Source organism: Serratia sp. AS12 (genome assembly GCF_000214195.1).
Taxonomy (GTDB): Bacteria; Pseudomonadota; Gammaproteobacteria; order Enterobacterales; family Enterobacteriaceae; genus Serratia; species Serratia plymuthica.
In genome coordinates this window covers 2,463,038-2,518,174 of record NC_015566.1, presented here as the reverse complement: position 1 = coordinate 2,518,174, position 55,137 = coordinate 2,463,038, and the positions used below count along the sequence as shown (strand labels likewise).

General features: G+C 56.7%; 59 protein-coding genes (1 of these 59 running past the window's edge). 30 read left to right on the top strand and 29 right to left on the bottom strand.

Going from position 1 to position 55,137, the window contains the following annotated elements; genetic code table 11:
• Nucleotides 1–93 carry the start of a LysR family transcriptional regulator gene (locus SERAS12_RS11780; protein WP_013812865.1) on the bottom strand. Its footprint begins 783 nt before the window's first position, so the window shows 93 of its 876 coding nt (coding positions 1–93); it begins with the start codon at nt 91–93; its stop codon lies beyond the left edge, outside the window.
• A gap of 102 nt (nt 94–195) precedes the next feature.
• Here SERAS12_RS11780 and SERAS12_RS11775 point away from each other — a divergent pair, with 102 nt between their 5' ends.
• On the top strand, nt 196–1,131 hold the full coding sequence (locus SERAS12_RS11775; RefSeq protein ID WP_013812864.1) for an NADP-dependent oxidoreductase: 936 nt from the start codon (nt 196–198) through the stop codon (nt 1,129–1,131).
• A gap of 27 nt (nt 1,132–1,158) precedes the next feature.
• A complete protein-coding gene (locus SERAS12_RS11770; RefSeq protein ID WP_013812863.1) occupies nt 1,159–2,028 on the top strand; it encodes an NmrA/HSCARG family protein in 870 nt (289 codons plus the stop codon).
• A gap of 142 nt (nt 2,029–2,170) precedes the next feature.
• Here SERAS12_RS11770 and SERAS12_RS11765 read toward each other — a convergent pair whose 3' ends face one another.
• Nucleotides 2,171–2,572, bottom strand: a complete 402-nt coding sequence (locus SERAS12_RS11765; RefSeq protein WP_013812862.1) for a helix-turn-helix domain-containing protein — start codon at nt 2,570–2,572, stop codon at nt 2,171–2,173.
• A 103-nt stretch (nt 2,573–2,675) separates the two neighbouring features.
• Here SERAS12_RS11765 and SERAS12_RS11760 point away from each other — a divergent pair, with 103 nt between their 5' ends.
• The 3 genes from SERAS12_RS11760 to SERAS12_RS11750 are packed head-to-tail and all read left to right on the top strand — an operon-like array spanning nt 2,676 to nt 4,655.
• A complete protein-coding gene (locus SERAS12_RS11760; protein ID WP_013812861.1) occupies nt 2,676–3,284 on the top strand; it encodes an FMN-dependent NADH-azoreductase in 609 nt (202 codons plus the stop codon).
• Nucleotides 3,285–3,309: 25 nt separating this feature from the next.
• A complete protein-coding gene (locus SERAS12_RS11755) occupies nt 3,310–3,753 on the top strand; it encodes a DoxX family protein (protein ID WP_042437315.1) in 444 nt (147 codons plus the stop codon).
• Nucleotides 3,750–4,655, top strand: coding sequence for a pirin family protein (locus tag SERAS12_RS11750; protein ID WP_013812859.1), 906 nt, complete (start codon nt 3,750–3,752; stop codon nt 4,653–4,655). The genes SERAS12_RS11755 and SERAS12_RS11750 overlap by 4 nt, the downstream gene beginning before the upstream one ends.
• Before the next feature lie 37 nt (nt 4,656–4,692).
• On the opposite strand, the gene SERAS12_RS11745 is transcribed toward SERAS12_RS11750, so the two are convergent.
• Complete coding sequence (locus SERAS12_RS11745) at nt 4,693–5,310, bottom strand: TetR/AcrR family transcriptional regulator (protein WP_013812858.1); 618 nt, start codon at nt 5,308–5,310, stop codon at nt 4,693–4,695.
• Nucleotides 5,311–5,431: 121 nt separating this feature from the next.
• Between SERAS12_RS11745 and SERAS12_RS11740 the strand changes: the two genes are divergently transcribed.
• The gene (locus tag SERAS12_RS11740) at nt 5,432–6,457 is read left to right on the top strand and encodes an SDR family oxidoreductase (RefSeq protein ID WP_013812857.1); all 1,026 of its coding nucleotides are present in this window, start codon (nt 5,432–5,434) and stop codon (nt 6,455–6,457) included.
• Nucleotides 6,458–6,614: 157 nt separating this feature from the next.
• Here the strand turns inward: SERAS12_RS11740 and SERAS12_RS11735 are convergent, their stop codons facing one another.
• Nucleotides 6,615–7,703: an oxidoreductase gene (locus SERAS12_RS11735; protein ID WP_013812856.1), complete on the bottom strand. Its 1,089-nt coding sequence runs from the start codon at nt 7,701–7,703 to the stop codon at nt 6,615–6,617.
• A gap of 222 nt (nt 7,704–7,925) precedes the next feature.
• Here SERAS12_RS11735 and SERAS12_RS11730 point away from each other — a divergent pair, with 222 nt between their 5' ends.
• The 4 genes from SERAS12_RS11730 to SERAS12_RS11715 all read left to right on the top strand — a co-directional run bounded on the left by SERAS12_RS11730 (nt 7,926) and on the right by SERAS12_RS11715 (nt 11,296).
• On the top strand, nt 7,926–8,999 hold the full coding sequence (locus SERAS12_RS11730; protein ID WP_013812855.1) for a sugar ABC transporter substrate-binding protein: 1,074 nt from the start codon (nt 7,926–7,928) through the stop codon (nt 8,997–8,999).
• Nucleotides 9,000–9,008: 9 nt separating this feature from the next.
• Entirely contained in the window at nt 9,009–10,256 is a 1,248-nt protein-coding gene (locus SERAS12_RS11725) for an LVIVD repeat-containing protein (RefSeq protein ID WP_013812854.1), read from the top strand.
• 84 nt (nt 10,257–10,340) lie between these two features.
• On the top strand, nt 10,341–10,742 hold the full coding sequence (locus SERAS12_RS11720; protein WP_013812853.1) for a VOC family protein: 402 nt from the start codon (nt 10,341–10,343) through the stop codon (nt 10,740–10,742).
• Entirely contained in the window at nt 10,739–11,296 is a 558-nt protein-coding gene (locus SERAS12_RS11715; protein ID WP_013812852.1) for a dihydrofolate reductase family protein, read from the top strand. Before SERAS12_RS11720 ends, SERAS12_RS11715 begins: the two co-directional genes overlap by 4 nt.
• On the opposite strand, the gene SERAS12_RS11710 is transcribed toward SERAS12_RS11715, so the two are convergent.
• Nucleotides 11,271–12,686: an MFS transporter gene (locus tag SERAS12_RS11710; RefSeq protein WP_013812851.1), complete on the bottom strand. Its 1,416-nt coding sequence runs from the start codon at nt 12,684–12,686 to the stop codon at nt 11,271–11,273. The two genes, SERAS12_RS11715 and SERAS12_RS11710, sit on opposite strands and share 26 nt — an antisense overlap.
• A gap of 328 nt (nt 12,687–13,014) precedes the next feature.
• Here SERAS12_RS11710 and SERAS12_RS11705 point away from each other — a divergent pair, with 328 nt between their 5' ends.
• The gene (locus SERAS12_RS11705; protein WP_013812850.1) at nt 13,015–13,425 is read left to right on the top strand and encodes an Exc2 family lipoprotein; all 411 of its coding nucleotides are present in this window, start codon (nt 13,015–13,017) and stop codon (nt 13,423–13,425) included.
• Between the two features lie 99 nt (nt 13,426–13,524).
• Here SERAS12_RS11705 and SERAS12_RS11700 read toward each other — a convergent pair whose 3' ends face one another.
• Entirely contained in the window at nt 13,525–14,703 is a 1,179-nt protein-coding gene (locus SERAS12_RS11700; RefSeq protein ID WP_013812849.1) for an MFS transporter, read from the bottom strand.
• Entirely contained in the window at nt 14,703–15,860 is a 1,158-nt protein-coding gene (locus SERAS12_RS11695; RefSeq protein ID WP_013812848.1) for a serine hydrolase, read from the bottom strand. The genes SERAS12_RS11700 and SERAS12_RS11695 overlap by 1 nt, the downstream gene beginning before the upstream one ends.
• Before the next feature lie 122 nt (nt 15,861–15,982).
• On the opposite strand from SERAS12_RS11695, the gene SERAS12_RS11690 reads away from it, so the two are divergent.
• The 6 genes from SERAS12_RS11690 (at nt 15,983) to SERAS12_RS11665 (ending at nt 22,377) form a co-directional block, all read left to right on the top strand.
• Nucleotides 15,983–16,870 (top strand): LysR family transcriptional regulator, encoded by an 888-nt coding sequence (locus tag SERAS12_RS11690; protein WP_013812847.1) that lies wholly within the window; start codon nt 15,983–15,985, stop codon nt 16,868–16,870.
• A gap of 229 nt (nt 16,871–17,099) precedes the next feature.
• Nucleotides 17,100–18,419 carry an MmgE/PrpD family protein gene (locus SERAS12_RS11685; protein ID WP_013812846.1) on the top strand — a complete coding sequence of 440 codons (1,320 nt, stop codon included), beginning with the start codon at nt 17,100–17,102 and terminating at the stop codon, nt 18,417–18,419.
• Between the two features lie 17 nt (nt 18,420–18,436).
• The gene (locus SERAS12_RS11680; RefSeq protein WP_013812845.1) at nt 18,437–19,774 is read left to right on the top strand and encodes an LLM class flavin-dependent oxidoreductase; all 1,338 of its coding nucleotides are present in this window, start codon (nt 18,437–18,439) and stop codon (nt 19,772–19,774) included.
• 16 nt (nt 19,775–19,790) lie between these two features.
• Nucleotides 19,791–20,705 (top strand): ABC transporter substrate-binding protein, encoded by a 915-nt coding sequence (locus tag SERAS12_RS11675; protein WP_013812844.1) that lies wholly within the window; start codon nt 19,791–19,793, stop codon nt 20,703–20,705.
• Nucleotides 20,702–21,619 carry an amino acid ABC transporter permease gene (locus SERAS12_RS11670; protein WP_013812843.1) on the top strand — a complete coding sequence of 306 codons (918 nt, stop codon included), beginning with the start codon at nt 20,702–20,704 and terminating at the stop codon, nt 21,617–21,619. The genes SERAS12_RS11675 and SERAS12_RS11670 overlap by 4 nt, the downstream gene beginning before the upstream one ends.
• Nucleotides 21,616–22,377: an amino acid ABC transporter ATP-binding protein gene (locus SERAS12_RS11665; RefSeq protein ID WP_006318796.1), complete on the top strand. Its 762-nt coding sequence runs from the start codon at nt 21,616–21,618 to the stop codon at nt 22,375–22,377. Before SERAS12_RS11670 ends, SERAS12_RS11665 begins: the two co-directional genes overlap by 4 nt.
• A gap of 40 nt (nt 22,378–22,417) precedes the next feature.
• Here SERAS12_RS11665 and SERAS12_RS25565 read toward each other — a convergent pair whose 3' ends face one another.
• Entirely contained in the window at nt 22,418–22,552 is a 135-nt protein-coding gene (locus SERAS12_RS25565; protein WP_006325135.1) for an AcrZ family multidrug efflux pump-associated protein, read from the bottom strand.
• Nucleotides 22,553–22,825: 273 nt separating this feature from the next.
• On the opposite strand from SERAS12_RS25565, the gene SERAS12_RS11655 reads away from it, so the two are divergent.
• Both SERAS12_RS11655 and SERAS12_RS11650 read left to right on the top strand, forming a co-directional pair.
• Nucleotides 22,826–23,353, top strand: a complete 528-nt coding sequence (locus SERAS12_RS11655; protein WP_013812842.1) for a GNAT family N-acetyltransferase — start codon at nt 22,826–22,828, stop codon at nt 23,351–23,353.
• 136 nt (nt 23,354–23,489) lie between these two features.
• A complete protein-coding gene (locus SERAS12_RS11650) occupies nt 23,490–23,702 on the top strand; it encodes a glycine zipper 2TM domain-containing protein (RefSeq protein ID WP_004944210.1) in 213 nt (70 codons plus the stop codon).
• 661 nt (nt 23,703–24,363) lie between these two features.
• Here SERAS12_RS11650 and SERAS12_RS11645 read toward each other — a convergent pair.
• Together SERAS12_RS11645 and mrdA are read right to left on the bottom strand one after the other, a co-directional pair.
• Nucleotides 24,364–26,082: a penicillin-binding transpeptidase domain-containing protein gene (locus tag SERAS12_RS11645; protein WP_013812841.1), complete on the bottom strand. Its 1,719-nt coding sequence runs from the start codon at nt 26,080–26,082 to the stop codon at nt 24,364–24,366.
• A gap of 102 nt (nt 26,083–26,184) precedes the next feature.
• Nucleotides 26,185–28,110: a penicillin-binding protein 2 gene (mrdA, locus tag SERAS12_RS11640; RefSeq protein ID WP_013812840.1), complete on the bottom strand. Its 1,926-nt coding sequence runs from the start codon at nt 28,108–28,110 to the stop codon at nt 26,185–26,187.
• A 294-nt stretch (nt 28,111–28,404) separates the two neighbouring features.
• On the opposite strand from mrdA, the gene SERAS12_RS11635 reads away from it, so the two are divergent.
• On the top strand, nt 28,405–28,686 hold the full coding sequence (locus SERAS12_RS11635; protein ID WP_004944199.1) for a YjcB family protein: 282 nt from the start codon (nt 28,405–28,407) through the stop codon (nt 28,684–28,686).
• Nucleotides 28,687–28,693: 7 nt separating this feature from the next.
• On the opposite strand, the gene SERAS12_RS11630 is transcribed toward SERAS12_RS11635, so the two are convergent.
• Nucleotides 28,694–29,560 carry a LysR family transcriptional regulator gene (locus SERAS12_RS11630; RefSeq protein ID WP_013812839.1) on the bottom strand — a complete coding sequence of 289 codons (867 nt, stop codon included), beginning with the start codon at nt 29,558–29,560 and terminating at the stop codon, nt 28,694–28,696.
• Nucleotides 29,561–29,677: 117 nt separating this feature from the next.
• On the opposite strand from SERAS12_RS11630, the gene SERAS12_RS11625 reads away from it, so the two are divergent.
• Both SERAS12_RS11625 and lpxA read left to right on the top strand, forming a co-directional pair.
• The gene (locus tag SERAS12_RS11625) at nt 29,678–31,204 is read left to right on the top strand and encodes an MFS transporter (protein WP_013812838.1); all 1,527 of its coding nucleotides are present in this window, start codon (nt 29,678–29,680) and stop codon (nt 31,202–31,204) included.
• Nucleotides 31,205–31,438: 234 nt separating this feature from the next.
• Nucleotides 31,439–32,227, top strand: coding sequence for an acyl-ACP--UDP-N-acetylglucosamine O-acyltransferase (gene lpxA / locus SERAS12_RS11620; protein WP_013812837.1), 789 nt, complete (start codon nt 31,439–31,441; stop codon nt 32,225–32,227).
• Nucleotides 32,228–32,239: 12 nt separating this feature from the next.
• On the opposite strand, the gene SERAS12_RS11615 is transcribed toward lpxA, so the two are convergent.
• The 8 genes from SERAS12_RS11615 to SERAS12_RS11580 form a co-directional block, all read right to left on the bottom strand.
• Nucleotides 32,240–33,187: an ABC transporter ATP-binding protein gene (locus tag SERAS12_RS11615; protein WP_013812836.1), complete on the bottom strand. Its 948-nt coding sequence runs from the start codon at nt 33,185–33,187 to the stop codon at nt 32,240–32,242.
• Complete coding sequence (locus SERAS12_RS11610; RefSeq protein WP_013812835.1) at nt 33,177–34,181, bottom strand: ABC transporter ATP-binding protein; 1,005 nt, start codon at nt 34,179–34,181, stop codon at nt 33,177–33,179. The genes SERAS12_RS11615 and SERAS12_RS11610 overlap by 11 nt, the downstream gene beginning before the upstream one ends.
• On the bottom strand, nt 34,181–35,095 hold the full coding sequence (gene ddpC, locus SERAS12_RS11605) for a D,D-dipeptide ABC transporter permease (RefSeq protein ID WP_041416095.1): 915 nt from the start codon (nt 35,093–35,095) through the stop codon (nt 34,181–34,183). The genes SERAS12_RS11610 and ddpC overlap by 1 nt, the downstream gene beginning before the upstream one ends.
• On the bottom strand, nt 35,095–36,111 hold the full coding sequence (locus SERAS12_RS11600) for an ABC transporter permease (RefSeq protein ID WP_013812833.1): 1,017 nt from the start codon (nt 36,109–36,111) through the stop codon (nt 35,095–35,097). The genes ddpC and SERAS12_RS11600 overlap by 1 nt, the downstream gene beginning before the upstream one ends.
• 263 nt (nt 36,112–36,374) lie before the next feature.
• The gene (locus SERAS12_RS11595; RefSeq protein ID WP_013812832.1) at nt 36,375–37,925 is read right to left on the bottom strand and encodes an ABC transporter substrate-binding protein; all 1,551 of its coding nucleotides are present in this window, start codon (nt 37,923–37,925) and stop codon (nt 36,375–36,377) included.
• Nucleotides 37,926–37,959: 34 nt separating this feature from the next.
• Nucleotides 37,960–38,523 carry a D-alanyl-D-alanine dipeptidase gene (ddpX, locus tag SERAS12_RS11590; protein WP_013812831.1) on the bottom strand — a complete coding sequence of 188 codons (564 nt, stop codon included), beginning with the start codon at nt 38,521–38,523 and terminating at the stop codon, nt 37,960–37,962.
• A gap of 17 nt (nt 38,524–38,540) precedes the next feature.
• Complete coding sequence (locus tag SERAS12_RS11585) at nt 38,541–39,413, bottom strand: MurR/RpiR family transcriptional regulator (RefSeq protein WP_013812830.1); 873 nt, start codon at nt 39,411–39,413, stop codon at nt 38,541–38,543.
• Nucleotides 39,414–39,659: 246 nt separating this feature from the next.
• On the bottom strand, nt 39,660–40,523 hold the full coding sequence (locus SERAS12_RS11580) for a GNAT family N-acetyltransferase (RefSeq protein WP_013812829.1): 864 nt from the start codon (nt 40,521–40,523) through the stop codon (nt 39,660–39,662).
• A 146-nt stretch (nt 40,524–40,669) separates the two neighbouring features.
• Between SERAS12_RS11580 and SERAS12_RS11575 the strand changes: the two genes are divergently transcribed.
• From SERAS12_RS11575 to SERAS12_RS11555, 5 genes are all read left to right on the top strand, one after another.
• Nucleotides 40,670–40,903, top strand: a complete 234-nt coding sequence (locus tag SERAS12_RS11575) for a type II toxin-antitoxin system Phd/YefM family antitoxin (RefSeq protein WP_013812828.1) — start codon at nt 40,670–40,672, stop codon at nt 40,901–40,903.
• A gap of 22 nt (nt 40,904–40,925) precedes the next feature.
• The gene (locus tag SERAS12_RS11570) at nt 40,926–41,258 is read left to right on the top strand and encodes a type II toxin-antitoxin system RelE/ParE family toxin (protein ID WP_013812827.1); all 333 of its coding nucleotides are present in this window, start codon (nt 40,926–40,928) and stop codon (nt 41,256–41,258) included.
• 265 nt (nt 41,259–41,523) lie between these two features.
• Nucleotides 41,524–42,354, top strand: a complete 831-nt coding sequence (locus SERAS12_RS11565; protein WP_013812826.1) for a mannosyl-3-phosphoglycerate phosphatase-related protein — start codon at nt 41,524–41,526, stop codon at nt 42,352–42,354.
• Nucleotides 42,347–43,561 (top strand): glycosyl transferase, encoded by a 1,215-nt coding sequence (locus SERAS12_RS11560; RefSeq protein WP_013812825.1) that lies wholly within the window; start codon nt 42,347–42,349, stop codon nt 43,559–43,561. Before SERAS12_RS11565 ends, SERAS12_RS11560 begins: the two co-directional genes overlap by 8 nt.
• 126 nt (nt 43,562–43,687) lie before the next feature.
• Entirely contained in the window at nt 43,688–44,884 is a 1,197-nt protein-coding gene (locus tag SERAS12_RS11555; RefSeq protein ID WP_013812824.1) for a multidrug efflux MFS transporter, read from the top strand.
• Between the two features lie 87 nt (nt 44,885–44,971).
• Here SERAS12_RS11555 and SERAS12_RS11550 read toward each other — a convergent pair whose 3' ends face one another.
• The 4 genes from SERAS12_RS11550 to SERAS12_RS11535 form a co-directional block, all read right to left on the bottom strand.
• Nucleotides 44,972–45,304, bottom strand: a complete 333-nt coding sequence (locus SERAS12_RS11550; RefSeq protein ID WP_013812823.1) for an NIPSNAP family protein — start codon at nt 45,302–45,304, stop codon at nt 44,972–44,974.
• 48 nt (nt 45,305–45,352) lie between these two features.
• On the bottom strand, nt 45,353–45,772 hold the full coding sequence (locus SERAS12_RS11545; protein WP_013812822.1) for a DUF3224 domain-containing protein: 420 nt from the start codon (nt 45,770–45,772) through the stop codon (nt 45,353–45,355).
• Between the two features lie 126 nt (nt 45,773–45,898).
• Nucleotides 45,899–46,336, bottom strand: a complete 438-nt coding sequence (locus SERAS12_RS11540) for a glyoxalase/bleomycin resistance/dioxygenase family protein (RefSeq protein ID WP_013812821.1) — start codon at nt 46,334–46,336, stop codon at nt 45,899–45,901.
• A 16-nt stretch (nt 46,337–46,352) separates the two neighbouring features.
• A complete protein-coding gene (locus tag SERAS12_RS11535; RefSeq protein WP_013812820.1) occupies nt 46,353–47,222 on the bottom strand; it encodes a helix-turn-helix domain-containing protein in 870 nt (289 codons plus the stop codon).
• Between the two features lie 178 nt (nt 47,223–47,400).
• Between SERAS12_RS11535 and SERAS12_RS11530 the strand changes: the two genes are divergently transcribed.
• Nucleotides 47,401–48,303, top strand: coding sequence for a DMT family transporter (locus SERAS12_RS11530; RefSeq protein ID WP_013812819.1), 903 nt, complete (start codon nt 47,401–47,403; stop codon nt 48,301–48,303).
• 86 nt (nt 48,304–48,389) lie between these two features.
• Here SERAS12_RS11530 and SERAS12_RS11525 read toward each other — a convergent pair whose 3' ends face one another.
• The 5 genes from SERAS12_RS11525 to SERAS12_RS11510 form a co-directional block, all read right to left on the bottom strand.
• Complete coding sequence (locus SERAS12_RS11525; RefSeq protein WP_013812818.1) at nt 48,390–48,914, bottom strand: C39 family peptidase; 525 nt, start codon at nt 48,912–48,914, stop codon at nt 48,390–48,392.
• Nucleotides 48,915–48,964: 50 nt separating this feature from the next.
• Complete coding sequence (locus SERAS12_RS11520; protein WP_148259210.1) at nt 48,965–49,279, bottom strand: hypothetical protein; 315 nt, start codon at nt 49,277–49,279, stop codon at nt 48,965–48,967.
• A 1-nt stretch (nt 49,280) separates the two neighbouring features.
• Nucleotides 49,281–49,793 carry a hypothetical protein gene (locus SERAS12_RS26225; RefSeq protein ID WP_143760032.1) on the bottom strand — a complete coding sequence of 171 codons (513 nt, stop codon included), beginning with the start codon at nt 49,791–49,793 and terminating at the stop codon, nt 49,281–49,283.
• Between the two features lie 10 nt (nt 49,794–49,803).
• The gene (locus SERAS12_RS11515) at nt 49,804–50,667 is read right to left on the bottom strand and encodes a hypothetical protein (RefSeq protein ID WP_013812817.1); all 864 of its coding nucleotides are present in this window, start codon (nt 50,665–50,667) and stop codon (nt 49,804–49,806) included.
• A gap of 441 nt (nt 50,668–51,108) precedes the next feature.
• A complete protein-coding gene (locus SERAS12_RS11510; protein ID WP_013812816.1) occupies nt 51,109–52,149 on the bottom strand; it encodes a LacI family DNA-binding transcriptional regulator in 1,041 nt (346 codons plus the stop codon).
• Between the two features lie 136 nt (nt 52,150–52,285).
• On the opposite strand from SERAS12_RS11510, the gene SERAS12_RS11505 reads away from it, so the two are divergent.
• Nucleotides 52,286–53,137 carry an SDR family oxidoreductase gene (locus SERAS12_RS11505; protein WP_013812815.1) on the top strand — a complete coding sequence of 284 codons (852 nt, stop codon included), beginning with the start codon at nt 52,286–52,288 and terminating at the stop codon, nt 53,135–53,137.
• Entirely contained in the window at nt 53,130–54,287 is a 1,158-nt protein-coding gene (locus tag SERAS12_RS11500) for a phytanoyl-CoA dioxygenase family protein (protein WP_013812814.1), read from the top strand. The genes SERAS12_RS11505 and SERAS12_RS11500 overlap by 8 nt, the downstream gene beginning before the upstream one ends.
• A gap of 12 nt (nt 54,288–54,299) precedes the next feature.
• Here the strand turns inward: SERAS12_RS11500 and SERAS12_RS11495 are convergent, their stop codons facing one another.
• Nucleotides 54,300–55,037, bottom strand: coding sequence for a 2-phosphosulfolactate phosphatase (locus tag SERAS12_RS11495; RefSeq protein WP_013812813.1), 738 nt, complete (start codon nt 55,035–55,037; stop codon nt 54,300–54,302).
• Nucleotides 55,038–55,137: the final 100 nt, after the last annotated feature.

Genomic DNA, 55,137 nt, shown 5'->3' with positions numbered 1-55,137 from the left:
CGTGGCTTTGGAAATGCCGCTCGCACGGCTTGCCTTCCCCAGCCCTTCATTCGTTGCGACGAGGATAAAATCAGACAGCGCGTTCAGGTTCATGGTGTTCCATTTTTGAAACAAGGTGTCTACGTTTTATGCTCTTTGTTTTTTTATTGCAACGGAATACTGTCTCGTTATCAGAACGAGATACGAGGAACTGCAATGAACAACATACAACGTGCTGTACTGATCCGTCACTACGGCGGGGCCGATGCCGCAGAAGTGGCAGAGATCGAAAAGCCGACACCGGGACAAAGCCAGGTTCTGGTTCGGGTTCAGGCCGCTGGCGTAAACGGTATTGACTGGAAAGTTCGTGAAGGCCAGGTACGAAATGCCTTTCCGCTTCCCTTCCCCATCATCCTGGGCGCCGAGATGGCAGGGGTTGTCGAGGCTGTCGGCTCCGATGCCTCTCGCTTTCGTGTCGGCGACCGCGTCATGGGCGCAATGGCAGGACTGGGCGCGTACGCCGAATTCGCGGCAATCGATGAAGCAAACCTCTCCCCGACACCCGAGAGTCTGGACGATGTCCATGCCGCCGCCATCCCCGTAGCCGCCGTCGCGGCCTGGAACAGCTTACACCACGCAGGACCGCTCTCTCCGGGCCAGCGAATCCTTATTCATGGCGCGGCCGGTGGACTGGGCGCCTACGCCGTGCAGTTTGCCAAACGGGCAGGTGCCGAAGTCTTCGCGACTGCGGGCACGGCCGATCTGGACTTTGTGCGCAGCCTCGGCGCCGATTGTGTCATCGACTACCGCTCTCAACGTTTCGAGGACGTCGCCCGGGACATAAACCTGGTGCTCGATTACGTCGGGGGTGAAGTGCTGGACCGTTCCTGGCAGGTACTGGCTCCGGACGGCGTAGTGATCGGTACATCGTCGCCGGACATTCTGACCCGCACGCCGGAAAACCGCCGGGGGCTCTGGTTTATGAATAAGCCCGAGCCCGAATTGCTGGAAAAACTGGCCAAAGAAGTCGCCGACGGCATCCTTCAGTCCAGAATTGGCGACGTAGTGGGCTTCGCTGATATTCCCGCAGCAGTCGAACGCAATCGTACCCTTTCACGGACCGGCAAGGTCGTTGCGGACTTCTCTCGTTAACCCTATACCTATGCAGGAGTTTCAAACATGAGCATTCTCGTTACCGGTGCCACCGGCACTATTGGTTCACTCATCACTCAGGGCCTGGCTGACGCAGGCGCTGAGGTCAAAGCCCTTGTCCGCCAGGCAGGTAAGCGTGCGTTCCCGGCAGGCGTCACTGAAGTCGTTGCAGACCTCACCGATGTCGCCTCGATGCGCGCCGCACTGTCATCGGTGCGTACGCTGTTTCTGATTAATGCGGTTACGCCCGACGAGGTTACGCAAGCCCTGATCGCGCTGAACCTCGCTCGAGAGGCGGGCATCGAGCGCATCGTTTACCTGTCGGTGATTCATGCCGACAAGTTTACTAACGTCCCGCACTTTACCGGCAAGCACACGGTTGAACGCATGATCGAAAGCCACGACATTTCCGCAACCATTTTGCGCCCGGCTTACTTCATGCAAAACGACCACATGGTTCAACAGACGATTGAGAGCTACTCGGTATACCCGATGCCAATCGGCTCGGCAGGCGTCTCAATGATTGATGCGCGAGATATCGCGGATGTCGCCGTGGCTGAGTTGCTGCGACGCGACAGAGCATCGTCTGCGCAAGAACGCGTAACGCTGGAGTTGATTGGGCCGCAACCGCTTACCGGTGCGTCCGTGGCGAAAATATGGAGTTCTGCCCTGGGTCGGGAGATCCTATACGGAGGGGATGACGTCGCGGCTTTCGAAGGCCAACTCACTTCATACAGTCCCAGTTGGCTGGCTTATGACATGCGTCTGATGATGGCAGGTATCCAGGCGTTCGGCATGCAAGCCGCTGAAGGAACCGTAGAACAGCTTCAGACCCTTATCGGGCACCCGCTGCGCACTTATGAAGACTTCGTTCGCGAGTCTGTTGCCGGGGTTTAACAACCAGACAAAGGGGCGGGTTTACTGCCGGGCAGTGCGCCGCCCCTTCATCGAACCTGCCTCATGCGGCTCTTTCACCTTCAGGAGAACACGGCTAACCTCGCCCCTGCCACGCGCCTTGGTCAGCAGCGTACCACCAGGCTTATTTACCTGACGAGACAGCAATGTCCCTGGCTGCTGCGCGGGCGTCAAACGCTTCTCTGGCCGCATCAATATCAGCAATGTGCCTGCTTGCCCACATTCCCAGTCCGATGACCGGCTCAGTCAGCGAGTGGCCGAGCGGGGTCAGTTCATATTCCACATGTGGCGGCATCACGGCGATAACCGTACGTTTAATCAGGCCGTCCCGCTCCAGGCCTTTCAGGCACAGGGTAAGCATTCTTTGTGATATTCCATTGATGGCGCGCTTAATTTCGGTGAAACGACGCGGTCCATTTGCGAGGAGCATAATGATAAGTATGCTCCACTTCTCTCCGACACGGGCCAGCACCTGGCTGATTTTCTGGCAGTCCGCATTTTGTAAATCATGAGATGGTTCAGTCATATTTATGATACCGGGTTACCTGTATGTGCCTTATTGCCTGCAATGAACGATAGTGGTTACATTATTAGCCTCAGTCACAATACTATACTAAGGCAGGTTAACGATGAAGATCCTTCATATCGATTCCAGTATTCTGAACGAACAATCCGTAAGCCGTCAGCTCACGGCGTCCATCATCAGACAACTGAGCGAACGTCATAGCGACGTTGATATCATCCAAAGAGATCTGGTCGAAGAGTCCATTGGCCATCTTTCCACAGCCGAGTTTCTCGCGTTTCAAGGCGTGGAGCCGCAGAGCGACGCGGCAAAAGAGGATACCGCCAGAAATGCCAGCGTCCTGAACGAATTCCTGACGGCCGACGTCATTATTATCGGTGCCCCCATGTACAACCTTTCTCTTCCCTCACAGCTCAAAGCCTGGCTTGACCGACTTTCGGTGGCCGGGAAAACCTTCCGCTACACGGAAAGCGGCGCTGAGGGGCTGGCTGGCGGTAAGCGCGTGATCGTGGCTTCCACACGCGGTGGTCTGTACGGAGAAGGAACGCCCGCCGCCTTTCTCGAGCACCAGGAAACCTATCTTCAGGGATTTTTCAACTTCCTCGGCATCACTGATATTACGTTTATCCGTGCCGAAGGCCTCGCCCTGGGAGAAGAAAGCGTCAAAGCTGCCCTAGACAGCGCGCAGTTTGAAATCGACAGGCTCACGGCCTGATTTCTGAAACATTCATTAAAGAGATATGCATGAAATGAAGAAGAGTTCTGCAACAACATCCTCAGCACCGCCCCGGTCAGTTAACGCGGTGTCCTGGAGTCTGAGAATATTCGCAACAGTGGCGTTTCTCGCCGCGGGCGGTGCCAAGCTTGCGGGCGTGCCAATGATGGTTGAGATTTTTGAGCATATTGGCCTGGGCCAGTGGTTCCGTATCCTAACGGGGCTGGTCGAAGTCAGCGCGGCTATAGCCCTGCTGATACCTGCCATCGCAGGGTTGGGTGGGTTGCTGCTGGCGGTCACCATGATTTTTGCTGTTCTGACCCATCTGTTCGTTATTGGCGGTAGCCCTGTACCGGCCATCGTGTTGCTACTGATCACGGCGGGTATTGCCTGGCTCAATCGCGCCACCATCCTGCCACTTAATCGTTCTGGCCAGATAAGCGCGCATTTAAGGGAGTCGAAACCATGACCATAACCTCGTCAACCCACCCCGATACGAGTTTGCCCCGGCGCATTGTGGAGCAAACGCGAGAAAGCGCAACCCATAGGCCTATTACCCGCCTTATGAGCCCTTCCGATCTGGGGCAGATGCTCAAACCTTTCGTGTTCCTTGATATCTTTGATGTCAGTGGGAATGCCATTCATGCGATGTCAGACATGCCCCTGCATCCCCATTCAGGTATCGCCACCATAACGGTGTTCACGCAAGGCAGGGTGCGCTATAGCGACCCGGACAACGGTGAGGGAACGCTGGGTTACGGTGGTGTGGAATGGATGCGTGCCGGCGGCGGTATTTGGCATGGCAAAGAGCTGACTGCCGAAGAAGTACCCCGTATTCAGGGATTTCAGCTATGGATTGCCCTGCCCGAAGATCTCGAAAATGGCGAGCCAGAAAGTCGCTATATCGAGTCGGTGGGTGACAATGAGGAGCAACCTTTTCACGTCATTCTCGGCAACTACCAGGGCGTGCAGAGCCCTGTCCCTGCCCCACAAGGCGTCAACTACCTGCTGGTCACGTTAAAACCGGGAGAGCGGTGGAGCTATCAGCCACCTGCCGGGCACACTGTTGGGTGGCTCGCGCTTGCCAGCGGAGAATTGGATGCAGGGGGCCTTATCCGTGCCGGTGAAATGGTGAGTTTCGACTCCAGCGAGGCACCTATTGACCTGCAAGCATCGGATCAAGGAAAAGCTGTTTTCGTGCTCGGTTCGGCAGTCCCCCATCCGCATCCGCTCCACCTTGGACACTACTCTGTGCATACCAGCGCGCAGGCGCTGGAACAGGGTGAGCGCCGCATAGCCGAGTTGGGCAGAAAGCTGAAAGCAGCAGGCGATCGTCGTACTGAGTCAGGAACGATTCCGGTATTTCGCTAACGGCAATTCCGTGAACGGCGATCTTGCCCTGGGAGTTTCAGGTTGCCGAGGGTGCAAACAGCAGGCTGCGCAGAAACAGCATGATCAACTTGCCGGAGGGATCGGCGCCGGTGCCGGTCTTCTGCAAAGCCAGCCCGTGCGCCATCGCCATCAAGGCCGCCGCCAGTTCGTTTTGATCCGCCGGCGGCGCTTTGCCTACCCGTTGGAACAGTGATCCAATCACCGCACCAATTTTTGCCTGATGTACGTCCCAGATATTTTTGTACTCCACGGCAAAGGCCGGGCTGCGTTTCGCGTGCAACTGCAGCTCAACCGACAGCATGCACCAATCCGCCTCCAGATTCAGGGTCGCCGCCCAAGCCTCCAGCGCCGTCAACACTCGCTCCGGCGTATCGATATCACTCTGCGCCAGCGCAGTGAGTTGCGTGGCCTCCGCTTCCATATGGCGTTGTAACAGTTGCAGCAGCAAGGCCTCCTTAGAGGCAAAGTTGGAATAAAACGCCCCCTGGGAATACCCGGCCTGGCTGGCGATATCCCGGATTGAGGTACCGCCGTAACCGCCGGCGACAAACAGTTGGCGCGCGGTTTCAAGCAACTGCTCGCGGGTTTGCTGCTGGCTTTCTTCGCGGGTTAACCGCTTTTTTTCTGTCTTCATCTTCTTCGATTTTAGGCTGCTTTGGAGTAATGGATACGCATTTAAGATATCACTTGATATTTTAAATGCACCCCACTAAATTAAGATATCATATGAACTTTGAAACTCACTTAAGATTTTAATGATGATGAACATGAAAACGGCTTTTGTCACCGGTGCCACCGGGCTGCTCGGCAATAACCTGGTCAGAGAGTTGATTGCAAAAGGCTGCCACGTCAAAGCACTGGTACGCTCGATGGAAAAAGGCCGCCGGCAGTTCGGTTCCGTCGAAGGCGTCGAGCTGATTGCCGGTGATATGACCGATGTGGCCGCCTTTGCCGCGCATCTGCAAGGCTGTGACGTACTGTTTCATACCGCCGCGTATTTTCGTGACAACTACAAGGGCGGCAGCCACTGGCCCGAACTGAAAGCGATCAACGTCGACGGCACGGAACGTCTGCTGGAGCAGGCATACCGTGCGGGCATACGCCGTTTTGTTCATACCTCCTCCATTGCGGTGCTCAACGGTGAACCGGGCATGCCGATAGACGAAACCTGTCTGCGTCGTTCGGAGGATGCCGATGATTATTACCGCAGTAAAATTCTGGCTGACGAGGTGGTACTGGCGTTTCTGCAAAGCCACCCCGATATGAACGGCAGCCTGGTCCTGCCGGGCTGGATGTGGGGCCCCGCCGATCTTGGCCCCACCTCTTCCGGCCAGTTGGCCAATGACGTGATGAACGGCAAATTGCCGGGCCTGGTGCCGGGCAGCTTTTCAGTGGTTGACGCGCGAGATGTGGCGTTAGCGATGATCCTGGCGGCCGAACGCGGCAAACGCGCAGAACGCTATCTGGCTGCGGGACGACATATGACCATGCAGCAACTGGTGCCGCTGCTGGGCAAAATAGCCGGGGTTCAAACGCCAAAGCGTACCTTGCCACTACCGCTGCTCTATATCATCGCCGCGCTGCAAGAAGTTTACGCCCGCCTCAGCGGCAAGCCGGTCTTGCTCAGTTTGGCGACGGTGCGTTTGATGGTCAAAGAGGCCAACCGTTCCCATTTCAATCATGCCAAAAGCGAACGGGAACTGGGCCTGACATTCCGGCCGGTAGAACAAACGATCGGCGATACGGTAGCCTGGTTGCGTAATAACGCCGCTGAAAGCTAATCGAACCGGGGAAAACCCTTTCCCCGGTTTAGTTCAGTACCGCCACACCCCGAACCTGAGACAGGTGGGGTAATACCGTTGAACGCATATACGCGCGATACGAGACTCCATGGACGGATTCACGGCGTTCACCTGTAGCACTCTTAGGCGCGGCTATTTAGGCGGCTTGCGCTTCCACATAGCTCAGCGCAGAACGCAATGTGGCCTCGCTGAGCGCTATCGGCAGCAAATGAATCGACTCACCCTGCTGCAACGTGCGTGCTATCAGGCGCCGAACCTGCTCGTCATCGTGAATGTCCACCGCCAATGCTGCCAGGCTTACCGGCAGATCCAACCGCCGGTAAAGCGCGATTAACTGCGTCACGGTTTCCCACTGCTCCAGCAAGGCACTTTGCACCAAGATGCCATAGGCTACCTTGGTGCCATGCAGGAAGGCATCGGTCTGCGGCAAGGCGGTCAGGCCGTTATGCACCGCATGCGCCGCCGCAATGCGGGTGTAACGATCCCCCAACCCGCCCACCAGGCCGCCACCGGCGATAATCGCCTCCAGCACGTTGAGGAAAGGTGGGCTCAATTGCCCGTGCGCCAGCGCCTGCAACGCCGCTTCGCTTTCGGTGAGCAGCACGTCGCGCAGGGTCAGCGCAGTATTGAGGCCCAGTTGCACGGTTAACGGCAAGCGTTCCGGTTGCGGGCTGAGCACCGCCGCTTCGTACCATTTCGCCAGCGTATCGCCAATGCCCGCCAGTAAATACGCCTTCGGCGCACGCAGGATAATTTCCGGCTCCACCAGGACCAGATGGTTTGCATCGTTGAAAATTTCATAACGCAGCGCCTGCCCCTGATCGTTATACCAGACCGAAAGCGGCGTCCAGGCGGCGCAGGTTGCGGCAATGGTCGGGATCGCCACCACCGGCAGCCCCAGCCGGCGCGCCACCACTTTGGCGGTATCGAGCACTGCGCCGCCGCCAAGGCCAATCACCACCTGCCGATCCGCCCCCGCCTGTTGCACGATGCTTTGCACCGTGCTTTCGCTGCAATGGCTGTTGAACAACACCTTGCGGGCTTCGGGTGCATCAAACACCGCAGGTAGCCAGGGTTTGGCGGCCGCCAGCGCACGCTCGCCATAAATCCACAGCGCGTTATCCAGTTGCTGCGGCGAATAAAACTGCGCCAATCGGTCAATCGCACCGGGGAAAGCAAAATAGTTGGCGGGGCCGGCGACCACGCGAATGTGGGTATCACTCATGCTCAAGTCCTTATTTTGTTTGCTGTTGCCATCATAGAGACGGGAAAGCCGATGACTAATACTGTTTTGCATTAGCTTATGATTTTTCGTTCATTGTCATCCGCCCGGCCGCCGTGGAAACTGGCTGCCTCAATTCATGCCGGTAAAAAAAACCATTCCAATGGTGACGATGAATTGTCCTCCCGTTTTTTAATGATGCTTAACCACGCAGGGTAAAACTTAATGAAACTGTTCAACACCTCATTACTGGCGTTAAGCCTGTTCGCCGTGTTTCCCGCTGTCTCCGCCCCCACTGCCGCACCGGTTCCTGCGGCGATCGCCAACCATCAGGGCCCGATCCGCATTGCGGTGATCCGCAATCTGGGCTCGGACGACAATACCACGCAGTTCGTCACCGGGGCGGTGCAGGAAGGCCGCAAACTGGGATTTCAGGTCAACACTTTCCTGACCAACGGCGACGACGCCAAATTCCAGGACTTCGTCAATCAGGCGATCAGCCAAAAATACGACGGCATTATTCTGTCGCAGGGGCGCGATCCATACTCAACCGCCCTGCTCAAGCGCATTGCCGACAGCGGTATTGCGGTGGCGGCCTTTGATACCGCGGTTCAGGGCGACATCCCGAGCGTTACCGTCAGCCAGCAGGACGACGCATCATTAACCGATCTCTCCTTCGGTCAACTGGTGAAAGACTTCGACGGCAAAGCCAACATCGTCAAACTCTGGGTTGCGGGTTTCCCGCCGATGGAACGGCGCCAGGCGCAGTACCAGAAACTGCTGCGCGACCAACCCGGCATCAAAGAGCTTGAGTCTATCGGCGCGGTGTCTTCCGACGTTCAGGGCGATACGGCCAACAAGATCGGCGCGATCCTGGCCAAGTACCCCAAAGGCAAAATCGACGCCATCTGGGGAACCTGGGACGCCTTTAGCCAGGGCGCGTACAAAGCGTTGCAGGAAAATGGCCGCACCGAAATCAAACTCTACAGCATTGATATCTCGAACCAGGATCTGGCACTGATGCGCGCCAAGGGCAGCGCCTGGAAGCTCAGCGTGGCGGTCGATCCCAAGTTGATCGGCGCCGTTAACCTGCGTCTGGTGGCCAACAAAATCGCCGGCGAGAAAACCCCGGCAACCTATGAGTTTAAGGCCGCCGCCATTCCGCAAGCGCTGCTGCTGAGCCACCCGGAGGCCACCAATGTCGCCTCGCTGGCCAAGGTGATCCCTGGTTGGGGCAAATCGGACGATTTCGTTGCGCCGTGGTTCGCCACGCTTGAAGCGCAACAGGCTAAAAAATAAGGAAGGTTAATGGCATCGCACCCGCTTCCCCACCCCGAGTACAGCCGCAACATGCGGCTGATTGGCCACAGCAACCAGGGCGGACGGCCCGATGGCGTGCAGGTGATGGTTCACCGGGGCTACGCCTACATCGGCCATATGGTGTCGCAGGGGTTTTCCATCGTCGACGTGCGCGATGCGAAAAACCCGCGCGCCGTCGGCTTTGTCCCTGCCCCGCCCGGCACCTGGAACGTGCATTTGCAGGCGCATGACGATTTGCTGTTGGTGATCAACGCCCGTGACCTGTTTGCCGACGCCCGTTTTGCCGACGAAAAGGTGTATTACACCCGCGCCATCAGCCAGACGGTGTCAGGCAACGACGCCCGCGGCTGGAGCGCCGGGGTGCGTATTTTCGATATCTCTACGCCGGAGCAACCGCAGGAAATCGGTTTTCTGGCGCTGGAGGGCATCGGCGTGCACCGCATCTGGTATGTCGGTGGCCGATGGGCGTACGTTTCCGCCCTGATTGACGGCTACAGCGACTATATTTTCCTGACTGTCGATCTGGCGGATCCGCGCAACCCGCAAATCGCCGGGCGTTGGTGGTTGCCGGGCATGCACAGCGCCGGAGGCGAAACGCCCACCTGGCCGGAGGGCAAACGCTATGCCCTGCACCATGCCATTATCAGCGGTGACACCGCTTACGCCAGTTGGCGCGACGGCGGGCTGACGCTGTTGGATATCCGCGATCGCAACCAACCGCAGCTTATCGCCCACCGCAACTGGAGCCCGCCCTTTGGCGGCGGCACCCACACCGCGTTGCCGCTGCCGGAACGGGATCTGCTGGTGGTGCTGGATGAGGCGGTGCTCGACAACCAGGAGGACGGCGAAAAGCTGATCTGGCTGTTTGATATCCGCGAACCGGCCAACCCGATAAGCATCGCCACCTTTCCGCAGCCAGATGAACGGGATTACGTCAGCAAGGGCGCGCACTTCGGGCCGCATAATCTGCATGAGAACCGCCCCGGCAGCTTTGTCAGCTCGACGCTGATTTTTGCCACCTATCAAAATGCCGGCGTCCGCGTCTACGACATCAGCAACCCTTATCAGCCGAAAGAAACCGGCGCGCTGGTGCCTGCTGCGCCGCAGACCATGATGGATAAACGCCCGGGCCGCCCGCAGGTGATCCAATCCTGCGACGTGTTTGTCGACGCCCAGGGCATTATCTACAGCACGGATTACAACGGCGGTCTGTCTATTATCGAGTATCTGGGGTAAGCATTAGCCGGCGCAATGTCGGCTTTTTGTCGATTTGGGATAGTATGAATGAACAGACAATGTACCCCAGAGCAAGGAGAAGAGATGTTTAGCCATATCACCGTAGGCGTCAGCAATCTGGACAAGGCCGCAGAATTTTACGATGCCATTTTGCTGCCGCTAGGGTTAACACAACGTCCGGTAACGCCCGATGGCGGCCCAGCCGCGCGTTGCTGGATCAAACCGGGGCTGACCTTGCCGCGATTTTACGCTTACGAGCCGTATAACGGTCAACCCGCCAGCGTCGGCAATGGCAGCATGGTGGCATTCACCGCCGACAATGAGAATCAAGTGCTGGCAGCCTATGCAGCAGGCCTGGCGGCCGGCGGCAGCGCCGAGGGTGAACCCGGTGAGCGCGCGAATTACGGCAAAGGTTACTTTGGCGCTTACCTGCGTGACCCGGACGGCAACAAGATTCATCTGGCCTATCGCGGGGACTTGCTTTGATAAAATGTTCGGTATACATCGCCACCAGCGTGGATGGTTTTATCGCCAGAGCCGACGGCGATATCGATTGGCTATTGCGGCCTGAATACGCCGTATCGCTGCTCAACGGGCTGAGCTTCGAGGAATTTATTGCCGACGTCGACGCGTTGGTGATGGGCCGCAATACCTATGAAAAGGTGAGCGCTTTCCCCGAATGGCCTTATGGCGCCTTGCCGGTGATCGTTTTGTCGTCACGCGCGCTCGACATCCCGCCCCACCTGCAAAACAACGTAAGGCGGGAGGCTGGCGCACCTGAGGCCATCGTCGCCCGGTTGGCGAATGAAGGATACCGACATTTGTATATCGATGGCGGCAATTGCGTGCAGCGTTTCCTGCAGGCCGGGTTGATTAACGAACTGACCATTACGCGCGTTCCGCTGTTATTGGGCTCCGGCATACCGCTGTTTGGTGCCGTGGGTGCAGAACAACAGCTGCGCCTGATCGCCGCGACGCATTCCGACAATGGATTTGTGCAGGAACGTTACGCCGTCAGCGCGCCGAATAGCGAACCCTAAGCGCCCGGCCGCCGAGGGCAATGCCCAACGCAGCCAGTGCCAGCAACGCCGCCGCTCCGTAGGTGAAATGCATACCGGCGGTCACGGCGGCAGCCTCGGCGGTGTTGATATCTGCCGTGTTCGAGGCAAACATAAACAGTGCGCCCATGGCAGAGGCACCGGTGATCAACCCAAGGTTGCGCGACAGGTTTATCATGCCGGAAATCAGCCCGCGTCGCTCGGGGGTAGCGTCTTTAAGCAGCGCGGTATTATTGGCGACCTGAAACAACGCATAACCAAGGGTGATCACGCAAAGCGGCGGCACGTACCCCAAGACTCCTTGCCTTATCGACATCATCGACATGACACCGGCGCCGGTGGCCAGGATAACCAAACCCACGGCCGTCATCTTTTGCGCACCCAGTTTGTCCACTAACCGGCCGGCCGGCACGCCGACCACCGCAGCGGTAATCGGCCCTGCCGACATCGCTAACCCCGCCTGCTCCACCGCCAGCCCCAGACCGTGCGTCAGGTAAAACGGCCCCACCACCAGCGTGGTCATCATCACCGCCATCACCAGCAGACTCATCATTAGCCCGGCACTCAGCCCCGGCTGACGGAACATAGCCAGGTGAATCAAAGGCGATACCGTGCTGTTCTCCACCCAAACAAACAACCCGATCCCCAATGCGGCACACAGCAGCAGAACCAGATTAAGCCAACCGAAATCGCCGCGCCCCAGCGTCATGGAGAGCGCATAACTGGCCAGCGTCAGTCCAAGCAACAAGGTACCGGGGTAATCAAACCTGGCCCGTTCCTTTTGCGGTTCATGAACCGGGGTCGGCAGGTAACGGTAAGCAAGAATAAACGCCAGCAGGCCCACCGGCAGATTGATCAGGAACATCGCCCGCCAACCAAAACCAAAAATCAGCGCGCCCCCCAGCGAAGGCCCGAGCGCAGTCCCGATAGCGGACATAGTACCGAGCAGCCCCATCGCCCGACCGGTGTTGTCTTTACCCAGGGTCTCGCCCACCAACGCCATGGTCATCGCCATCATGACTGCCGCCCCCAGCCCCTGAGCGATCCTTGCTGCGAACAGTAACCCGATGTTCGGCGCAAGCGCGCACAGCGCAGACGCAAAGGTAAACAGCGCGATCCCCACCAGCAGCAACCGCCGCCTGCCGATCCTGTCGCCCAGACGACCCAAAGCGATAACTGAGGTGGTGATGGCCAGCAGATAGGCGATCACCACCCACTGTACAGCCTGGAATGAGGTGTTGAACGCCTGTACCAGCGTGGGCAAACCGACGTTGGCGATGCTGGTACCCAGCGACGAGAGCAGCATCGAAAGGGAAAGGCTGATGAGGATCCACCTTGGGTCTGCGCCGCCGGATTTAACTGTAAACTTCATGTTGCTGACTCCTGAAAGAACCTGTCAGCAGCCTATGCCATCGCCTGACAAGGCGGAAGACGCAGCGAATGCAGTTTATTAGTGCATCAGACGCCATCCATGGGGTGTGATAACCAGGGCTGGGCATACGCGTTATATTTCCCGGAAACAATTCCTTCCCGGATATAATTAGCGAGCTATAAAACAGACTAGCAACAGAATAATAACTCAAATAAATAGAGCAACGTTGCAATTAACTGCCGACCTTTATTTATTGACGGAAATAAAAGGGTTCTGTTAGCATTATTTTGTATTCTCGCTCTATTTGAAATTATCAAAAGGAAAGGTAATGGAATGCAATAAAAGAGTGAATGCCAGTGCGTTGGCATTGGGTTGCCTCATGCTGGCCGCATGCGCAGCAAAAAGCCCCGCCGAAAAACACGCCTCTCACTATATTTACCAAATCTCAAACGAAAACGATTCGCAAATCAGGACGTTGGTTCATGACAGTATCAAGGCCAGCACACCGACGTTTGATCAGTTCTACCAGCAGGGAAAATGCGACCGCAACGCCCATTTATCCCTGGCAGAGGCTAAAACAAAAGCCGATTACTTATCCAGTGAACAATTTAAAAGCAAACTGGAGCTTAATAACATCGTCTTGAATAAAACCTACAAAATTGATTCTAATCAAAAGATTTATACTGCATTTATGAAAGAAGCCACGGGCGCTTACTGGGATGGTTATAACGGTTTATAACTTGCCCTCTAATCTCGAAAAATTAATCGCCACCGTATTTTTTGACAGTGGCGATTAGTGATTTACCCAGTCTCCCGACTCACGGCGCAATAACCATGATCAAACCATACCTTCACTCACCACGGTCGCTTCCCGCGGCGGGTAAAGCCCGACCTTAACCGCAATCGTCACCACCGCCAGCGCAGCGAACAGCCCACCGCAGAGAATACTGCCCTGCAGGCCCAACGCATCGATAAACCAACCGCTGACCACCGAACCGATCGCCACGCCCAAATTGATAAAAGCGATATACAGCCCGGTGGCAAATTCAGGTGCCTGTGGCGCTTCGGATGTCAGCCAGATCTGGGTCACGATCAGGCCGCTGGTGTGCGCCGCCCCCCAGAACAGGCAGAGCGCGATCATCGGCCCCGTCTGCGCGCTGCCGTAGCGATACAGCAGCAGATAAGCGACCGCCAGCACTATCGGGTGCAGCAAAGTGGTCGCGACCCGATTGCGGTTCAGCAACTTACCCGCCAACAGATTGCCTGCGACCCCGCCTGCGCCAAAAATCACCAGCAGGATGCCCACCATCGGCTCGCGAATGGCGGTTTGTCGGCTCAGGTATTCGGTGGCATAGGCATAAACGGAGAACATGGCGGCGAAAATCAGCACGCAGGCGGCGATATTCAGCCACAGCGCGCCGCTGCGCAGTATCGCCAGCTGTTTGCCGTAGCTGAGCCTTTGCGTGGCGGCGTCGGGCAGGCGGAAAAATAAGCCGACGCCCGCCAGCAGGTTAACCAACGCGCAGAACAGAAAAGAGGCTTCATAGCTGAACTGACCGGCGATCCAGTGAGTCAGCGGGATCCCCAGCACCATGCCCATGCTGGTGCCGACAAACGCGTAAGCGGTCGCCCGGGTTGCCTGCTGTTTCGGGTACAACGACGCCGCCGCCACCATCGCCAGCGAAAAATAAATCGGGTGGAACAGCGCCGGCAGAATGCGCAAGATCATCAGGGTGCTGAAACTGGCCGCATAGGCCGACAGCACGCTGACCAACGAGAACACGGCCAACGAAATCAACAGCATTCGCTTGCGGTTGAAGCGCGAAGCCAGCAGCACCAGCAGCGGCCCCAGCAAGGCGATGGTCACGGCAAACAGGCCGACCAGCCACCCGGCCTGCGAGGTTGAAACCCCGTAGCGCGCAATGATCAGCGGCAAAATGCCCACCACGCCAAACTCAATGCAGTAAACGCCGAACAGCCCCAGCGCGATGAAAAAAATCGGCGGCAGGATCTTCATTATGGTTCTCCCAACCCGTCATACACCGCCTGGCACAGCTCGCTGACAAACGCCCCCGCCATCCCCTCGAGCGCCGTATTGGTGAAGGCCACCACGCTGAGTTGGCGCGCGGGATCGACAAACCAGGAATGGCCGTAGGTGCCGCCCATGCGCCAGGTGCCGATCGATTCCGGCGTCTGCGCCGCCTGCGGATCTTTCAGCAGGGTGATCCCCAGACCAAAGCCGCGCCCCGGCCAGAATGGCATCGGCAGATCGCCTATCTGGTTGCTGGTCATCGCCGTTACCCACTCCGTTGGCAGCAGCGGCGCGCCGCCTTGACGCAAGGTTTCCAACAGCCGCAAGAAATCCTCGGCGGAGCCCACCATGCCTGCGCCGCCGGAGGCATAAGCGTGACCATCTAACGCCCGCGCCGGGGACAGATTAAAACCGGCCGTGTCGTCGATAAAAGGCAAACGATCGGGTTGTTGCAACGGCCGGGGTTCGGGGTGGTGGTTGGCGTAAGCCGCCGTCAACCGCTGCGCATCCGTGGCGGTAAAGCCGGTGTCGTGCATCGCCAGCGGCCCGGTCACCAACTGCGCCACCGCCTCCGCTAACGGCAAGCCGCTGGCCTGCTCGATCACGGCACCCAGCACGTCGGTAGCAATCGAATAGCGCCACTCGGTTCCCGGCGCCGCCAACAGCGGGGCCGAAGCGATACGCCGCAGGTTCTCTTCCAGACTGAGCCGGTCATCATCCATACCGTCGGAGACGCCCGCCTGAGCATAGAACCCCTGTTCCGGCTGGAAAAACCGGTAGCTCAACCCGGCGGTGTGGGTCATCAGATGACGCACCGTCATTGGCGGTTCGCGTCCGTCGGCGGTTCGCGGTCGGAATGCCGGCAACCAGCGCGTCACCGGGTCCTCCAGCCCCAAACGCCCTTGCGCCATTAACACCAGTGCGGCCGTGGAAACGATAGGTTTGGATACCGAGGCCAGTCGGAACAGCGCGTTGGCAGCCATTGGCTTGCCGGCCTCTCGGTCCGCCATGCCCGCCGCACGGCGATAAACCCCTTCACCGCCCTGCGCCACCAACACCACCGCTCCAACCAGTCGTTTGTCCTCCAGCGCCAGATCAATGGCCTTATCAATAGCCTGGGTAGCCAGCTTGTATTCACTCATGGGTCACACTCCAGTAGACAGTCAATTTCTGTAGCTACCGAGAATAGAGTGTGGCGATTAACGGAAAAACAGGCTAGATTTCCCTTCATACTGGACACTAGCGTCCGCAATAGGGAGAGGACATGGATAATCTGGCAGGCGTTTCGGCCTTTGTTCAGTCAGCCGAAACGCTCAGTTTTGTCGAGGCAGGCCGCGTGCTGGGTGTCTCCGCTTCGGCCATCGGCAAAAGCATCGCCCGCCTGGAGGCGCGCCTGGGCGTGCGCCTGTTTCACCGCAGCACCCGCAGCATGACGCTGACGGCGGAAGGCACACTTTTCTTGCAGCGCTGCCAGCGGATCCTCGGCGAAATGGCGGCGGCGGAGCAGGAACTGAGCGATACCCGCAGTGCGCCGCGCGGTAAATTGCGCGTCAGTTTGCCCCTGGTGGGCAGCCTGCTGAATCCGGTGCTGGCGGAATTTATCCGCCAATATCCGCAGATTGAGCTGGAGGTGGATTTTTCCGATCGCCGGGTTGAGGTGATTGAGGAAGGCTTTGACGCGGTGATCCGCGTCGGAGAAACCGAAGATTCCCGCCTAATGAGCCGCCAATTGGGCACCTTCCACCTGCAACTGGTGGCGGCCCCCGACTATTTGCGTCAGGCGGGTATCCCGCAACAGCCGACCGATCTGCGCCAACACGCCTGCCTGCTGTATAAATTCCCCACCACCGGAAAAGTCGAAAGCTGGCCGGTGGCGGACTGGGACAAAATCCTCGGCGAGGGTCTGCGTGCCAGCGTGGTGTGCAATACCGTCGATACGTTGATTTATCTGGCGGAACAGGGCCAGGGCATCGCCTGCCTGCCCGACTTCGCCGTGCAGCAGGCGCTGGCCGGGCAACGGTTGCAGCAGGTTCTCGGCGAACACAGCCACCATACCGGCAGCTTTAAAATTCTCTGGCCCTCCAGCAAGCACCTGGCTCCCCGACTGCGGGTGTTTATCGATCTGCTGAGCGAACGGTTGTTTCCGGCTTAATGGCGCAGCGCAGCTTAAGAACAATTCCGGCTTTGCTTTGCACAAAATCAGCTAAGCCAGCAACGACAGTGCCTGCCGGCGCGCTTCACCGCATTAGCTTCTTTCTATGATATTCCATTTTGAAATATGAAAGTCCCGTTCGTTCTTTCGGGGCGAGAAAAATCACCACACAATAAAACCTGAATCGCAGGCCGGCTCATAACCGCATAAAAAATCAGGGTTTATATTCTTGTCATCGCTCATAACCGCTCAATTTACCCGTCTGGTGCTGGATACCCAGCCTGATGATCTCGCGCTGTCAGCCGCCCGTCGCGGCTTGATGGACTACTTCGCCTGCGCATTGCCGATCGTCCATGGCGCACTGAACGATTCCGGGCTGGCGGCGGTGAAATCGGTGTTCCCGCCGATCGGTGCTGAGAACCGTGCCTTGTATTTTGGCTACGTCAGCCACTCGCTGGATTTCGACGATTACCACCCTGCGCTTCGCGGCCACCCGACCACGGTGGTGCTCTCTGCCTTGCTGGCGCTGACCGGCGACCGCGACGATGCCGCCGCGCTGTTAACCGCCTATGCGATCGGCGTAGAAGCCGCCGGGCGATTGGGGCTGGCGGCCGGAACCCAGCATTATCAGCTGGGTTTCCACAGCACCGCGACTCTGGGCGCGGTAGCCGCCAGTGCAGCCGCCGCACGCTATTTAGGATTAACCCCGCACCAGACGCAGATTGCACTCGGCCTGGCCGCCACCCAGGCCGCCGGGCTGCGCAGCCAGTTCGGTTCTGCCGCCAAACCGCTGCACGCCGGATTGGCGGCGCGCGCGGCAGTCAATGCCGTGCTGCTGGCGAAGGCGGGCTTTGCCGGCCAACCGGAAGGCGTGATTGACAGCCTGTTCAGTTCTCACGGTGACGGCCGGCAACGGCCGGATCTGTTGACCGCTGACTGGGGCGCGCCGTGGCGCATCCTGCAACCCGGCCTGGAGTTTAAACGTTACCCAACCTGCGGCGGCACCCACAGCGCGGCCGAAGCCGCCTTCGCCCTGCGTGAATGCTTGCTCGAACAAGGTATTACCGCCGACGACATGCCTGCCGCCATCAGCCGCATTCAGGTCAGTTTTCCGCCCGGCGCGGATACCGCTCCCCATATTCGCCGCCCGGTAAATGGCGTCGAAGCACGTTTCAGCCTGGAATATGTGATCGCCGATGCGCTGTACAGCGGTGCCGTGCCGCTGATGCATTACGGTGAAAACCCCGTTGACCCGATTATTGCCGCGCTGGCGGCGCGGGTGGAACGCCATGCCGACCTTACAGCCCCGCCTGATGAGTGGGATCCGGAACTGCGTTTCCACCGCGTGACGCTGACGCTGCACGACGGTCGCCAATTTAGTGACATTGTCACCAGGAAACAAACCGCCGCCCGCCCAACGGACGTCGAAGCCAAGCTGCGCAACATCCTGCAACTGCTGCCGCAATTGGATGGCGACCGCGTGGTTCGCGACTGCGCACTGACGCAGCCCGGCGCGCCGGCACGGTTAATTGCGTTATTAAATCAATAATAAATAGAGGACTAATTATGAGTACTTCACCTTCAACACCATCGCGTCAATTACGTCTCGGCCTGTTTGTTCAAGCCCTGGGGCACCATGTCGGCGGCTGGCGCGCAGAAGGCGCCAGCGGATCACCGACCGATATCGACTGGTTCACCTGGATCGCCAAAAAAGCCGAAGAAGGCACCTTTGACATGTTCTTCGTCGGCGACGCGCTGGCCACCAGCGTACACCGTTTACCTTCGACGATGTCGCGTCTGGAGCCGCTGACCTTGCTGGCGGCGCTGGCGGTCAACACTCGCCACATCGGGCTGGCGGCCACCGCCTCCACCACCTTCGACCAACCCTTCCATCTGGCGCGCGCCATGGCGTCCATCGACCATATCAGCCACGGCCGTGCCGCCTGGAACGTGGTGACGTCCTTTTCCAGCGATGCGGCGCGCAACTTCAGCCGTGACGATCTGCCTTCGCACGCCGAGCGCTATGAAGTGGCGCGCGAGTTCCTCGAAGCCAGCTACAAGCTGTGGGACGGCTGGGAAGAAGACGCCATCGTGCGTGACAAACAACAGGGTATTTACGCCATCGACGACAAAATTCACGCGGCCAACCACAAGGGTAAACACTTCTCGGTGCAGGGGCCGCTGAATATTTCGCGTTCCCCACAGGGGCGCCCGGTGATTATCGAAGCCGGCTCCTCACCGGCCGGGCAGCAGTTGGCGGCGGAAACCGCCGAGGTGGTGTTTACCGCCGCCGCCACGCTGGAGGAAGGCCAGGCGTTTTACCGCAGCCAGAAAAAGTACGTGGCCGAGGCCGGCCGTAACCCGGACCACCTGCTGATCCTGCCGGGCGTGATGCCGATTATCGGCCGCACCAAGGCAGAAGCGCAGGAGACCTGGTATCAGTTGAATCAGTTAGTGGATATCGATAACGGCATCGAGCAGCTTTCCGCCCGCTTCGGTTTCGATCTGAGCGGCTACCCGCTGGATGGCCCGGTGCCGGACGTTGGCGCAACCGAAGGCGGCCAAAGCCGGGTGAAACTGCTGACCGATCTGGCCGCGCGGGAAAACCTGACGCTGCGGGAACTGGCTGCGGTAGCGGCAGGCTCGCGCGGACACCGCGTGGTGGTCGGCACCGCCGAAGAGATCGCCGATGACTTCCAACTGTGGCTGGAACAGCAAGGCGCCGACGGCTTTAACATCATGCCCGCCGTGCTGCCAAATCAGCTGGAGCTGTTCGTCGAACTGGTCATACCGGAGCTGCGCCGCCGTGGCCTGTTCCGTGAGGAATATCACTATTCAACCCTGCGTGAAAACCTGGGCCTGCCGGAACCGGCAATCAACTTCGCCAACGTAAAATCGGCTTAATCTGCAGGGGAATACCATGAAAACTACCGTTAAACGCACTACGCTGTCCCTGCTGTTGGCTTGCGCCACCTTAGCCCCGTTGGCCACAGGTTATGCCGCCGAAGGCGATGTTCCCTTCAAGGCGGCGCTGAAAGCCAGCGCCGATCCGAAACTGCACGACAGCCTGCCTGACGCCGTCAAAAAAGCCGGCTTTATCGTGGCGGGCACTAACCCGAACACGCCGCCGACCACCTTCTACGAGGCGGACAACAAAACGCTGGCCGGGCGTGAAATCGACGTGATGAGCGCCATTGCCGATCGTCTCGGTGTCGCTATCCACTGGAAGGATACCGGCGGTTTCGACAATATCATTCCTGGTTTGAAATCCGGTCGCTACGACGTGGCACTGGCCAACATCGACGCCAACAAGAAGCGTTTCCAACAGGTTGACTTCGTCGGCTATTACAATGCCTCCAAGCTGGCGCTGATCGCCCGTAAAGATGCGGCGCTCGGCCCTTACACCGAGCTGGCGCAACTGTGCGGCCAGACCGTCGGCGCCGGTGCCGGTACCTCGCAGGTTACCCGTTTGCAGCAGGCCAGCGACCAGTGCGTCAGCGCCGGCAAACCGGCGATCACCATTCCGATCTTCCCGGACCGCCCGGCCGGCGTGCAGGCGACGATCAGCGGCCGCGTGCCGATGTTCTTCGGCCCTTATGAAGGTCTGCGCTACCAGGCGAGCCATGTTAAAGCGCTGGCGCTGGCCGGCGACATCAATATCGAAGGCACCACGGTAGCCATCGCGTTGCCAAAAGGTTCCGAACTGGTGAAACCGGTGCAGGCCGCGCTTAACTCGCTGATTGCCGATGGCAGCTACCAGAAAATCCTCGACGGTTGGGATATCGGTTTCGGCGCGGTGAAAACCGCCGGCATCAATGAAGAGATTGCAAAATGAGTGCGCAACACCCTGCCGATGATGCCGAACTGAGCATTGTCGGTCATCGGCATTACGGGCGCTGGTTCAGCGCCCTGCTCGTGCTGCTGATCGTCGGCGTTATCGCCAACTCGATGCTGCACAACCCGCGCTTCGAATGGTCGGTGGTGGCGGAAAACTTTACCGAGGCGTCCATCATCAACGGCGTGATCATGACGCTGAAGCTGACGGTCATCTCGGTGATCTTCGGTTTCGCCGGCGGCGTGCTGCTGGCATTGATGCGCCTCTCCGCCAATCCGGTGCTGGTCGCGGTAAGCTGGTTCTATACCTGGTTCTTCCGCGCGGTACCGATGCTGGTGCAACTTTTCCTGTGGTACAACATCGCCGCACTCTACCCGCGCATCAGCCTGTGGCTCCCGTTTCTGGGCGAGGTCGCCAGCGCGCCGACCAACACCGTTATCAGCACCTTCAGCGCTGCGGTGATTGCTCTGGTCATGCATCAGTCAGCCTATGCGGCAGAGATTGTGCGCGCAGGTATTCAAAGCGTGGGCAGCGGCCAACTGGAAGCCGCCAAGGCATTGGGTTATCGCCGTGGGCAGATCCTGTGGCGAGTGGTTTTGCCGCAGGCCATGCGCACCATTTTGCCACCGGCCGGCAATGAGGTGATCGGGCAGCTTAAAACCACCGCCGTGGTGTCGGTTATCGCCCTGCAAGACGTGCTGTATTCGGCGCAGATTATCTACCAACGCACCTATGAGGTGATCCCGCTGTTGCTGGTCGCCACGCTGTGGTACCTGGTGATGACCTCGATTCTGTCGATTGGCCAGCACTATGTTGAGCGCTATTTCGGTCGTGGTACTCAGGCCACGCGCGGCGGTTGGCGGTTACGCAACCGCAAGGCCCAGACCGAACTGAACCAGGGAGCAGAACAATGAGCGCAGCCATTCATATCAACCAGGTGCGTAAGTCCTTCTCCGGCACCGAAGTACTGAAAAACATCAGCCTGCAGATCCCGGCCGGCTCGGTGACGGTGATCCTCGGCCCTTCCGGCTCGGGGAAATCGACCTTGCTGCGCTGCATCAACCACCTGGAAAAGCTCGACGGCGGCACCATCCGCGTGGGTGAACAACTGATCGGTTATCGTCAGAAAGGCAAGCATCTGTATGAACTGAAGGAGCGTGAAGTCGCCGAACAGCGTAAAAGCATCGGCATGGTGTTCCAGCAGTTTAACCTGTTCCCGCACCGCACGGTGCTGGAAAACGTTACGGAAGCGCCGCTGCTGGTGAAAAAGGAAAAGAAAGCCGTGGTGGTCGAACGGGCGAAGGCCCTGCTGACCCGCGTGGGGCTGGAGCATCGCATTAACGCCTGGCCACGCGAGCTTTCCGGTGGCCAGCAGCAGCGTGTGGCGATCGCCCGCGCGCTGGCGATGAATCCCGAAGTGCTGTTGTTTGATGAGCCGACTTCCGCACTCGATCCGGAACTGGTTGGCGAAGTGTTGCAGGTGATGAAGGGCCTGACGCACTCCGGCATGACGATGGTCGTGGTCACCCATGAGATCGGTTTTGCCCGCGAAGTGGCCGATCAAATCATCTTTATGGATCAGGGGAAAGTGGTCGAAACGGGGACTGCGCAGCAGGTGCTGGATGCGCCTCAGCATGAAAGAACGCGTAACTTCCTGGCGACGGTACTCTAAATTGCATCAGGGGAGCATTGCGCTCCCCTGATCATGGAATTCAGTCTTTTTTTCTGCCGATAGCGGAGAAAACGTTGAACACTTCACCCAGACCATAAATCGAGCCCAGCAACACGGCTATCATTACCGGCACCAGGATCACCACGGTTGCCAAACTCTCAATCATTTCTAACATCGTTGTCTCCTGGTTTTTTAAGCGGAGAAAGCCATTCACAAATGAACTTGAATTTCTCCGAGATACCGCACATTTTATTGTTGGTATTTTCAATCTGTGACAAATATCACACTTGAAGATGGCTAATGTAACTTACACAGTTACATTAAAACAATGACAAAAAATGCTCTGGCAAGGCGGGATAAAGCAACGAAACATCGGTGGGACGCCAGCTCGAAAACAGGTGTCCAAGGCGCAAATAATGGCGATAGCGGCCAAATAACGGGAGCAATGATGATAACGCTGAGAATGGCGCGGCCTGCGGATGCACCGGCAATCGCTCGTCTGCACGTGCAGGTCTGGCGCAGTACCTACCAAGGGCTGGCGACGCCGGCAGCCTATGCCGCGCTGGATGAACCGAGGCGGTTGGTCCACTGGCAAGAAAAACTGCAACAGCCTGGCACAGCGCAGGTGCTGCTGGCCGAATCGGTCGGCCAGTTGGTCGGATTCTGTCTGGCCGACGCCCCTTCTCATCCGCAGTTTGGCGAGCATGCCGAGATAAAATCACTTTTCGTCAGCGACAAACATCAACGTCAGGGTATCGGCCGCAGGCTGCTCGGTGCAGCAGCAAGAGAAATGCAAAAGCTCGGCTATGGCAGCATTGCGCTGGGAGTAGTCGACGGAAATGACAGCGCCATGCGGTTTTATCAGGCATTGGGCGGTGCTCCGGCCGGCAACTATACCGATCCCGGTCCATTGTGGCGCTCCAGCAATGTGATTTACGTCTGGCCGGATATTCGCCATCTGGCGGCCCTTAAATAATATACGGCGACTCAAAATTAAGAATATTTACCTATTCTATTTTCTGCCGGAGGAATACATTCATCTCAACTTCTACCGAACGATTAATTGCCGCATTTTTAGTCAAGTAATCGATCATTTTACCAGGATAATTCTTATGAACATTAAACGTGTTGCCGGCGTGTTGGTTCTCGTAATGGCTACGCTTTCTGTCACTGCATGCGGGCATATGTCTAACCGCAATCGCAACACGGCAATCGGCGCCGGCGTAGGCGCGCTGGGTGGCGCAGTATTGACCGACGGCAGCACCCTGGGCACGCTGGGCGGGGCGGCACTGGGCGGTATTATCGGTCACCAAACCAGCCGTTAATGACAGCTGAGTAATAAAAATCTCAGGCCGGAACCTTTGTAATAAAAGACTATTCCTGCCTGAGTTAATTTTATTTTTTTTCGTCTGCTTTTTCTTCTTTTTTTAAACTCTCGTCAAACGTTGAGAGAACGATAACCGGTTATCACTGGTCTTATTCGTGCCCTCTGCATCGCTTTTCTCCGTTCAGGCAACCGGTCAAAGCCACGTCGATAAATAATGCGCGTTAGCCGCAGAAAAAATACCTTACTTAAAAAGCAGATATTGCCCCTTACACCAGGTATATAACTAATCAATGAGACTCTGCCTTAAAATCATTCACGTCATTTATTAATGAATGGTTCATAGCAAATCCATAATAAAGGCACCTAATGCCTGTGTGGCAAAATGGTGGGCGACTCGGGATAAGTAATCATTTGGCTTGCGGGCCTGTTTATTATGCAGCCTGCCGGGTAAACGAAAAGGGGCCGGAAACCGGCCCCTCAGACTGCTGACAAAGCCTGTTATTAGGGAGAGCGTGCCGAAGGGGTCGTAACGGCCTTGGCCGTCGGAGCGCCCCTCGGTGTGCTAGGCCCGAGTATCTCGGGCTCAAAGACCACTTTGTCATCAACCTCAGGGGCCGGAAACCGGCCCCTTTCTGCTTTCTATCGGCAACGCAACAACATTATCCCTTCACCTGAGAAACCACATTCAGCGGTTGAGCGTCCGGCAGAATATTCATATGCTCCAGCACCTGCGCCATGATCTTGCCGAATACCGGACCGGCTACCGAACCGCCGAAGTGCTTGCCGGCTTTCGGGTTGTTGACCATAACCACCAGCGCCACCTGCGGATCGCTGGCGGGCGCCACGCCTGCGGTGTAGTTGATATAGCCGCCGTCATATTTGCCGTTGGCCCCCATCTTCTCGGCAGTACCGGTTTTAATCGCCAACCGGTAACCCGGCACCGCGGCGCTGACCCCGCTGCCGCCCGGCAAGGCGTCGCTTTCCATCATATGCACCACGGTTTTCACCGTCTCTTCCGGCAAGATCCGCTGCCCCATGACCGGCGGCGTCACCCGCGTGATCGACAGCGGCCGATAGATGCCGTAAGAGCCGATAGCGGCATATTCCCGCGCCATTTGCAGCGGCGTCACACGCAACCCGTAGCCGAAGGAGAAAGTCGCCCGCTCGATATCGGCCCAACGTTCACGATGCTGCGGCAGATAACCACTGCTCTCGTTGCCGATGCCCAACTCGGTCGGCAGCCCCAGACCAAAACTCTTGTAGACCGCCGGTAACACGGTGGCAGGCAGCGCCAATGCGATATGCGACACCGCGATATCACTGGATTTTTGCAACACGCCGGTAATGGTCAGTTTGGACCAGTGGCCAACGTCCTTGATCAAGTGGCCGTTGACCCGGTATGGCGTGGTATCCAGCACCGTATCCGGCTTAATCAACCTATGTTCCAGCCCGACCATAACGACCACGGGTTTCACCGTCGAACCCGGTTCGAAGCTGTCGCTACTGCAAACGTTGCGAATATCTTTTACCGGCGTATTGGCATAGTTGTTCGGGTTGAACGAGGGGTAACTGGCCATACCCAGCACCTCGCCGGTACTGACTTTCACCAGCACCGCGCAGCCGGAATCGGCCTGGTTGGCCACCACGCCATCGCGGATTTGCGCAAACAGTACGTACTGTATAAATTTATCGATGCTCAGCGTAACGTTCGGCGGCGGCACGGGATCAACGCTCTTGATCACGCCAATCACTGCCCCGCTGCCGTCCTTCTGGTACACCCGCATCCCGTTCTTGCCCTGCAACAGGTGGTTGAAGCCCAGCTCAATGCCCTCCAACCCCTGATTGTCCTGCCCGACAATGCCGATCAACCCGGCGGCATCCTGGCCCATCGGATAAAAGCGGCTGAAGTCTTGCTCGGTACTGACCCCGGTCAGATGCAGCTTGCTGATGTAATTCGCGTTATCGTCTTCCACCTTGCGGGCCAGATAGACGAAACGCTTATGGGCGTTGGCCTGAATCAACCTTTGCACGTCCGTCAGCGGCATTTTCAGCACGTTGGCCAGGCTCTGCCAGCGCTCGTTGCCGGTATCGGTATGGGTGTCGAGAATATGTTTGGGATCCAGCACGATATCTTTCGAAGACACGCTCACCGCCAGCGCTTCATCATTACGGTCAGTGATCATCCCCCGGTTGGTCGGCAGCACCTGCGTGCGGATTGAACGCTGATCCGCCTGGTCCGCCAACTGCTGATGCTCCATCAGTTGCAAATAACCCACCCGGAACGCCAGCAGAAAAAAACACACCAGAATACCGGCGCAAATCCAGCCAAACCTCAGTGAGGAATAATTTTTACCGCTCTTTTTTATTAGTGGCGCCACTGTTAACCCTGCGTTTTTATTCGGATTATGTAATTATTTCAGTCTACCCTGACGGAAATCTTTAGAAGATTGCAGTTTGTAAGAAAGTAAAAACAAACGCGTTTACTGTTGCACATCCTCACTATCGTTTAACTCCGGTTTAACTTTCTGACTCTCGTCAGGCTGCGGCGCGTTGGCCGGGTCAAAAATATGGTCAAGGATTGCCCGTGCGGTTGGTCCCGCCACCACGCCGTCACCGCCGCCGTTTTCCAGAATCAGCGCCATCGCCACCCGCGGATTTTTATAGGGAGCGAACAGCGTGTAGAAAATATGGTCACGCAACCGCACCGGGATCATCTTGGCGTTATAGGTCTGATTTTCTTTCAGACTGAATACCTGTGAGGTGCCGGATTTGGCGGCGATCTGATACGGCGCGGTATGGAACAGTTTGTAACCGGTGCCGTTCGGCAAGTTGGCCATACCGTACATGCCATTGCGCACAATCCCCCAGTACGGTGATTTGGCATCGCCGATCTGTGCCGTCTGCAGCGACGGTTGATAGCGGCTCACCCGATTGCCCTGGCGCATCGAATACAGCAGATGGGGCGTTTTCACCTTGCCGTTATTGATAAGCGTGGTGAGCGCTTTCACCATCTGAATTGGCGTGGCGACCCAATACCCCTGGCCGATGCCGACCGATACGGTATCGCCCTGATACCAAGGTTTTTTATGCACCCGCTGCTTCCATTCGCGGCTGGGCAGTACGCCGCGATACTCTTCGTTGAGATCGATCCCGGTCGCCTGGCCGTAACCGAACTGGCTCAGCCAGCTGTGAATGCGATCAATGCCCATTTCAAACGCCACCTGATAAAAGAAGGTATCGGCGGACTCCTCTATCGCTTTAGTAACGTTCAGCATGCCATGGCCACTCTTCAGCCAATCGCGGTAACGGCGTTGAGTACCCGGCAACGTCCAGGTCGGCGCACCAAAGAAGCTGGTGTTGGGGGTTATCACCCCGGCGAACAGCGCAGAGGTAGCCATATAAGGCTTCACGGTGGATGCCGGCGGGTACAGCCCCTGAGTAACGCGGTTAATCAACGGCAAATCGGGGTTGGCCAATAAGGCTTTATAAGCTTTGTAGCTGATGCCTTTCACGAAAGGGTTGGGATCGTAACTGGGGCTGGACACCATCGCCAGAATGCCGCCATCGCGCGGGTCCTCAACCACCACCGCCGCTCGCTGCCCCTTCAGCACTGACTCGATATACTGCTGTAACGGCAAATCGAGCGTCAGATAGATATTTTTGCCTGCCTGCGGCGGCTGCTCTTTCAGCAGGCGTATCACGCGGCCGTGGTTATCCACCTCCACTTCCTGATATCCGGTGGTGCCATGCAGTTCCGATTCATAGTAAGCCTCAATGCCCTGCTTGCCGATGTTATGGTCGGCGGAGTAATTTTCGCCGATGCCGGCTTTATCGAGCCGTTTCACATCGCCATCGTTGATTTTCGATACATAACCCACCACGTGCGCCAGTTCGGCGCCATACGGATATTCCCGCTGCTGATAGGTGTCAATAGTCACCCCGTCAAAACGGTATTGATTGACCGCAAAACGGGCGACCTCGGTGTCGTTCAGCCCGCTTTTCAACGTCACCGGTTTATAGCGGCCGTTGTGGTGCATGTCGTCGCGGAAGGCGGCGATATCCTCAGGCGTCAGATCGACAATCGGCGTCAGCGCCTGCAACAGTGCGGCCATATTGGCGATTTTGCTGGGAATAACCTGGATCTGGTACAGAGTAATGTTACGCACCAAAGGGATGCCGTTACGATCGAATATCAGCCCGCGGCTAGGTGCAATCGGCAGCATTTTGATGTCGTTTTGATTGGAGCGCGTTTGGTAGAACGCATGTTGCTTAATCTGCAGGTGATACAGGTTGACGATCAGTGCGCCGAAGCAGGCGATCACCAACACCATCGCCACGCAGGCACGGCGAATAAACAACATTTCCTCAGCGGAATGGTCACGGATTTTTTCTTTTAAGAGGGCCATACGCAGTGCAGTACCTGTCTGACGTCACATTTTCCCCAGATAAATCAGGGTAGTGAAAAGTCGGCAAGCATAACGTTATTGGTTAACGACCCCCATTAAAAGGTTGCTAATGAAATGGCATAAATGTTTCAGCATATTGGAATGTTTCCGGGTGCCGGTTTTTATGCCGGACAGGGATTGAGCGCCCCTTTATCCCAGTGCTACAATGTGACGCAGATCACACTACTCCATTTTTGCCCGCACTGTTCTCCGGCGCCCTGCCGGCTGCGGCTTTGTCACAAAGGATCACGTTCGATGAGTACCATAGCCACGGGTTTGATTATGATGCGCTGGGAATTACTGAGCGCCGTAATGATGTTTATGGCCAGCCAGTTAAACGTCGTTTGCCGTAAAACCAGCCGTAACGGTATGGCATTCATGTTCAGCAGCCTCGGGCTGTTCACCACCTGCTGGTTCGTGATGGGTTTGATGGGCATCAGCTTCAGCCAGGAAGGATTCCTGCATTTTTGGTCAGTGACCAAAGACGTCTTTTTCGACGTGATGAGCAAAACCCCGACCGATTGGCCAATGCCCTGAGCCGCACTTAATCTCCCCCTGCGGCAGGCAACGACGCCGACATCTCCAGCAGTATTTTGCCGAATGCCTGCGCAGCCGCGCCAGGTTCCGCGCCGTTGACGATCAGGGTGAAATCGATGTCGGGCAATTCGGGTAGCCCATACTGTCCATCAACCGTTTTCATTCCCGGCGCCAGATCGCCGCTCGCCATAACGGCAATGCCCAGCCCCGCCAGCACGGCCGCCCGTAGCCCTTGTTGGCTTTGTGAGGTGAAGGCGGTGTGCCATTGGATAGCCTTGCTTTCCAGAGCGGCGATCCCGGCCTCGCGGCTGACCGACGGCGCAGGCAACAACGCCAGCGGCAACGACGTGCCCGCCAGGCTGAATGTCTCAGCCGCTACCCACACCAGTTGCGTCCGCCGCAATAGCCTGCCCTCAATGCGGTTAGCCAGCGACATCACAACGGCCAAATCCAGTTCGTTGCCCTTCACCATGCCACAAAGATCCAGCCCGATACTGACATTCACCTCCAACCTGACCGCAGGAAAAGCCCGGGCGAACTGGGCTAACAGCGGTGGCAATCGTTCCCCCAGAAAACTCTCCGTCAGGCCAAAACGCACCGCGCCGGAAACGGGTGAGGATTCAAAGCGCCGCTGCATGGCGTCGAGCGCCTGCAAAACTTGCCCGGCATGGCGCAGCAAATCTTCACCGTCTTCGGTTAGCGTCAGGCGGCGCGTAGTGCGGTGCAACAACTGTCGGCCAATCTGCTCCTCAAGCCGGCGGATCTGGTGACTGATCGCAGATTGGGTCAGATTCAGTTGCTGCGCCGCGCGCGTAAAGCCGCCGGTTTCGGTAACCGTAACGAAGGTGCGCAGCAGTGCCGGGTCAATGTTCATAGGGTGATTTCATGATGGAAATTAATTAATAACGATAAATTAAATCATTTCTATCATGCAAGTCATTTATCCAGAATGGCTGTTCGTTTCCATCACCCTCTTTTGTGGAAAAAACTCATGACGCTCTCTCACGCCAGTAAAAACAGACTGGCATTAACGGCAATATGCCTCGCCGCGTTGATGTTCGGCCTGGAAATCTCCAGCGTACCGGTCATACTGCCGACGCTGGAACAGGTATTACACAGTGATTTCAGTGATATGCAATGGATTATGAATGCCTACACCCTGGCCTGCACCGCAGTGATGATGGCCACCGGAACGCTGTCTGACCGTTTTGGCCGCCGGCGAGTTTTCATCATCGCCATTGCCGCTTTTGGCCTCACCTCCTTACTTTGCGGCCTGGCCAACGGCTCGACGATGCTGATCGTGGGCCGCTTTATGCAAGGCATGGCGGGCGGCGCCATGTTGATTTGCCAGGTGGCAGCATTGTCGCATCAGTTTCAGAACGGCAAACAGCGTGGCCAGGCCTTCGGCATTTGGGGCGTCGTTTTTGGCATTGGTTTAGGGTTTGGGCCGGCGATCGGCGGCGTTATCGTGGCGATCGCCAACTGGCAGTGGGTATTTTTGATTCATGTGGTCATCGCCGTTCTGACCCTGTTACTGGTGATTTTCAGCGTGCAAGAATCCCGCGATCCTCAGGCGGCAAAACTGGATAGTCTGGGGATCGTCACATTGTCTTTGTCGGTTTTTGGGTTGGTCTATTTTATCACTCAGGGGGCGGGGTTCGGTTTCACCAGCGTTCGCGCCGGGGGGATTCTTCTGGCTGCAGCCCTCAGCCTGCTGCTGTTTATCGGGGTTGAGAGACGCAGCCCCTATCCGATGATTGAGTTTTCCGTGTTCAGGAATCGGCAATTTTCCGGGGCGCTGATGGGATCCATCGGCATGAATTTCAGCTTCTGGCCCTTTATGATCTACCTGCCGCTCTATTTTCAAATTGGGCTGGGTTATGACAGCCTGACCACAGGTTTGTCGCTGCTCGCCTATACGCTTCCCACGCTTGTCTTCCCCCCGGTGGGCGAGCGATTGGCTCTGCGTTACCGCCCTGGAACCGTGATCCCCGCGGGGTTATTCGCGCTTGGGTTGGGCTTCCTGCTGATGAAATCAGGTAGCAGCGGCGAACATGCCGGCGGATTGGCTATGCTGCCGGGGTTACTTATCGCCGGCATCGGCCTGGGGATCACCAATACCCCGGTGACCAACACCACCACAGGTTCGGTGTCGAATGCCCGTGCCGGCATGGCCTCCGGGATAGACATGAGCGCCAGAATGATCGCGTTGGCTGTCAATATTGCCGTCATGGGTTTTATCTTGCTGGCGGGCGTTGACGTTTACCTGCGACAAACGCTGCCCGAATCGTTCGGTACCTTGCCGCTACGTTCGGTGGCGGAGCAGATAGTGGCGGGTAATCTCACCGCGTTGAAAACACTCCCCGAATGGGATGCCTTGGCCCCCTTGGTTCATGCTGCGTTGACGCAAAGTTTTGGCCTGGTGATGCTGTACGGCGGCCTCGGTGCCTGGGCGTTGGCTGCGGCCAGCCTGATGATTTTCGCCCCCTGGAAAACTGCAGCCGCACTCCCCCGGTAATAACATCTCGTTATTACTGAATGGTTCATAAAATAAATAAAATATAATCGGGTGGTCTGAGACCGGCAGGGGCTTATGCTGGCCTCAGACAACTTTGTTGCACCTGGTCCAGAGGCAAGCCCTCATGCCCGCACTTTCTTGTTTTTCCCCTGATTAATCCAGAATCCGGCTTAATAGTTAACCGATGTCTGGCCTGGCTGAAGGATACGCCACGCGCCGCCATCAGGAAGCAGCATGATTTCTCCTTCTGCCCGTATTGCCGCCAGCAGCGTGATTGAGCCTGGCGTGATTATCGGTGCGCGCGTGCGCATCGGCCCTTTTTGCTTCATCACCGCCGGCGTTGAGATTGGCGAAGGCACCTCTATCGCCTCCCACGTGGTGATTAACGGCCTGACGCGCATCGGCCGCGACAACGTCATCGACCAGTTTTCTTCGATCGGCGAAGCCGGCCAGGACCTGAAATACGCCGGTGAACCGACCACGCTCGCCCTCGGCAATCGCAACCGCATCGGCAAATACGCCACCCTGCATCGCGGCACCGCACAAGGCTGCCGCCACACCGCGATCGGCGATGACAACCATCTGCAGGATAATGTGCATATTGCTCACGACTGCATCATTGGCAACGCCACGCATATCGGCAATAACAGCGGGCTGGCCGGGCATGTGGAATTGGGCGACGGCGGTTGGGTCGGCGCGCGTTGTGCGGTGCATCAATTTTGCATTATCGGTGCCCACGCACGATTGGCCGACGGTACCCTCGCGGTGCAGGATCTGCCGCCATTCGTCCAGGCTGGCGGCAACCGCGCCAAACCGGATGGCCTGCATCTGCTGGCACCGGCCTTTCTGGCCGCCGACGAGCAACAGCAGCGGGTTATTCATTCGCTTTACGCTATGTTGTATCACCAGGCGATGGCGCTGGAAGACGTGCGGCAAGAAGCCGCCCGCCTCAGCGTGGAATACCCGTTACTGCGGCTGTTCACTGATTTTTTTACCCGCTCTGCGCGGGGCATCATTCGCTGAACGCTGTGGCCGTCACGCCACTTTATGACAGCGCACCGCCGTGCCCCCCAGATTCACCCGCAGCGTTTGCGGCATCTGGCAGCCTTCCCCGGCGTAGGGACAACGCTCACGGAAAAAACACCCCAGCGGCAACTGGCGATTGCCCGGTAACTCCCCTTTGCGATCTTCAATCGTGCTGTCGCTCAGCAAACGCCCGGCGCGCGGTACCGAATCCAGCAGCAGCCGGGTATAAGGGTGCTGCGGCTGGCGCAAGACCTGCGCAGTGGGCCCCAGCTCAACGATTTGCCCCAAATACATCACCGCCACCCGATCGCTCATGTGCTGAACCACCGAAACGTTATGCGAGATCAGCACATAGGTCAGATTGCGCTGGCGTTGCAGCTCCACCAACAGGTTGAGGATCTGCGCCTGCACCGAGATATCCAGCGCCGACGTTGGTTCGTCCAGCACGATGATATCCGGTTGCGAGGACAGCGCGCGGGCGATGGAGATACGTTGGCGCTGACCACCGGAAAACTCATGCGGCAGCCGGTCAATAGACTCCGGCCGCAGCCCAACCTGTTGCACCAGTTCTGCCGCCAGCGCCCGCCGCTCTGCCACGCCGTTATGCTGCTGCACGTAGACCGGCTCGGTGATAATGCGCCATACCGGCAACCGCGGGTCGAGCGACGACTGCGGATCCTGAAACACCATCTGCATGCCGCTGCCAAACCAGGAACCGCCGGAACGGGCGCGCAGCAGCTCACCGCTGCTGGGCTTCAGCAATCCCATCAGCAGTTGCGCCAAGGTGCTTTTGCCGCAGCCGGATTCGCCGACGATCCCCAGGGTCTCGCCGCGCATGATGTTGAGATCCAGCCCGTTGAGCGCATGGACATATTCTCTCGGCTTACCGCGCCAGTTATAGCTAGCGGGAAAGCGCAGCCGTACGTCGCGCAGTTCCAGTAACGCTTCAACGTTCATTTTGCACCTCCAGATCGATAGACTGCGGATGCCAGCAGGCCACCCGTTGCGTCGGGTCAGCGGCTAAAGGCGCCAACTGCGGCGTTTGTCGGCATTGGCCGCTGGCGTAGCTGCAGCGGTTGCTGAATGCGCAACCCGGCGGCAACGCGCTCAAATTGGGCACCGTACCGGGAATGGCCCGCAGCAGGCTGCGCGGTTCGGCACGTTCCGGTGCCGCCAGCAACAACCCAATGGAATACGGGTGACGCGGGTGGTCAATCACCCGCGCCGTGGCGCCGCTTTCAATCACGTGCCCGGCGTACATCACGTACACCCGGTCGCAGAGCTGCGACACCACCGCCATATCGTGAGTAATAAACAGCACCGCCGTGCCGCTGGCGCGAGCCTTCTGTTGCAGCAGGCGCAGCACCTGCCGCTGCACCGTAACATCCAGTGCCGTGGTCGGTTCGTCGGCGATAATCAACTCCGGTTCGCAGGAAAACGCCATGGCGATCAGCACCCGTTGGCGCATGCCGCCCGACAGCTCGAACGGATAGCGCTCCATCACCCGTTCCGCATCGGCAATTTGCATTTCACGCAGCAACTGGATCGCCTTGTCACGCGCCTGCCGCGCCGACAGCCGCTGGTGCAGGCGGATCACCTCGCACATCTGGCGGCCGATTTGCCGCGTCGGGTTCAGCGCACTCATCGGCTCCTGAAAAATCATCGACACCCGGGCACCGCGCAGTTGGCGCATTTGCCGCTCGCTGGCGCTGAGCACGTCGGTGCCCAATACCTCCAGCTTGCCGCCGGTCACGTTGTAACCGTCCTCGGCCAGCAGGCGCAGGGTCATCATTGCCGTCACCGATTTGCCGGAACCGGATTCCCCCACCACGCCGACGATTTCGCCGGCCTTGACCTGCAACGAGACGCGGTTGAGCGCCTTGACGCTGCCGCCATAGACCGGGAATTCCAGTTGCAGCTCATCAATCGATAAAACCGTAGTGTCACTCATCAACGCCCCCGGGTTTTAGGATCCAGCAGGTCGCGCAGACCGTCGCCGAACAGGTTGAAGCCGGTGGCGGTGATCAGGATCGCCGTACCGGGAAAGGCCGAATACCACCACTGGTCGAGCACATAGTTACGGCCGTTGGCCACCATGGCGCCCCATTCCGCGGTCGGTTGCTGGGCACCAAGGCCGATAAAGCCCAGCGTGGCGGCCATCAGGATGGCGGTACCGATATCCAGCGATGCCTGCACCACCAACGGCGGCATGACGTTGCGAAGGACATGCCAGCCGATCAAATGCCAGCGCGAGGCGCCAAAAGTGCGCGCCGCCTGCATATAAGCCTGATGCCGCAGCGTCAGCGTCTGCCCGCGCGCCAGCCGCACGTAAAACGGAATGCGCACCACCGCAATCGCCAGCATGGCGTTGAACAGGCTTGGCCCCAGCGCGGCCGCCAGCGCCATGGTCAACACCAGCGAAGGCACCGACAGCATGATGTCCATGCAGCGCATGATCAACGCATCCACCGTACCGCCCATCACGCCGGAGAAACAACCGAGCAGCGAGCCAATTCCGCCCGCCAGCACCACTACCGCCAGCCCGGCGGCTACCGACTGCCGGCTGCCGACCAACACCCGGCTGAACAGGTCGCGGCCCACTTCGTCGGTGCCGAACCAGTGTTCGGCCGAAGGCGGCAGCAACCGTGCGGTCAGGTCAATGGCATCCGGATTGTGCGGTGCCAGCCAGGGTGAAAACAGCATCAAAAACAGCACGCAGAACATGATGGCGGCGCCCAACAGCGTCAGCGGGCTGCGCCGCACCCGATACCAGGCGCGCCGCGCGCCGACAAAGCGCAACACAGGTTCCGCCGCCGGCGGTTGCTCGATTTGAGACGGCGGTTGTTCAAATTGAGACATAGTCATTAGCCCTCGCGCCCCATTCGCGGGTCGATCCACAGGTAAAGCAGATCGACGATCAAATTAACTATCACATAGGCAAAGGACACCACCACGGCAAAGCCCATCACCGCCGGGAAATCCAGCGCCTGAATGGAGTCCACCACGTAAGCGCCCATGCCCGGCCAGGCGAATACCGTTTCGGTCAGTACCGCGCCGTACAGCAAATCCCCCAAAGCCAGCCCCAGCACCGTCACCGAGGGGATCAGCGCGTTCGGCAGCGCATGGCCGAGCACCACTCGCCAATGCGAAAGGCCATTGGCGCGTGCGGTGCGGATATAGTCTTCGCCCAGTTGTTCAAGCATCGCCGAGCGGATTTGCCGCGCCACCACCCCGAGATGTACGAACGCCAGGGTCAGCGCCGGCAGGATCAGGTGCTGCAGGCTGTTCCAAAACGCTTCGCCGTTGCCGGTCAGCAGAGAATCCAGCAGGTAGAACCCGGTAATATGGGTGGGCGGATCCAGCCAATCGTCCAGCCTGCCGCCGCCGGGCAAGACGTTCAGTTGGCCGTAAAACAAAATGATCACCCCCAGCCCCAGCCAGAACGCCGGCGTGGAGATGCCGGTCACCGACAGCAGGCGCACCAGATGGTCGGGCCATTTATTGCGGTAAACCGCCGACAGCACGCCGAGCGGCACTCCCAGCGCGATCGCCAGCAGCAAGGCGCAAAACGCCAGCTCCAGCGTCGCCGGGAAGAAGGCGCGCAGGTCGTCCAGTACCGGCCGCCCGGTGCGGATAGACGTGCCCAGATCGCCGTGAAGCAGATCCAGCACATAGCGGCCAAACTGCACGTATAACGGCTGGTCCAGCCCCAGTTGCTGGCGAATATGCTGGACAATTTCCTCGCTGGCGCGATCGCCGGCCAGCAGCCGCGCCGGATCGCCGGGGATCAGGTGCGAGATGGTAAAGGTGATGACACACACCCCGAACATCACCAGCACCAGCCCCCAGCAGCGCTGGCGGATAAGGCTCCAAACGTTCATAGTCGTTTCCCGTGGCGCAAGGGGGCAGCCAAAGGGCTGCCCGAATTTGATTGCACAATTGTCTTTATGTCCGAGATACCCGGGCCTAGCGCACCGAGGGGCCATTATGGGACACATCCCTGTGTCCCACCCTTCGGGCCGACATGAAGTCGTTCCAATTTGCTCCCGGCAAATGGGTCGGCGGCAAGCCGCTACGACCCCTTCGGCACGCTCTCCCTAATAATGGGCTTTGGCAATCCTCTGAATAATTAGCCGAAAGAGAATTACTTGCTCATCTGCCCAACGTTGAACACCTGTTCCAGCATCGGGTTATACACAAAGCCCTTCACCTCTTTGTTCATCGCCACCTGATAGTTTTTCTGGAACAGATAGACATAGGCCGCCTGGTCGATGACGATTTTCTGCGCCGCCTGATAATCGGCGGTGCGCACTTGCTGATCGGACACCGAAACCGCTTTTTTCAACAGCGCATCCACCTGCGGATCGCTGTAGAACGAGCGGTTGCCCGGCAGCCCTTTTTTGTCGGATTCGAACCAGTAGTTCATGAACATATACGGGTCGGCGAAGTCCGGGCTCCAGTTGCCGATGGCGATGTCGTAATTGCCCTGGCCGATGCGATCGCGCATGGTGGCGTTAGCCAGCTTCTCCAGTTTGACGTTAATGCCTACCGTCGCCAGGCTGGCCTGCACCGAGAGCGCTATCGCCTCCCAGTTCGGATCGCTGACCGAATACAGGAAGTTCAGCGACGCCGGCTTGTCTTTCACCGCCGCCAGCGCGGCCTTGGCCTTGTCCGCATCCAGACTGTACTGCTGTGCGGCGGCGTCGTAACCCCACATGCCTTCCGGGATCGGCCCGCGCATCTGTTTGCCGTTACCGCCAAGAATGCCCTTCACCATGCCCTGATAGTCCACCGCATAAGAGATGGCGCGGCGCAGATCCACCTGATTCAGCGGCGCTTTGCCGTTGTTCAGGTACAGATAAGTGACGCGCAACGAAGGAAACTCATTGACCGCCACCTTGTTTTCGCTTTTCAGCGCCGTGAGCTGGTCGATGGGCAGAGATTCGGCGATGTCCAGATCGCCGCGCGTCAATTGCAGGCGGCGGGTGGCGCTTTCGGCGATGATTTTCACCGTTACGCGTTTGAACGCCGGTTTGGCGCCGCCGTAATGCGGATTTGGCACCAGCACCAACTGCTGGCCCTTCTGCCAGCGATCCAGCTTGTAAGGACCGGAACCTGCGCTGTGATTCGCCAGCCAGGCTTTGCCTCCGTCGCTCGGATTGGCCTTGGCGATCGCCGGGTTGACGATGCCGGCGCCGTCATTGGCCAGCGTGTAGAGGAACGGGGCAAACGGCGTTTTCAGCGTGAAACGCACCGTCAGCGGATCCACAACCGTCACCTGCAGATCTTTCGGGAAGGCTTCTGACGGCCCCTGGCCGATCTTCATCAGCCGCTCAAACGACCATTTCACCGCCTCGGCGTTAACCTCGCTGCCGTCGTCAAACTTGTTGCCCGGCTTGAGCTTAAAGGTCCAGACAAGTTGATCGTCCGAAGCGGCCCAGCTTTCCGCCAGTTCGCCTTCAACCTGGGTGGAGCCTTTGCCGCTCTCGGTTTTGTATTGCACCAACCGCTGGTAGGCAGGGTAAGTTACCGTCCAATCGTTGTTATCGATGGTCACGGCCGGATCCAGCGTCTGCGGGTCGGCCGCTTTGCCGATCACCAGCATATCCTTTGGCACCGCCGCCTGCGCCGGAACCAAACCGGCCAGACCCACAGTGACTGCCACCGCCAGCGCGGCGTATTTAACTTTGCTCATAAACTGACTCCTGGTGTGTTGAAGGTGCGTCGTTTTAATCGTAAGAAAAACAGCCGAAGCGATCGGCCAACAGCGGATAGTCACCGGCATTGGGCAGCTCAAAATGCCACCACTCACTGGCGATGCCGCAAAACCCCCCGGCGGCCATCACCGCATTCAGCAACAGCCGATTGCGCTGCACCTCGGGAGGGAAATCGGGGTAAAACGGATGGGAACGCTCGCTCATCTCATCAAAGCCGGTCCCCATATCCAGCGCCGTGCCCGCCGCATCCAGCAGCGTCACGTCGATAGCCACGCCGCGGCTGTGGTGCGAGCCGGTTTGCGTGCTGGTGACATATTGCGGATCCGGGCACGCCAGCCACAGCAGCGCCTGCGCCTGTTGCGGCCGATAGGCGTCAAACACCTTTAGCGATAAACCGGCAAGCCGCGCCGCCAGCAGGCAGCGTGTCAACCCGCGTACCGCGTCGGGATGCAACAGGCAGCGGCTTTCGCGATAGATCGGCCGGCCGGTGAGGTTATCGGCGCCGGCATATTTCAACTCGATCGGCAGATCGGGAAACGCCTCAGCCAGATCCATTAACGTTACATTGTCACTCATTACCTGTTCCCATACGGTTAAGATTCAAATTGGCCCAGTTCTTTTTGCAGGAGGCGGTTGTTGGCCAGCCGTTGCTCCACTTCCGCACCGCCCTGTTCCAATACCGAGGACAGCAGCAGGTTGAACAGGCAACTGAGCGGCGCCAGCGAATCCCAAAACTGGCCGGTGTCGGTTTTCACCTGCAGCAGGTCAATCGGGTAGTCCCGCGCCCACGGGCAGTAAATGTCGGTAATCAGCGCCAGCCGCAGCCCGCGCGCGCAGGCCGCCTGGCAATATTGCCGGGCGATGGTCGAGTAGGCGCGAGTGTCGGTCAGCACCAGATAGGGCGTGCTAAATTCCGAATTGAGCGATTCCACGTAGGTACCGGACAGCCCGTCGGCGTAATAGACTCTGGGCCGCAGATACTCCAGATGGCTGTAAAAGGCGTTGGCGATGCCGCGCGTAGACTGGATGCCGACCACAAACACGGCTTCCGCCTGCGCCAGTTGGCGGCTGACGTGGTTGAACGCCTCCCCGCCGGCCAACTGGTAAACGTGTTCTATCGCTTCCAGCTCCAGGGTTAACGCCTGGCGCAGCTTTTGCGGCTGCGGCTGCTCGCGCCGCCGGCGGTAAGCCCCCAGACGATCGGTGACGCCCCAGGGTTGGTACAGCGCCGCCCCTTGTTCACGCAGCGTGCGTTTCAGATCGTCGAGATTGCGATAGCCCAGGCTGCGCAGATAGCGGCCGACCGAAATGCCGCTGGTCGCCGTGCTGCGGGCGATGCCGTCGGCGGTTTCAAACGGCACCTGCGCCAGATTGGCCAGCAGATAACCGGCAATACGCTTGCCGGTCGGGGTTTGTACCGCGAATGACGCTTCTATTTGTGCGATCACATCAGGATGGTCTGCCATAGTTCGCCCGCTGTTGGTAAGTTGTCATCAAGCCGCCGCCTGTTACTCAGGTAACAAAGACTGATGATGACAATGCATGGCCTGTGCCAATTGCGGACTTTCTGGAGATATTTCACGCGCGGCGGCGTACGGCGGCGCAGGAACGGCAAAACCTGCGGTTACAACATAGTCATCAGTTGATAACTATTGCACAACAATTGGGCAATGCATCTGGCGATGCACCGCCGTGGCACCTGATTTTCAATTTTATGACAGCGCTTGCGAAACCAATGCAAAAATCTGCACACCAGCAGGATCCGGTCTATGAGGCGCGCCATGCACCATGATGGCCGGCGTGTCGATGCCGGGCAAACCGCGCTCGGCCAGCCAAGGACTAAGGCTGTTGGCCTGTGGCGTGTCGATACGCACAAACTGGCCGGTGCAGGGCCGGCACAGCGCGTCGATTAACCCGATGGCGGAGGCAAGATCGGGCGCAACGACCGGGCCGATCATGTTGCCATGACCAAAGCGGCGACGCACCGCGAAACCGACGACAATCCCCTGCCGTTCCAGCACCAGCGCCTGCCCGGCGCTACTCAGCAACGTTTCCAGCAACGGCTGACGCCGCATGCCGCAAGCGGCGAAATCCAGCTCGGCCAGGGTTGATAGATCCTGAGGCGATGCCGGGCGCAGGATGACGCCCTCCGGCAAAGGCTCGGCCCCGCGGGCAGGTAACTCCCGGCATTGGTGTTGTGCCAGCCGCCCCTGTTCGATAAACCCCAACTGCTGATACAGTGGCTTGCCCTGTTCGGTAGCCACCAGGTGCAGTTGATGGTCAGCCAATGGTGCTATCAGCGTCTGCATCATCGCCCTGGCGATACCATGCCCACGATGCCGTTCATCGACAATCACCAACCCCAGCGTGGCGCGGCTCTCTCCCCACAACCAGCGCAGAGCGGTTCCGACCGTCTCGCCGTTGGCCACAGCGACCACTCCCGCCCCCAATCCCCACGCCTGCTGCCAGTCTTCCAGGCGGTGAGGCCAGCGCGCCTGTTGCGACAGCCCGAACGCCGCCGGCAGATCCCTTTCGATCATCGGCCGCAGGTGAATGCTTTGCTTTTCCTCGGGCACGTTTGCCTCCTGATTCCATAGGGATAACTTGACTGGGTGGCGAAATCCGCCTCCTCGCAGAGTAGCAGATTCGGTTCCGCGTGGTGCATTGCTTATAGTCTGAATATGAACTAAATTTGACCCACGCAAGACACGAGGACGCCAGTATGAAAGTTGAAACCATCAGCTATGTAAAGAAGCACGCCGCCGCGCTCGATTTGTCTGAGCCTATTCTGGTGACGCAAAATGGTACCCCTGCTTATGTGATCGAATCTTATGAACAACACCAGCAAAGGGATGACGCCATTGCCCTGCTTAAATTGCTAACGCTGTCTGAAAAAGACAAAAAAGAAGGCAAAATTTATTCCCGCGACCAATTGCTGGCTGATATAGATAAGTAATGCGGTCAAAAGGAGATGTCGCATGAGGGAACGGATTGATATTGAGTATACCGCAACGGCAAAGAGTACTTTGCTCGAGATTGTCCACCCTTTGAAAGCCAAAAATGTGCTGCCGTTACCGGTCGTTGAAAACATCATTACCGGGTTTGAAGCCAGGGTAAGCCTCTTTCCAACCGGCTGTCAGATATGCCCTGAACTCTTGAAAATTGGCTGCGATAAATACCGTGAATGTAATACGGTCAACGGCTATCGCGTTATTTATTCGCTCGAAGATTCTCTTATCACCGTACATGCCTTTCTTGCCCAAAAGCAGGATATTCAACAAACGCTGTTTAACCGGCTGATTGCGTCGTAATCCCGTCAGTTAAGCGGACAAGCCGCCCCATTTTTCAACCAATAAACGCAATAACCCGTTTTGCGGGTGGCGACCAACACTTGCACCCTCTGCGATAAGCCGTTAGGGTAAATTGTGATTTTCATCACATTTTCATCTGGGGGAGCCACGGCGTCTACAGCAAACACCCTCTACAACGCCACGCGCCGTTTCTCCGTCGGTCTACATGACAACAAAGTAATCAACCTATTTATCAGTGAATTGCGCACGATATCATGGAGATGAAATGCTGAAACCGAGCCCCAACCTGTTAATTTTCACCGATCTGGACGGTTCGCTGCTGGATCATCACAGCTACCGCTGGCAGGCTGCACAGCCGTGGCTGGAGCGGCTGGCGCACACCCAGACGCCGCTGATCATCGCCACCAGTAAAACCGCCGCAGAAGTCGCCCCGTTGCAACGGCAACTCGGGCTGAGCCACTGGCCGTTTATTGCGGAAAACGGCGCGCAGATTGTCTTCCCCGCCCAATGGCGCGATCGCCCCGACTATCCGACCAAACGCCTGGGTGCAGATTATCCCAGCCTGTGCGCCACGCTGCGGGAACTGCGCAGCCAGACCGGCTTTGCCTTTCAGGGGTTTGCCGATGTGGATGACGCCAGGGTCGCGCAATGGACCGGCTTAACGCTCAATCAGGCGCATCTGGCACGTCGGCGCGCCGGTTCTGAACCCTTGCGCTGGGCCGGAAACGATGAACAGCTTGCCCAGTTTCGCACGTTGCTGGCGCAGCGCGATCTCGGGTTGACCCAGGGCGGACGCTTTTATCACGTGATGAGCGCGACCGTCAGCAAAGGCAACGCCGCCCGTTGGATAGCCGCGCGTTATCAGTTACCGCACGGCCCCCCTCTTACCACCCTCAGTCTGGGCGACGGCCCTAACGACATTTCCCTGCTGCAAGCCAGCGATCTGGCGGTGTTGATCCGCGGGCAGCAGGACAAACCTCTTGATTTACCGGGCAGTTTCTCCGGCCAGCTGTACCGTACGCGCCTGCAAGGCCCTCAGGGCTGGTGCGAAGGATTGGATCATTTTCTGATTAACGGGAGATCACACCATGAGTGATTTTTATCAAGATGGCATCATCACCAACTTTCACAATCTCGCACAGCGTGAATTGTCCGAACTGGAATATGAGTTGCAGGTATTTTCCGGCCGCAACACCATGGGGCTGATTCTACCCTCGCTCTATTCCGAGCTGGAAGGCCCGGCGTTGGACAGGATTGTCGATGTTTTGGCGCAGGTGCCCTATCTGGAGGAGATCGTCATTGGCCTGGATCGCGCCAACCATGAACAATTTCTGCATGCTAAAAACTTTTTCTCCCGCCTGCCGCAGCGCCACCGCATTTTGTGGAACGACGGGCCGCGCCTGACGGCGATTGCCAACCAGCTCAGCGCCGAAGGACTCGCGCCCAACGAACCGGGCAAAGGCCGTAACGTGTGGTTTTGCGTCGGCTACACCTTGGCTTCACGCCGTTCCAGTTGCGTGGCGCTGCACGACTGTGACATTGTCACCTACGATCGCCGCATGCTGGCACGCCTGTTGTATCCGGTGGCTAACCCGCATTTTCATTACGATTTTTGCAAGGGTTACTATGCCCGGGTGGCTAACGGCAAGCTGAATGGCCGGGTCGGTCGGTTACTGGTGTTTCCGCTGCTGAAATCACTGCAGAAAGTGTACGGCAATTCGGATTTTCTCGACTATCTGCGCAGCTATCGCTACCCGCTCTCGGGCGAGTTCGCCATGCGCACCCACATTCTCAACAACCTGCGTATTCCCAGCGACTGGGGGCTGGAGATCGGCGTATTGTCGGAAGTCCACCGCAACACCGCCACCAGCCGTATCTGCCAGGTGGATATCGCCGATGATTACGATCATAAGCACCAGGCAATGTCGGAAGAGGATCCGCACAGCGGCCTGCAGCGTATGGCGGGCGATATCACCAAGGCGCTGTACCGCAAATTGGCGATCCAGGGGGTGCCGATCACCAGCGATTCTTTTCGCGTACTGCGCGCCACCTACTACCGCACGGCGTTGGATATGATCGACGCCTTTGAGCACGATGCCAAAATGAACGGTCTGGATTTCGATCGCCACAGCGAAGAGTCAGCGGTCGAACTGTTCTCTCGGGTAATTTCTCAGGCCGGGCAAACCTTCAGCGAAAACCCCGGCGATAAACCCTTTGTACCAAGCTGGAACCGCGTACAATCCGCTTTTCCGGATATTCTCGAGCGGTTGTATGACGCCGTAGAACAGGACAACCAACGGTAAATATCTGCGCCCGCACAACGCGGGTTTTACTTTTGCTCACTTATTTCGCCACCCACGCCTGATAACCGGTGTTATTATTATCCTGCTCAATAATTCTCTCTTAATTCAAAGTGGTACGATAAGTTGATGGAAGCGTGGAAACTCAATCTGATTTCGGTCTGGCTCGGCTGTTTCTTCACCGGGCTGGCGATGAGCCAGATCCTCCCTTTTCTGCCGCTGTATATTGAACAGCTCGGCGTCAGCGGCCACCAGTCACTCAGCATCTGGTCAGGGTTGGTGTTTAGCGGCACCTTTTTGGTCTCTGCGCTGGTGTCGCCGCTGTGGGGCAGCCTGGCGGACCGCAAAGGCCGTAAGCTGATGCTGCTGCGCGCTTCGCTGGGGATGGCGATCGTCATTGTGTTGCAGGGCATGGTGACCCACGTTTATCAACTGTTTGCGCTGCGCGCGCTGATGGGCCTGACCTCCGGTTATATTCCCAACGCTATGGCGCTGGTGGCCTCACAGGTGCCGCGTGATAAAAGCGGTTGGGCGCTGGGCACTTTATCTACCGGCCCGGTTTCCGGGGTGATCGTCGGCCCGCTGCTGGGGGGCCTGATGGCTGACCATCTGGGTCTGCGCGTGGTGTTTTTCGTCACCGCCGGGCTGATGTTCGTCAGCTTCCTCATTACCCTGTTCCTGATAAAAGAACGCCATATCGAAGTGAAAAAGGCCAACCGACTGAGCGGCAAGGCGGTATTCCAGTCGCTGCCTTATCCGACGCTGATCGTCACGCTGTTCATCAGTACGTTGATGATCCAGTTGGCTAACTCCTCCATCAGCCCGATCCTGACGCTGTTCATCAAGGATTTGTCCGGCGACAGCGGCAATATCGCCTTTATCAGCGGTATGATCGCTGCCGTTCCCGGTATTGCCGCGTTGATCTCCGCGCCGCGTCTCGGCCGGCTTGGCGACCGTATCGGCACCGCTCGTATTCTGATGGCAGCGCTAGGGTTGACTACCCTACTGTTCGCTATCATGGCCTGGGTGCAGACGCCGCTGCAATTGGGGATTTTGCGCTTCCTGCTGGGCTTTGCCGATGGCGCCTTGATGCCTGCGGTGCAGACGCTGCTGCTGAAGTATTCCTCCGATCAGGTTACCGGCCGCATCTTCGGCTATAACCAGTCGTTTATGTACCTCGGCAACGTTGTCGGCCCGCTGATAGGCTCCAGTGTTTCCGCATTGATGGGCTTCCGCTGGGTATTTGCGGTAACGGCGGTGCTGGTGCTGATCAATTGCCTGTTGCTGCGCAGCCAGTTTAGAAAGGTGGAAAGCGTACGCAAGTGAACGACACTGCGGTTCAGAACAGGAAGTGCCATTAACGGCACTTCCCGATTGACGTTCCGGTTATTACCTTAACTCTATTTGGATAGGCTAAACCCGCATCGCATGCAGTGCAGCGTTGCTGATTGTCAGTACAGACTTGATGCTTTGCTCAATCCTTTCGATAATCGCCTCCCTCGGGCCCGTTCGCCAGGCATCGCTTTTGTAGAATTCATCCTGGGCGCTTTCAAGATGTTCGACACTGTCAAAAGCCCGGATCAGAAAGTACGAATCTGCATCGTGCAAAGAGTTTCCGAAGCGGACAACATCGATCCCAACCTGGCGATGCAGAGGGACACTGGTTTCCGTCATGATCTTGTGAAAATCGCGACCAGTCCCCTTCTTGAGGGTGTAGGTGAGTATCTCTACGGTTTTGTTTTCCATCCATGATCCCTCATAAGCCAAACGGCGAAATAGGCGGGTGACGCCAGATTATGCCTCTGCCGGCGCAAAGTGATAATCAATCCAAATATGGTGCGTGCCGTCGGCGTCGATTTTCATGCCTCCGGATCCGGATATGCCTTTCAGAGCCTGGGTGCCGCTACCATCCACAATGCAGAAAAACTCGTTCAACCGCTCGCTGCCGGTTGTCGAGGCCGAGTGAATAAAATTAAAAGCCCCTTCTTTGCCGTTCACGCTTCCCGAGAAACTTTCCATTGCGATGTAACTGCCCAGTTTTCTCGCCGGATCGAATGCTGCAGTAAAAATTGTTGAGGAGACCCCCTGGATCTCCCCCGAATAGCGTTTCTCCATCGTGCTGACGGAAACCGGCAAGGCGGTTGTGAGCGCTGGCTCAGGGCTCAGATCCGTTGGTTTGAAATCCTTGGTAGAAAAAGTGGCAACTGCTTTCATTTAGAATCCCGTCTCTATAAAAATACCGAAAAAATGGATGCCAAGGATTGGCATTGGGCGTGGTCTATCCGGAAATTTAACAATACACACCGTTCCCACTTCATCAGAAAGAGGGAACGCATAGGTTCAGTCGCGCAGCCAAGGCGTGAAAGTGACGCCGATCAGCAACCCTTCCGGGCTGAGCAGGCGGGTGACGCTCTGGCCCCAGGGCTCTTCGCGGTTGGCGACCAGCAGACGATAACCCTTGTCGATCAACCCTTGGGTGGCCAACGCCATATCGGCGACGTCAAACTCCATCCATGCCTGCGGCACCGGCAGATCGACCGGCCATTGTTCGCTGCCGAAGCAAGATTGCGCCGCCTGCGCCAACGGCCACAAGGCAAAGTGCTTCACCCCTTCCAGCGCGCCATGCTCGGTCAGCAGATAATCGGCATTGTCGGGCATCGGCTTGAGCGGTAACCCCAGCGCGTCAACATAAAACGCCTTGCTGTGCTCCGTTTGCTGCGTAATCGGCCCGAATCCGGCGATAAACAATACGCCAAGTCCTGCGAACTGCTGTTCCATGTTCTCTCCTGTGGGGTTAGCGCCCCTGGCGCATCTGCATCGGGGCAAATCCATAAGCCACTTTGAAGCGATTGCTGAAATGGCTGGCGGAACTGAAGCCGCATTCCAGCGCAATCTGCGTCAGCGGCAGCAAGCTGTGGCACAGCAATTTTTCCGCCTGTTGCAGCCGCGCGCGCATCACAAACTGGTGTGGCGCCAGGCCGGTGTCATGTTTGAACATGCGGGCAAAGTGGAATTCACTCAGCCCGGCCTGCGCCGCCAGGTCCGCCAGCAACAGCGGCCTGTCGAGATGTTGTTCGATATACTCTTTCACCCGCCTGGCGACCGCTGGTGCCAGGCCGCCGCGCACCCTCGGCAAAGCCCATTGCAGTTGGCTGTAGCGCTGAACCAGATGCGACATCAACAAGGTTGTAGCGCTGCTGAGCGCCAACTGATTGGCGCGTTCCTGCCAGTTGCAGTCAAGCAAAAACCGGCGGTACAGCAGCGTAATTTGCGGATCCTCGGCGAAAGCGCGCGGCTCGAGAGTGATCGCCGCCGGGCTGCGATCCCAGGTTTGCTCCACCACTTGTCGCAGATGTCGGTCGGTACAGTAAAGATGCACGAAAGATAAATCGCTGCGCACGTCCCAGGTGGATTCATACTGGCGAGGCATAATGCAGAAACGGTCCGGCCCACCGCCGTTCTTCCAACCGCCGGGCACTTTTTGATAGCACTCGTAGCCATCGGCGACATAGAGGCTCAGGGTATGATGATCGGCGCTTTCCTGGGTAATGCGATCGTCACGGTTGGACCAGGCGGCCAGCTCCACGCCGGAACCCAGCTGCACGCTGCCGTGCAATCGCGCTTTATGTTCCCGCAGTGTTTCAAACGCCTTGTATCTGGACATCGTCGGTCCCGCTTCGCTGAATTGTTTTCAGTGTAAAGAGTGACGCCACACCGCACCAGTCCACGACCCGCGCTTTTGCTAAAAAAAACGCAAGAATATGCAATTGCGCGCAAGGCGCTGAAAGCTTGGCTGCGAGCAACGGCGGATACTGTGGCAGTCTATTTTGCCGGAGTCGATTATGAACGTGCTGTTGTACCTTGCCGTGGTGCTGATTTGGGGCACCACCTGGATTGCGATTACCCTGCAACAGGCAGGACCGGTAGCCATTCCGGTGTCGATCAGTTACCGCTTCGTGGTTTCCGCCGCGGTGATGTTGCTGATCCTGCTGTTGGCGCGCCGCCTGCGCCGTATTGCGCTGCGTGATCACCTGTTTTGCATCCTGCAAGGCTGCTGCGTGTTCGGCTTTAACTTCTACTGTTTCTACCATGCGGCGGCCTATATCAGCAGCGGGTTGGAATCCGTGATTTTCTCGATGGCGGTACTGTTCAATGCCGTCAACGGCATGATCTTCTTCCGTCAACGCCCCAGCCCAAACTTGCTGCCTGCGGCGGTACTGGGCCTGACCGGGATCGTCGCCCTGTTCTGGCAGGATCTGGTCGCCACGCAAATGGCGCCGGAACTGTTGCAAGGCATCGGACTGAGTGCGCTCGGCACCTACGGTTTTTCACTCGGTAATATGATCAGTTCACGCCACCAGCGGCGTGGGCTGGACATTCTTTCCACCAATACTTATGCCATGAGTTATGGTGCAATCCTGATGGCGCTGATCGCCCTGGCCCAAGGCGCATCCTTCCAGATTGAGTTCACTACCCGTTATATCGGCTCATTGCTGTATCTGGCGATTTTCGGGTCGGTGATTGCCTTTGCCGCTTACTTCAGCCTGCTTGGCCGCATCGGCGCAAGCGCTGCGGCCTACAGCACCCTGCTGTTTCCGCTGGTGGCGCTGAGCATCTCGACACTCTATGAAGGTTACCAGTGGCACCTCAACGCGGTGATCGGCCTGTGCCTGATCCTGTTGGGGAATCTGGTGATGTTCGCCAAACCCGGCATGTACGCCGCGTTATGGCGGCGGGCGGCGTAAGGAGAAACGGTAATAACAGCGGTCGACCTGGCATGCCCCTTTACAATCTTGGGAGCATGTTCATCAATTTGTTGAAATCGAAAAATTCAATCCAGAGGTATGTTTTTTTGATTAACTAACGCATAATTAATATCAATTTCCTCATCTTTTAAAAAAATTAAAGCCCGCCCAAACCGCCCGTTATGAAGCCAGTAATTTTCAAATTGCCCTCGAGTGTAGTTAATATAGCCCCACGCGGGATCATATAATTGGACAAGCTGAGAGTTCACTCCTAGAAAAACAACAAAATGCTCCTTCCCAAGCCTATTGATATGAAGGATTGCAGGAGAGTGAATCTCTTTCAACTGATTAATTGTAATTTTGACCCCAAACACATTTAGCCCTAACACTTTAGAGAGTGTAGTTAAGTCAAGAAATGAGTATTCTGGCTTGATATCAACTTTGCTTATCAATTCTACCTCAGTGACACTTACATTATAATACTTATTTAAAACAAATCTAACAGAAGCAAGCCCACAGGTATTGTCATACAACTGTTGCCTTTCGCCATGAAATTTTCTTTCAACATACGTAGCTTGCAATGCGTTAGAGAAAAACAGTATCGAAACCATCAACAATCTCAAGTTAAAACAATAAAAAAATAAATATTTTTTCATTTTAATTACGAACCAATATGCTTAATCAGAAACACCAAAAATGGCATAAACGAAAAGTTCGCATATAAAACACCAAATTCACCTCTACCATTAATAACGACATACCATTTTAGCCAGTGAATCACCATAGCCACCATTACTATAATTAACGAGAAAAAAGCAGTATAAATTTGTTGATTGCTAAAAACCCCACTAATTATTAAAGTAAGACAAGAGAAAATAAGCAGCCCTTTCCTCAACTCCGGAAATAAAAAGCGACCAATACGGAAGTATAATAATACTGAACCAGCGAGGGCAGAAAAGTGCAATAAATTAATCACGTTATCTCGCTTTATGGCAAGTATCGCATGAGCTTCGGCCACCACCTCGGCCAATACTTCCAAACAAGGCATTACTTGCACCAGCAGCGCTTGCCCCCAAAGCTGCGCTCGCTGCGGCACCAGTAATTGTCCCTCCTATAATACCACCAGTGGCTCCAGTAACAAAACCAGCAACGCCCGCGGTCGTCGCATTTCCCCAATTGACTGACTGCCCATTGGAATAGTCCATACCTACCGATGCGCCAGCGCCACCGACAGCCCCTATAGCTCCCAAAATTAAGGGGCCTACTTTTCCTTTAGTCTCATCTAATTCCTCAATATTTAATGGCTCAAATGAACTATAACCAAACTCTTTGATATCTGCGATCATAAGCAACTGATCTTTATTAAATCCTACGCTCGGTACCGCACAAACACTGTTAGGTATAAGCACTGATGATAATACATACAAAAAAATAAAAAATGATATCCTACCACACATAATTACCACCTTGGTTTTATATTGAATAATCATCCTATTACTATTATATTTTGTAGCTTAACCCAAGTGAAATTACTGAGTTTTTATTATTCCCCACACCGCCCTTTGCATTCACAGTGCTGGTTATATTATCCATCAAGTTTATACTGCACCCAATTAACATTGATGTCGTGCTATGCCACTCTCTTTTATTTACATATCGACCTTTAGAATGAATAAAATCCTTTGAAAACCCCCAGTTTAAATTTACCTCCGGATTAACCGAAAATATGACCTTGCCAGAACCGGTATATACCTTATAGTTACTTGAAAATTTCTCTTTCGATATCCCATCCAAGAGCCCCAACGAAAAAGCAAGGACAACAGGATCATAAATCCAATTCAATGCTGTACCTAATGAGTAACTATTTACACTACCATTTTTTAAGTTGACGCCACCGAATAAAACCGTAAAATCTGAAATTTTATACATTTGATAACTTACACCGACGCCTGTACCATTAAATGTGTATTCATTCTTTGAAGAGTTTGTGCCATTTTCTGTTGAAAAATGGACGTTGACCCACTGTCCATTTAATGTTGTTGACAAGGAAAGGTTGTCGGTTATTCCATATACTCCTGAAAAATATCCAGACACCCCATTACTTTCCTTGTCGTATGAGAATGACGTTCTGTCAAAAACATACCTACCAGGCCCAATCTCGTTAATGTAAACACCGGAATGACTGCCATCACTACTATTATTCAGGATATTGATGCCAGTGTTAATCGACCATTTCTTTTGTGTGGGAAGAAAGTCTTCAATCTTTAAAATTGATTTTGGTGATTCCACTACTGTTTTCATCGGTTCAGTATGCCCGGTAGGTATAGCCCCAAAAAAAAACAAAAAAATAAAGATAGTTTTCATGCCACTCCCTGTTAGTAGTCAATTCCATTATTTGATAATGATAATCGTTATCTTATTTTTACGTCAATAAAATAATTTAAAAAAAACACATAAATAATATGAATGAAATTACCACATATATCACAAATTATTATTCAATAGTCACATTAAAACTATAAGGGCATTTAAAAAAATCAAATAAAACATTCACAGGCCAACCGGTCTTCCCTTCGTTAAGTCATACCCCTGACTTAGTATTCCTTCTTTTCACCCAGCAAGTATTGCCAGTGCGGCTATATTCTGACTTTGCTTATTTTTATAAGGAAATCAGAATGTTGATTAATCCGATAAAGAACCGGTGATCGGCCTGTGCCTGATCCTGTTGGGGAATATGGTGATGTTCACCAAACCCGGCATGTTCGCAGCCTTATGGCGACGGGCGGCGTAAGCTATCCTTCCCCTCTAACCATTGACGGAAGGCTCGTCGACCATGGCGAGATTAAACGGCGTCACCACACTTACCCTTGAGAACTCGTGGGTGACGATACTACCGGGAAGAAACCCGTGGTATTGCAGGATTGTCTGGAAGGCGCTGCGTGCGTCGCGTTGCAGATCGTGATCGATCACCGCATCTATTCTCTCCTGCGCCAGCAATTGGCGGTTCTCGTGATCCAGATCGTGGCCGATAAACACAGCCAGCCGTCTCTGTTGGCGGCTAAAGGCTTCGACAATCGCGGAGTTACCCCCACCGACGCTGTATACCGCATGAATATCCGGATAGCGCAGCAAGGTTTCTGTCACACGCTGCAACGTAGGCGCATGCACCCCCATCCCGCCGCTGATGTCCACCACACTCAGGTGCGCAGCCCGTTCACGCAGCCATTGGCGAAAACCGCTCTCTCTTTCTTCCTCGCCGCGAAAACCCTGGCTACCGATCACCACCGCCACGCACTGTGGCTGCTGCGGCAACCAACGCGCCAGTAGATAGGCGGCAGTGCGGCCGGCGGCACGGTTATCCATGCCGATATAACCGATCCGCCTGCTTTGCGGCAGATCCGTGACTATCGTCACCACCGGTATCCCCTGTTGCTGCAACAGGCCGACGCTGTCATTGAGTAATTGTTCATCGCTCACCTTCAGGATCACCCCGTAGGAACCCTGATTGCGGCAGCGTTCCAGCACCTGTAACAGTTCATCGGTATTGGCCTGCTCAAAAATATGGAAACGCAGCTGAATACGAAACGGCGCGAAGCTGCCGAGTTGGCTGCACAACGCTCCCGTTACCAAGCGGCTAAAGCGTTCCGGCGTATGCATCACTACGTCAATCGGCAGCGTGCGACCGCTGGCCAAGCTGTTATGGTGCTGGCTTTCCAAATCCTGTAACGCCTGTTCAATCCGCCTCAGCGTTTGTTGATGCACCTTGCCCCGCTGATGCAGCGCGCGATCGACCGTTGCCTTGCTGACGCCCGCCTGCGCAGCAATTTGCTTGATAGAGAATTTCATCGCACCTCCAATTGAGGTCTTTTTGAGGTTTCAGTGAGGTTTTGTTAATCAAATGTAGATGCTAGGGTTATTAATAGCAACAGACCACAAAAATAACCATTTGATTTTAATATAAAAAAATACCGAGGTTGATGCGATGAGCGAAAATGTAAACAGTATGTTTTCCGGCAACTACTACGTGGTGACCGGCGCCACTCAGGGGCTGGGGGCGGCAGTGGCGCAATTGCTGGCAGAGCGCGGTGCAGCCGGGCTGATGCTTTGCGGCCGCAATAGTCAGGCAGGAGCGGCCCAGGCGGACAAGCTGCGCGCCACTGGCTGTGACGCCCACTTTATCACCGCGGATATTGCCGAACCGGCGGTTTGTCGTAACGTCATCACCGAGGCGGAACGCCGCTTTGGTACCTTGCACGGTTTGGTCAACTGCGCCGGCATGTCCGATCGTGGAACAATACTCGACACCACGCCAGAACTGTTCGACGCCATCTTCGCCGTCAATATCCGTGCCCCCTTCTTCCTGATGCAAGAGGCCATCAAGGTGATGATCAAACGCCGGGTGGCCGGTACGGTAGTCAATATCATCACCATCACCGCCCACGGCGGCCAGTCGTTTTTGGCGCCTTATGCCGCATCGAAAGGCGCGTTGACCACGCTGACCAAAAACGTCGCCTTTAGCGCCATGCGCAACCGTATCAGGGTGAACGGCCTGAACATCGGCTGGATGGATACACCGCATGAGCATGAGATCCAGCGCCAGTATCATGACGCCGACGAAGACTGGTTGGCGCAGGCCGAACGGGAACAACCCTTTGGCCGTCTGTTAAAAACTCGGGAAGTGGCGCGCGCGGTGGCTTTCTTGCTGTCTGAGGAATCCGGCATGATGACAGGTGCGGTTATCGACTTCGATCAGGGAGTGATCGGCTGCGGTGACGGCGGTTCGCCAAAACCGGAACGGCCGTTGAGCCTGGCAGCGGGAGAACATCATGACTGACACCCTGTTTTTACAGCCGGACGCTCTCTCGGCGAATGCCTTTAGCCTATTATGTGAGCAATCGCTAACATTGAGCGATTATCCGCTTGCTGCCGAAGCGGAAAAAAACGTGCTGATTTATCACAATGCCGCGCTGCTGGAACCTGTCCAGAGCGATAAAATCGCCGTGCTGAGCGAACTGCATCGGGCTCTTTCCACTGGCCCCGGCGTACTGGTCATCAAAGGAGCCTATCCCGACTCAGAGGTGATTGAGCGGCACAACCGGGTTTTCGACGCCATTTTTCAGCAGGAAGCGGCCAGAGGGAACGCAGGTGATCACTTTTCTGCCGCCGGCAATAATGGCCGCATCTGGAATTCGCTGCAAAAAACCGCCGAGCAGGATGCCGGCTCCTTCATCGAATACTATTCCAATCCCACGCTGGCGCTGGTTAGCGAAGCCTGGCTCGGCCCCTGGTATCAAATGACTGCGCAGGTGAACGTAGTCCGCCCCGGCGGTAAGGCGCAGCAACCACACCGCGATTACCATTTGGGCTTTCAGGAAAACCGCGATGTGCAGCGCTTTCCGCTGCCGTTACAGCTATTGTCGCAGTATTTGACGCTACAGGGCGCGGTGGCGCATTCGGCGATGCCGCTGGAGTCCGGCCCAACGCAACTGCTGCCGTTTTCTCAACAATATCCGGGGGGGTACCTGGCCTGGCGGCAACCGGAGTTTATAGACTATTTCCGGCAGCATGCGGTGCAGTTGCCACTGGCACAGGGAGATGCGTTGTTCTTTAACCCGGCGCTGTTCCATGCCGCCGGCAATAACGTTACTCATGACCATGTGCGTATCGCCAACCTGCTGCAGGTTTCATCGGCGTTTGGCAAGCCGATGGAAACCGTCAACCGACTACGCCTGCTGCAACTGATCTATCCGGCGCTGCGCCAGCGTTATCAAAACGAGCAATTGCATGGTGCGGAGCTGGCGGCATTGGTCGCGGCTGCGGCGGACGGCTACTCCTTTCCCACCAATCTGGACAGCGATCCGCCGCTGGCTGGTCTGGCACCACAGACGCAACAGCAATTGCTTTTGCACGCCCTGCAAGAAGACTGGAATGCCGAATATTTCAACCAGCAGTTGGAACGCCAACAGCGTTTGCGCAGCGCCTGACACCGGAGTATTTCAGCAGGCTACAGTGCCCTGCTGAATGACAAAATGGTCGTACTGCAACCGACAGGCCCTGTCGTCTGCATCAGTTGCCAGACAGAGTTCGACGTCGGCGGCGAACCCGCGTTCAATCAACTCGCGCGCTGAGCTGCACTGACGCAATGCAGTCGCAGGCAACGCATAGAAGCTTGCTGCCGCCGCCAGAGCTTCCGGCGACGGGTTTCTTTCTGGCAGTTGGGCGATGACCCCGCCAGCAACCAGCCAGTCCTCAAGTGCCGGTCGCAGGCTGCCGTCCGGCCATTTTTCGCCGCTGGGGACCACCAATATGTTTCGATACGCCGCACAGGCAATGGCTGTCGCTTTAAGGTTACGCAGGCAAGCGCAGAATACCGCAGCCCCTGAGTCTCGAGCCTTAAAGGCCAACGAAGAACCATTGGGGGACGGGAGCACCAGCTTGGTCAGCGCAGGGATAGTGACCAACGAGAGTGGCGAAAGAGAATACCCTGCTCCATCAAAACGCCGGGTGTTGCTAGCCGTTACCGCGCCTAACTTGCTTGCATAATCCTTGGCCGAGTCATCTTTCCATGCATAGGGATAGACGCTGGCTCCCCGTTTGGTTGCCACGCTGACACAGGTTGAAAACGACATCACATCGACAATGATGACGCAATCAACATCACCCGCCATATGCTCGAGGGCGTTTGATCCCCACTCAAGACGAATATCGAATGGAAGTTGCGAAAAATAGCCCATCTACGGCCCCATAACGAAAAAGAAAAAGCGAAACATCGGATGATATGACGCCTCCGTGCCATGAATAACAAACCAGTCCCCGCAAAGCCAGACGTCAACG

Bases quoted from the DNA above. Each gene is read 5' to 3' on its own strand.
- SERAS12_RS11650 (WP_004944210.1), top strand. From the start codon at position 23,490: ATGAACATTAAACGTGTTGCCGGCGTGTTGGTTCTCGTAATGGCTACG.
- SERAS12_RS11585 (WP_013812830.1), bottom strand. From the start codon at position 39,413: ATGGCAGACCATCCTGATGTGATCGCACAAATAGAAGCGTCATTCGCG.
- SERAS12_RS11695 (WP_013812848.1), bottom strand. From the start codon at position 15,860: ATGAGTGAATACAAGCTGGCTACCCAGGCTATTGATAAGGCCATTGAT.
- SERAS12_RS11495 (WP_013812813.1), bottom strand. From the start codon at position 55,037: ATGGGCTATTTTTCGCAACTTCCATTCGATATTCGTCTTGAGTGGGGA.
- SERAS12_RS11615 (WP_013812836.1), bottom strand. From the start codon at position 33,187: ATGAACGTTGAAGCGTTACTGGAACTGCGCGACGTACGGCTGCGCTTT.
- SERAS12_RS11600 (WP_013812833.1), bottom strand. From the start codon at position 36,111: ATGAACGTTTGGAGCCTTATCCGCCAGCGCTGCTGGGGGCTGGTGCTG.
- SERAS12_RS11710 (WP_013812851.1), bottom strand. From the start codon at position 12,686: ATGAAGTTTACAGTTAAATCCGGCGGCGCAGACCCAAGGTGGATCCTC.
- lpxA (WP_013812837.1), top strand. From the start codon at position 31,439: ATGATTTCTCCTTCTGCCCGTATTGCCGCCAGCAGCGTGATTGAGCCT.
- SERAS12_RS11765 (WP_013812862.1), bottom strand. From the start codon at position 2,572: ATGACTGAACCATCTCATGATTTACAAAATGCGGACTGCCAGAAAATC.
- SERAS12_RS11560 (WP_013812825.1), top strand. From the start codon at position 42,347: ATGAGTGATTTTTATCAAGATGGCATCATCACCAACTTTCACAATCTC.
- SERAS12_RS11705 (WP_013812850.1), top strand. From the start codon at position 13,015: ATGGAATGCAATAAAAGAGTGAATGCCAGTGCGTTGGCATTGGGTTGC.
- SERAS12_RS26225 (WP_143760032.1), bottom strand. From the start codon at position 49,793: ATGATTATTCAATATAAAACCAAGGTGGTAATTATGTGTGGTAGGATA.
- SERAS12_RS11635 (WP_004944199.1), top strand. From the start codon at position 28,405: ATGAGTACCATAGCCACGGGTTTGATTATGATGCGCTGGGAATTACTG.
- SERAS12_RS11555 (WP_013812824.1), top strand. From the start codon at position 43,688: ATGGAAGCGTGGAAACTCAATCTGATTTCGGTCTGGCTCGGCTGTTTC.
- SERAS12_RS11515 (WP_013812817.1), bottom strand. From the start codon at position 50,667: ATGAAAACTATCTTTATTTTTTTGTTTTTTTTTGGGGCTATACCTACC.
- SERAS12_RS11570 (WP_013812827.1), top strand. From the start codon at position 40,926: ATGAGGGAACGGATTGATATTGAGTATACCGCAACGGCAAAGAGTACT.
- SERAS12_RS11630 (WP_013812839.1), bottom strand. From the start codon at position 29,560: ATGAACATTGACCCGGCACTGCTGCGCACCTTCGTTACGGTTACCGAA.
- ddpC (WP_041416095.1), bottom strand. From the start codon at position 35,095: ATGACTATGTCTCAATTTGAACAACCGCCGTCTCAAATCGAGCAACCG.
- SERAS12_RS11625 (WP_013812838.1), top strand. From the start codon at position 29,678: ATGACGCTCTCTCACGCCAGTAAAAACAGACTGGCATTAACGGCAATA.
- SERAS12_RS11610 (WP_013812835.1), bottom strand. From the start codon at position 34,181: ATGAGTGACACTACGGTTTTATCGATTGATGAGCTGCAACTGGAATTC.
- SERAS12_RS11595 (WP_013812832.1), bottom strand. From the start codon at position 37,925: ATGAGCAAAGTTAAATACGCCGCGCTGGCGGTGGCAGTCACTGTGGGT.
- SERAS12_RS11500 (WP_013812814.1), top strand. From the start codon at position 53,130: ATGACTGACACCCTGTTTTTACAGCCGGACGCTCTCTCGGCGAATGCC.
- SERAS12_RS11545 (WP_013812822.1), bottom strand. From the start codon at position 45,772: ATGAAAGCAGTTGCCACTTTTTCTACCAAGGATTTCAAACCAACGGAT.
- SERAS12_RS11565 (WP_013812826.1), top strand. From the start codon at position 41,524: ATGCTGAAACCGAGCCCCAACCTGTTAATTTTCACCGATCTGGACGGT.
- SERAS12_RS11700 (WP_013812849.1), bottom strand. From the start codon at position 14,703: ATGAAGATCCTGCCGCCGATTTTTTTCATCGCGCTGGGGCTGTTCGGC.
- SERAS12_RS11735 (WP_013812856.1), bottom strand. From the start codon at position 7,703: ATGAGTGATACCCACATTCGCGTGGTCGCCGGCCCCGCCAACTATTTT.
- SERAS12_RS11740 (WP_013812857.1), top strand. From the start codon at position 5,432: ATGATGATGAACATGAAAACGGCTTTTGTCACCGGTGCCACCGGGCTG.
- SERAS12_RS11510 (WP_013812816.1), bottom strand. From the start codon at position 52,149: ATGAAATTCTCTATCAAGCAAATTGCTGCGCAGGCGGGCGTCAGCAAG.
- mrdA (WP_013812840.1), bottom strand. From the start codon at position 28,110: ATGGCCCTCTTAAAAGAAAAAATCCGTGACCATTCCGCTGAGGAAATG.
- SERAS12_RS11535 (WP_013812820.1), bottom strand. From the start codon at position 47,222: ATGTCCAGATACAAGGCGTTTGAAACACTGCGGGAACATAAAGCGCGA.
- SERAS12_RS11525 (WP_013812818.1), bottom strand. From the start codon at position 48,914: ATGGTTTCGATACTGTTTTTCTCTAACGCATTGCAAGCTACGTATGTT.
- SERAS12_RS11575 (WP_013812828.1), top strand. From the start codon at position 40,670: ATGAAAGTTGAAACCATCAGCTATGTAAAGAAGCACGCCGCCGCGCTC.
- SERAS12_RS11770 (WP_013812863.1), top strand. From the start codon at position 1,159: ATGAGCATTCTCGTTACCGGTGCCACCGGCACTATTGGTTCACTCATC.
- SERAS12_RS11755 (WP_042437315.1), top strand. From the start codon at position 3,310: ATGCATGAAATGAAGAAGAGTTCTGCAACAACATCCTCAGCACCGCCC.
- SERAS12_RS11670 (WP_013812843.1), top strand. From the start codon at position 20,702: ATGAGTGCGCAACACCCTGCCGATGATGCCGAACTGAGCATTGTCGGT.
- SERAS12_RS11665 (WP_006318796.1), top strand. From the start codon at position 21,616: ATGAGCGCAGCCATTCATATCAACCAGGTGCGTAAGTCCTTCTCCGGC.
- SERAS12_RS11745 (WP_013812858.1), bottom strand. From the start codon at position 5,310: ATGAAGACAGAAAAAAAGCGGTTAACCCGCGAAGAAAGCCAGCAGCAA.
- SERAS12_RS11530 (WP_013812819.1), top strand. From the start codon at position 47,401: ATGAACGTGCTGTTGTACCTTGCCGTGGTGCTGATTTGGGGCACCACC.
- SERAS12_RS11675 (WP_013812844.1), top strand. From the start codon at position 19,791: ATGAAAACTACCGTTAAACGCACTACGCTGTCCCTGCTGTTGGCTTGC.
- SERAS12_RS25565 (WP_006325135.1), bottom strand. From the start codon at position 22,552: ATGTTAGAAATGATTGAGAGTTTGGCAACCGTGGTGATCCTGGTGCCG.
- SERAS12_RS11760 (WP_013812861.1), top strand. From the start codon at position 2,676: ATGAAGATCCTTCATATCGATTCCAGTATTCTGAACGAACAATCCGTA.
- SERAS12_RS11690 (WP_013812847.1), top strand. From the start codon at position 15,983: ATGGATAATCTGGCAGGCGTTTCGGCCTTTGTTCAGTCAGCCGAAACG.
- SERAS12_RS11730 (WP_013812855.1), top strand. From the start codon at position 7,926: ATGAAACTGTTCAACACCTCATTACTGGCGTTAAGCCTGTTCGCCGTG.
- SERAS12_RS11505 (WP_013812815.1), top strand. From the start codon at position 52,286: ATGAGCGAAAATGTAAACAGTATGTTTTCCGGCAACTACTACGTGGTG.
- SERAS12_RS11680 (WP_013812845.1), top strand. From the start codon at position 18,437: ATGAGTACTTCACCTTCAACACCATCGCGTCAATTACGTCTCGGCCTG.
- SERAS12_RS11725 (WP_013812854.1), top strand. From the start codon at position 9,009: ATGGCATCGCACCCGCTTCCCCACCCCGAGTACAGCCGCAACATGCGG.
- SERAS12_RS11655 (WP_013812842.1), top strand. From the start codon at position 22,826: ATGATAACGCTGAGAATGGCGCGGCCTGCGGATGCACCGGCAATCGCT.
- SERAS12_RS11720 (WP_013812853.1), top strand. From the start codon at position 10,341: ATGTTTAGCCATATCACCGTAGGCGTCAGCAATCTGGACAAGGCCGCA.
- SERAS12_RS11540 (WP_013812821.1), bottom strand. From the start codon at position 46,336: ATGGAACAGCAGTTCGCAGGACTTGGCGTATTGTTTATCGCCGGATTC.
- SERAS12_RS11775 (WP_013812864.1), top strand. From the start codon at position 196: ATGAACAACATACAACGTGCTGTACTGATCCGTCACTACGGCGGGGCC.
- SERAS12_RS11750 (WP_013812859.1), top strand. From the start codon at position 3,750: ATGACCATAACCTCGTCAACCCACCCCGATACGAGTTTGCCCCGGCGC.
- ddpX (WP_013812831.1), bottom strand. From the start codon at position 38,523: ATGAGTGACAATGTAACGTTAATGGATCTGGCTGAGGCGTTTCCCGAT.
- SERAS12_RS11550 (WP_013812823.1), bottom strand. From the start codon at position 45,304: ATGGAAAACAAAACCGTAGAGATACTCACCTACACCCTCAAGAAGGGG.